Annotated in this window: 57 protein-coding genes (2 of these 57 running past the window's edge); 35 read left to right on the top strand and 22 right to left on the bottom strand. The window is 69.1% G+C overall.

The window, feature by feature from the left end; genetic code table 11:
• From allB to ACWDUD_RS07805, 5 genes are all read left to right on the top strand, one after another.
• On the top strand, positions 1-532 hold the final stretch of the coding sequence (gene allB, locus ACWDUD_RS07825; RefSeq protein ID WP_450108945.1) for an allantoinase AllB. 845 nt of this gene lie to the left of the window's left edge; only the last 532 of its 1377 coding nucleotides appear in the window; its start codon lies off the left edge, out of view; it ends in the stop codon at positions 530-532.
• Entirely contained in the window at positions 519-1487 is a 969-nt protein-coding gene (alc, locus tag ACWDUD_RS07820) for an allantoicase (RefSeq protein ID WP_450108944.1), read from the top strand. The genes allB and alc overlap by 14 nt, the downstream gene beginning before the upstream one ends.
• Positions 1488-1598: 111 nt before the next feature.
• Entirely contained in the window at positions 1599-3008 is a 1410-nt protein-coding gene (locus tag ACWDUD_RS07815; protein ID WP_450108943.1) for a uracil-xanthine permease family protein, read from the top strand.
• Positions 2995-4053, top strand: coding sequence for an isopenicillin N synthase family dioxygenase (locus ACWDUD_RS07810; protein WP_450108942.1), 1059 nt, complete (start codon positions 2995-2997; stop codon positions 4051-4053). The genes ACWDUD_RS07815 and ACWDUD_RS07810 overlap by 14 nt, the downstream gene beginning before the upstream one ends.
• Positions 4050-4802, top strand: coding sequence for an alpha/beta fold hydrolase (locus ACWDUD_RS07805; protein WP_248674722.1), 753 nt, complete (start codon positions 4050-4052; stop codon positions 4800-4802). The genes ACWDUD_RS07810 and ACWDUD_RS07805 overlap by 4 nt, the downstream gene beginning before the upstream one ends.
• Positions 4803-4879: 77 nt before the next feature.
• On the opposite strand, the gene ahpF is transcribed toward ACWDUD_RS07805, so the two are convergent.
• The gene (gene ahpF, locus ACWDUD_RS07800; RefSeq protein ID WP_248674721.1) at positions 4880-6475 is read right to left on the bottom strand and encodes an alkyl hydroperoxide reductase subunit F; all 1596 of its coding nucleotides are present in this window, start codon (positions 6473-6475) and stop codon (positions 4880-4882) included.
• 144 nt (positions 6476-6619) lie between these two features.
• On the bottom strand, positions 6620-7183 hold the full coding sequence (ahpC, locus tag ACWDUD_RS07795; RefSeq protein WP_197252747.1) for an alkyl hydroperoxide reductase subunit C: 564 nt from the start codon (positions 7181-7183) through the stop codon (positions 6620-6622).
• Between the two features lie 256 nt (positions 7184-7439).
• Here ahpC and ACWDUD_RS07790 point away from each other — a divergent pair, with 256 nt between their 5' ends.
• From ACWDUD_RS07790 to ACWDUD_RS07760, 7 genes are all read left to right on the top strand, one after another.
• Positions 7440-8333 carry an AAA family ATPase gene (locus tag ACWDUD_RS07790; RefSeq protein WP_197252729.1) on the top strand — a complete coding sequence of 298 codons (894 nt, stop codon included), beginning with the start codon at positions 7440-7442 and terminating at the stop codon, positions 8331-8333.
• Positions 8334-8340: 7 nt separating this feature from the next.
• Entirely contained in the window at positions 8341-9459 is a 1119-nt protein-coding gene (locus ACWDUD_RS07785; protein ID WP_248674720.1) for a vWA domain-containing protein, read from the top strand.
• Entirely contained in the window at positions 9452-10594 is a 1143-nt protein-coding gene (locus tag ACWDUD_RS07780) for an XdhC family protein (RefSeq protein ID WP_450108941.1), read from the top strand. The genes ACWDUD_RS07785 and ACWDUD_RS07780 overlap by 8 nt, the downstream gene beginning before the upstream one ends.
• A gap of 154 nt (positions 10595-10748) precedes the next feature.
• On the top strand, positions 10749-11240 hold the full coding sequence (locus ACWDUD_RS07775; RefSeq protein WP_197252726.1) for a (2Fe-2S)-binding protein: 492 nt from the start codon (positions 10749-10751) through the stop codon (positions 11238-11240).
• Positions 11237-13633, top strand: a complete 2397-nt coding sequence (locus tag ACWDUD_RS07770) for a xanthine dehydrogenase family protein molybdopterin-binding subunit (RefSeq protein ID WP_450108940.1) — start codon at positions 11237-11239, stop codon at positions 13631-13633. Before ACWDUD_RS07775 ends, ACWDUD_RS07770 begins: the two co-directional genes overlap by 4 nt.
• Positions 13630-14484 carry an FAD binding domain-containing protein gene (locus ACWDUD_RS07765; RefSeq protein WP_450108939.1) on the top strand — a complete coding sequence of 285 codons (855 nt, stop codon included), beginning with the start codon at positions 13630-13632 and terminating at the stop codon, positions 14482-14484. The genes ACWDUD_RS07770 and ACWDUD_RS07765 overlap by 4 nt, the downstream gene beginning before the upstream one ends.
• An 18-nt stretch (positions 14485-14502) precedes the next feature.
• Entirely contained in the window at positions 14503-15261 is a 759-nt protein-coding gene (locus tag ACWDUD_RS07760) for an SRPBCC family protein (protein ID WP_450108938.1), read from the top strand.
• 72 nt (positions 15262-15333) lie between these two features.
• Here ACWDUD_RS07760 and ACWDUD_RS07755 read toward each other — a convergent pair whose 3' ends face one another.
• Genes ACWDUD_RS07755 through ACWDUD_RS07740 form a run of 4 tightly spaced genes read right to left on the bottom strand, consistent with a single transcriptional unit; the run spans position 15334 to position 20020 of the window.
• Entirely contained in the window at positions 15334-16356 is a 1023-nt protein-coding gene (locus ACWDUD_RS07755; RefSeq protein ID WP_450108937.1) for a BMP family protein, read from the bottom strand.
• 57 nt (positions 16357-16413) lie between these two features.
• Positions 16414-17376 (bottom strand): ABC transporter permease, encoded by a 963-nt coding sequence (locus ACWDUD_RS07750; RefSeq protein WP_197252722.1) that lies wholly within the window; start codon positions 17374-17376, stop codon positions 16414-16416.
• Positions 17373-18455, bottom strand: coding sequence for an ABC transporter permease (locus ACWDUD_RS07745; RefSeq protein WP_450108936.1), 1083 nt, complete (start codon positions 18453-18455; stop codon positions 17373-17375). Before ACWDUD_RS07745 ends, ACWDUD_RS07750 begins: the two co-directional genes overlap by 4 nt.
• Entirely contained in the window at positions 18452-20020 is a 1569-nt protein-coding gene (locus ACWDUD_RS07740) for an ABC transporter ATP-binding protein (RefSeq protein ID WP_450108935.1), read from the bottom strand. The genes ACWDUD_RS07745 and ACWDUD_RS07740 overlap by 4 nt, the downstream gene beginning before the upstream one ends.
• 262 nt (positions 20021-20282) lie before the next feature.
• Here ACWDUD_RS07740 and ACWDUD_RS07735 point away from each other — a divergent pair, with 262 nt between their 5' ends.
• Together ACWDUD_RS07735 and ACWDUD_RS07730 are read left to right on the top strand one after the other, a co-directional pair.
• A complete protein-coding gene (locus tag ACWDUD_RS07735) occupies positions 20283-21242 on the top strand; it encodes an isopenicillin N synthase family dioxygenase (RefSeq protein ID WP_248674715.1) in 960 nt (319 codons plus the stop codon).
• 221 nt (positions 21243-21463) lie between these two features.
• Positions 21464-22276 (top strand): ABC transporter ATP-binding protein, encoded by an 813-nt coding sequence (locus ACWDUD_RS07730; protein WP_248674714.1) that lies wholly within the window; start codon positions 21464-21466, stop codon positions 22274-22276.
• Positions 22277-22329: 53 nt separating this feature from the next.
• On the opposite strand, the gene ACWDUD_RS07725 is transcribed toward ACWDUD_RS07730, so the two are convergent.
• The 3 genes from ACWDUD_RS07725 to ACWDUD_RS07715 are packed head-to-tail and all read right to left on the bottom strand — an operon-like array spanning position 22330 to position 27217.
• A complete protein-coding gene (locus ACWDUD_RS07725) occupies positions 22330-25032 on the bottom strand; it encodes a molybdopterin-dependent oxidoreductase (protein ID WP_450108934.1) in 2703 nt (900 codons plus the stop codon).
• Positions 25029-25838: an FAD binding domain-containing protein gene (locus ACWDUD_RS07720; RefSeq protein WP_450108954.1), complete on the bottom strand. Its 810-nt coding sequence runs from the start codon at positions 25836-25838 to the stop codon at positions 25029-25031. Before ACWDUD_RS07720 ends, ACWDUD_RS07725 begins: the two co-directional genes overlap by 4 nt.
• A gap of 5 nt (positions 25839-25843) precedes the next feature.
• On the bottom strand, positions 25844-27217 hold the full coding sequence (locus tag ACWDUD_RS07715) for an 8-oxoguanine deaminase (protein WP_450108933.1): 1374 nt from the start codon (positions 27215-27217) through the stop codon (positions 25844-25846).
• A gap of 164 nt (positions 27218-27381) precedes the next feature.
• Here ACWDUD_RS07715 and ACWDUD_RS07710 point away from each other — a divergent pair, with 164 nt between their 5' ends.
• Positions 27382-28875, top strand: a complete 1494-nt coding sequence (locus ACWDUD_RS07710; RefSeq protein ID WP_450108932.1) for a PucR family transcriptional regulator — start codon at positions 27382-27384, stop codon at positions 28873-28875.
• Between the two features lie 20 nt (positions 28876-28895).
• On the opposite strand, the gene pucL is transcribed toward ACWDUD_RS07710, so the two are convergent.
• From pucL to ACWDUD_RS07690, 4 genes are all read right to left on the bottom strand, one after another.
• Positions 28896-29804 (bottom strand): factor-independent urate hydroxylase, encoded by a 909-nt coding sequence (pucL, locus tag ACWDUD_RS07705; protein WP_450108931.1) that lies wholly within the window; start codon positions 29802-29804, stop codon positions 28896-28898.
• 3 nt (positions 29805-29807) lie between these two features.
• Positions 29808-30131, bottom strand: coding sequence for a hydroxyisourate hydrolase (gene uraH, locus ACWDUD_RS07700; protein WP_450108930.1), 324 nt, complete (start codon positions 30129-30131; stop codon positions 29808-29810).
• Positions 30128-30670, bottom strand: a complete 543-nt coding sequence (gene uraD / locus ACWDUD_RS07695) for a 2-oxo-4-hydroxy-4-carboxy-5-ureidoimidazoline decarboxylase (RefSeq protein WP_450108929.1) — start codon at positions 30668-30670, stop codon at positions 30128-30130. Before uraD ends, uraH begins: the two co-directional genes overlap by 4 nt.
• A 140-nt stretch (positions 30671-30810) precedes the next feature.
• Positions 30811-31737 (bottom strand): LysR family transcriptional regulator, encoded by a 927-nt coding sequence (locus ACWDUD_RS07690; RefSeq protein ID WP_450108928.1) that lies wholly within the window; start codon positions 31735-31737, stop codon positions 30811-30813.
• A gap of 251 nt (positions 31738-31988) precedes the next feature.
• Between ACWDUD_RS07690 and ACWDUD_RS07685 the strand changes: the two genes are divergently transcribed.
• From ACWDUD_RS07685 to ACWDUD_RS07645, 9 genes are all read left to right on the top strand, one after another.
• Entirely contained in the window at positions 31989-34094 is a 2106-nt protein-coding gene (locus tag ACWDUD_RS07685; protein ID WP_450108927.1) for an ATP-binding protein, read from the top strand.
• Positions 34095-34166: 72 nt separating this feature from the next.
• On the top strand, positions 34167-35063 hold the full coding sequence (locus tag ACWDUD_RS07680; protein WP_450108926.1) for an amidohydrolase family protein: 897 nt from the start codon (positions 34167-34169) through the stop codon (positions 35061-35063).
• Positions 35064-35257: 194 nt separating this feature from the next.
• The gene (locus tag ACWDUD_RS07675) at positions 35258-35755 is read left to right on the top strand and encodes a cysteine dioxygenase (RefSeq protein ID WP_197252711.1); all 498 of its coding nucleotides are present in this window, start codon (positions 35258-35260) and stop codon (positions 35753-35755) included.
• 68 nt (positions 35756-35823) lie between these two features.
• Complete coding sequence (locus tag ACWDUD_RS07670; protein WP_248674705.1) at positions 35824-36732, top strand: ABC transporter substrate-binding protein; 909 nt, start codon at positions 35824-35826, stop codon at positions 36730-36732.
• A 9-nt stretch (positions 36733-36741) separates the two neighbouring features.
• The gene (locus tag ACWDUD_RS07665) at positions 36742-37833 is read left to right on the top strand and encodes an ABC transporter ATP-binding protein (RefSeq protein ID WP_450108925.1); all 1092 of its coding nucleotides are present in this window, start codon (positions 36742-36744) and stop codon (positions 37831-37833) included.
• On the top strand, positions 37830-38510 hold the full coding sequence (locus ACWDUD_RS07660; protein ID WP_248674703.1) for an ABC transporter permease: 681 nt from the start codon (positions 37830-37832) through the stop codon (positions 38508-38510). The genes ACWDUD_RS07665 and ACWDUD_RS07660 overlap by 4 nt, the downstream gene beginning before the upstream one ends.
• A 19-nt stretch (positions 38511-38529) precedes the next feature.
• A complete protein-coding gene (locus ACWDUD_RS07655) occupies positions 38530-39192 on the top strand; it encodes an ABC transporter permease (RefSeq protein WP_248674702.1) in 663 nt (220 codons plus the stop codon).
• 159 nt (positions 39193-39351) lie between these two features.
• Positions 39352-39723, top strand: a complete 372-nt coding sequence (locus ACWDUD_RS07650; RefSeq protein WP_248674701.1) for a hypothetical protein — start codon at positions 39352-39354, stop codon at positions 39721-39723.
• Positions 39724-39985: 262 nt separating this feature from the next.
• A complete protein-coding gene (locus ACWDUD_RS07645) occupies positions 39986-41143 on the top strand; it encodes an FAD-binding oxidoreductase (protein ID WP_450108953.1) in 1158 nt (385 codons plus the stop codon).
• 7 nt (positions 41144-41150) lie between these two features.
• On the opposite strand, the gene ACWDUD_RS07640 is transcribed toward ACWDUD_RS07645, so the two are convergent.
• Together ACWDUD_RS07640 and ACWDUD_RS07635 are read right to left on the bottom strand one after the other, a co-directional pair.
• Positions 41151-41561 (bottom strand): hypothetical protein, encoded by a 411-nt coding sequence (locus ACWDUD_RS07640; protein ID WP_450108924.1) that lies wholly within the window; start codon positions 41559-41561, stop codon positions 41151-41153.
• Between the two features lie 79 nt (positions 41562-41640).
• The gene (locus tag ACWDUD_RS07635) at positions 41641-42090 is read right to left on the bottom strand and encodes a DoxX family protein (RefSeq protein ID WP_450108923.1); all 450 of its coding nucleotides are present in this window, start codon (positions 42088-42090) and stop codon (positions 41641-41643) included.
• 175 nt (positions 42091-42265) lie between these two features.
• Here ACWDUD_RS07635 and ACWDUD_RS07630 point away from each other — a divergent pair, with 175 nt between their 5' ends.
• From ACWDUD_RS07630 to dmpG, 3 genes are read left to right on the top strand one after another with little or no spacing between them, the layout of a single operon-like run.
• Entirely contained in the window at positions 42266-43078 is an 813-nt protein-coding gene (locus ACWDUD_RS07630; RefSeq protein WP_197252704.1) for a 2-keto-4-pentenoate hydratase, read from the top strand.
• Positions 43075-44049 carry an acetaldehyde dehydrogenase (acetylating) gene (locus ACWDUD_RS07625; protein WP_197252703.1) on the top strand — a complete coding sequence of 325 codons (975 nt, stop codon included), beginning with the start codon at positions 43075-43077 and terminating at the stop codon, positions 44047-44049. The genes ACWDUD_RS07630 and ACWDUD_RS07625 overlap by 4 nt, the downstream gene beginning before the upstream one ends.
• Positions 44046-45080 (top strand): 4-hydroxy-2-oxovalerate aldolase, encoded by a 1035-nt coding sequence (gene dmpG / locus ACWDUD_RS07620; RefSeq protein WP_197252702.1) that lies wholly within the window; start codon positions 44046-44048, stop codon positions 45078-45080. Before ACWDUD_RS07625 ends, dmpG begins: the two co-directional genes overlap by 4 nt.
• A gap of 78 nt (positions 45081-45158) precedes the next feature.
• Here the strand turns inward: dmpG and ACWDUD_RS07615 are convergent, their stop codons facing one another.
• A complete protein-coding gene (locus ACWDUD_RS07615; RefSeq protein ID WP_450108922.1) occupies positions 45159-46217 on the bottom strand; it encodes an alpha/beta hydrolase in 1059 nt (352 codons plus the stop codon).
• Between the two features lie 65 nt (positions 46218-46282).
• Positions 46283-46636 (bottom strand): hypothetical protein, encoded by a 354-nt coding sequence (locus ACWDUD_RS07610; RefSeq protein WP_197252701.1) that lies wholly within the window; start codon positions 46634-46636, stop codon positions 46283-46285.
• A gap of 66 nt (positions 46637-46702) precedes the next feature.
• On the opposite strand from ACWDUD_RS07610, the gene ACWDUD_RS07605 reads away from it, so the two are divergent.
• Entirely contained in the window at positions 46703-47278 is a 576-nt protein-coding gene (locus ACWDUD_RS07605) for a helix-turn-helix domain-containing protein (protein WP_450108921.1), read from the top strand.
• Here the strand turns inward: ACWDUD_RS07605 and ACWDUD_RS07600 are convergent.
• Genes ACWDUD_RS07600 through ACWDUD_RS07580 form a run of 5 tightly spaced genes read right to left on the bottom strand, consistent with a single transcriptional unit; the run spans position 47275 to position 50891 of the window.
• Positions 47275-47670, bottom strand: coding sequence for a hypothetical protein (locus tag ACWDUD_RS07600; RefSeq protein WP_450108920.1), 396 nt, complete (start codon positions 47668-47670; stop codon positions 47275-47277). The two genes, ACWDUD_RS07605 and ACWDUD_RS07600, sit on opposite strands and share 4 nt — an antisense overlap.
• 34 nt (positions 47671-47704) lie before the next feature.
• Positions 47705-48418, bottom strand: a complete 714-nt coding sequence (locus tag ACWDUD_RS07595; RefSeq protein ID WP_450108919.1) for a hypothetical protein — start codon at positions 48416-48418, stop codon at positions 47705-47707.
• A complete protein-coding gene (locus ACWDUD_RS07590) occupies positions 48415-48546 on the bottom strand; it encodes a hypothetical protein (RefSeq protein ID WP_420749674.1) in 132 nt (43 codons plus the stop codon). Before ACWDUD_RS07590 ends, ACWDUD_RS07595 begins: the two co-directional genes overlap by 4 nt.
• A 9-nt stretch (positions 48547-48555) precedes the next feature.
• A complete protein-coding gene (locus tag ACWDUD_RS07585; RefSeq protein ID WP_450108918.1) occupies positions 48556-49365 on the bottom strand; it encodes an AAA family ATPase in 810 nt (269 codons plus the stop codon).
• Positions 49362-50891: a VWA domain-containing protein gene (locus tag ACWDUD_RS07580; RefSeq protein WP_450108917.1), complete on the bottom strand. Its 1530-nt coding sequence runs from the start codon at positions 50889-50891 to the stop codon at positions 49362-49364. The genes ACWDUD_RS07585 and ACWDUD_RS07580 overlap by 4 nt, the downstream gene beginning before the upstream one ends.
• A 409-nt stretch (positions 50892-51300) precedes the next feature.
• On the opposite strand from ACWDUD_RS07580, the gene ACWDUD_RS07575 reads away from it, so the two are divergent.
• The 7 genes from ACWDUD_RS07575 to kdpB form a co-directional block, all read left to right on the top strand.
• The gene (locus ACWDUD_RS07575; RefSeq protein WP_450108916.1) at positions 51301-52380 is read left to right on the top strand and encodes an NAD-dependent epimerase/dehydratase family protein; all 1080 of its coding nucleotides are present in this window, start codon (positions 51301-51303) and stop codon (positions 52378-52380) included.
• A 34-nt stretch (positions 52381-52414) separates the two neighbouring features.
• On the top strand, positions 52415-52882 hold the full coding sequence (locus ACWDUD_RS07570; RefSeq protein WP_248674693.1) for an SRPBCC family protein: 468 nt from the start codon (positions 52415-52417) through the stop codon (positions 52880-52882).
• Positions 52879-54474: a phytoene desaturase family protein gene (locus tag ACWDUD_RS07565; RefSeq protein WP_450108915.1), complete on the top strand. Its 1596-nt coding sequence runs from the start codon at positions 52879-52881 to the stop codon at positions 54472-54474. The genes ACWDUD_RS07570 and ACWDUD_RS07565 overlap by 4 nt, the downstream gene beginning before the upstream one ends.
• Before the next feature lie 79 nt (positions 54475-54553).
• Complete coding sequence (locus ACWDUD_RS07560) at positions 54554-54841, top strand: hypothetical protein (RefSeq protein WP_450108914.1); 288 nt, start codon at positions 54554-54556, stop codon at positions 54839-54841.
• Between the two features lie 244 nt (positions 54842-55085).
• Complete coding sequence (gene kdpF / locus ACWDUD_RS07555; protein ID WP_450108913.1) at positions 55086-55184, top strand: K(+)-transporting ATPase subunit F; 99 nt, start codon at positions 55086-55088, stop codon at positions 55182-55184.
• A gap of 7 nt (positions 55185-55191) precedes the next feature.
• Positions 55192-56892: a potassium-transporting ATPase subunit KdpA gene (gene kdpA, locus ACWDUD_RS07550; protein ID WP_450108912.1), complete on the top strand. Its 1701-nt coding sequence runs from the start codon at positions 55192-55194 to the stop codon at positions 56890-56892.
• Positions 56893-56942: 50 nt separating this feature from the next.
• A protein-coding gene (gene kdpB / locus ACWDUD_RS07545; RefSeq protein WP_450108952.1) for a potassium-transporting ATPase subunit KdpB crosses the window boundary here: on the top strand, positions 56943-57671 show its 5' portion. It continues 1317 nt past the right edge of the window; the window shows 729 of its 2046 coding nt (coding positions 1-729); it begins with the start codon at positions 56943-56945; the stop codon falls past the right edge of the window.

Below are 57671 nucleotides of genomic sequence, written 5' to 3'. Positions count from 1 at the left end.
CCCGCCGATCCGTGAGGCAGGGAACCGGGAAGCGCTGTGGCGCGGGCTGGCGGACGGCACGATCGACTGCGTCGTGTCCGACCATTCGCCGTGCACACCGGAACTGAAGAAGTTCACCAGCGGTGATTTCGGGGAGGCGTGGGGAGGCATCTCCTCGCTGCAACTGGGATTGCCGATCGTATGGTCGGAGGCACGGCGGCGCGGGCACACCCTCGTCGACGTGGTCCGCTGGATGGGTCGCAACACACGGGATCTGGTGGGATTCGCCGATCGCGGCGAGATCGCCGTCGGCAATTCCGCCGACCTGTGCGTGTTCGCCCCCGACGATGCGTTCGTGGTGTTCCCTGAGCGTCTGCACCACCGCAATGCCGTTACACCGTACGCTGAGCGCGCGCTGGCCGGGGTGGTCCGGCAGACGTGGCTGTCCGGCGCCCCGCTCACCGTCACCCTCGACGCGGCTCAGGATCCCGCCCCGCGCGGACGCCTGCTCACCCGTGCCCCCGCCCCGGAAGGAACCCATGAGCTCGCCTGATTTCCTGCAACTGCCCGATCTCGCGTCACGCGCCTTGGCCGGATCGGTGATGTACGCGAACGACGAATTGTTCGCGGAGCGTGAGAATCTCGTCGATCCCGAACCCGCGGCGCACGACACGAGCGACTTCGGGCACAAGGGCAAGGTGTACGACGGGTGGGAGACGCGACGCCGGCGCGAACCCGGGCACGACTTCGCGATCGTGCGACTCGGGGTGCCCGGCGTGGTGCGCGGCGTCGTGATCGACACCGCGTGGTTCACCGGCAACTATCCGCCGTTCGCCTCGATCGACGGAATCTGCGTCGAGGGATATCCGAACGCGGCGCAGTTGCAGGAAGCCGAGTGGGAACCGATCCTCGACAAGGTCGAGTTGCAGGGTGATACCGCGAACAGTTTCCCGGTGCAGAGCGAGAAGCGGTGGACCCATGTGCGGCTCAACATCTTTCCCGACGGTGGGGTGGCTCGGCTGCGGATCCACGGGGAACCGCGACCGGATCCGGCGTTCCTGCGCGGCACCATCGATCTCGCCGCGCTCGAGAACGGCGGGGATGTCGTGGACTGCTCGAACCGCTTCTACTCGTCGCCGCGCAACATCCTCGGTCTCGGCCGCGCCCGGCACATGGGTGAGGGCTGGGAGAACGCCCGCCGCCGCGACGACGGGAACGACCACGTCGTCGTGCGACTGGCCGGTGAAGGGCTGGTCGAACACGTCGAGATCGACACGTCGTACTTCGTCGGCAACGCGCCCGGTTGGGCACGGTTGAGCGGAACAGCCGACGAGGCATCGCTTTCCGACGAGTCCGCGTGGGTGACGCTGGTTCCGCGCGTCGAGTTGCTGCCGGACTGCCGGCACCGGTTCCGGGTCGACGCGGACCGTCCGTTGCGGTACGTCCGGCTGGACGTCTACCCGGACGGTGGCATCGCGCGGCTGCGGGTGCACGGCACGCTCGTCTGAATTTTCGCAATCGGGACATCGATTACCCGGACGAAACATTCGGTCGCGCGGCGGTAACCGGGTGGGGATAGAACTGCAGAGACATGGATTCCCACCCGGTTGGAGTTGCGCATGGCCACTGCACATCCGGTCGACACCCGGTTGCCGTTCGTCCGGCAGCTCGCGTTCGGCATCCAGCACGTCCTGATCATGTACACCGGGTGCATCACCGTGCCCCTGGTGTTCGGCGCCGCAGTCGGTCTCGACCGTGACACCATCGCCATGCTCATCAGCGCGGACCTGCTGATCGCCGGCGTGATCACGATCATCCAGAGCCTCGGTGTCGGCAAGCTCGCCGGTGTGCGGCTTCCGATCGTGTGCGGTGCGACCTTCGCCGGCCTGACGCCGATGATCCTCATCGCCAACGAATACGGACTGCAGGCCGTGTACGGCTCGATGCTCGTCGGCGGCATCGTCGGCCTGGCCCTGGCCTATCCCTTCGCCAAGGTCATCCGGTTCTTCCCGCCGCTCGTCACCGGCGCAGTCCTCACCGTCGTCGGCATCTCGCTGATCGGCGTCGCAGGTGGCCTGATCATCGGCAACGACCCCACCTCCCCCAGCTACGCGTCGCCGTCGCACATCGCGCTCGCCGTCGCCGTCATGGCCGTCGCGATCGGCTTCATCTGCCTCGGCCGCGGAATCTGGTCGCAGCTCGGTGTGCTCATCGCGCTGGTCGTCGGCACGATCATCGCGCTGCCCATGGGCCTGATCGATCTCGGCGGCGTCGCCGGAAGCGCCTGGGTGGGAATCCCCACCCCGTTCCACTTCGGCGCCCCCGAGTTCCCGATCACCGCGGTGGTGGCCATGAGCATCGTCATCGCGGTCGTGTTCGCCGAATCCACCGCGAGCATGCTGGCGGTCAGCGAGATCACCGGCAAGCCGGTCGGCAAGGGCGACATCGCGCGTGGTCTCGCCGGCGACGGCCTGTCCGCCGTCCTCGGTGGCATCTTCAACGCGTTCGTCGACACCGTCTTCACCCAGAACGTCGGCGCGGTCGCGACCACCCGCGTGTACAGCCGCTACGTCACCGCGACCAGCGGCGTGATCCTGGTGCTGCTCGGCGCTCTCCCCAAGGTCGGGGCGGTCGTGGCGGGCCTGCCGAAACCGGTGGTCGGCGGTGTCGGCCTGATCCTGTTCGCCACCGTCGCGGTCGTCGGGATCAACACCCTGCGCCGGGTGGACCTGTCCGACCGCATCAACACCACGATCGCCGCGGTCGCCGTCGGGGTGGGCCTCGTGCCGGAACTCGCCGAGGGGATGTTCGAGAAGTTCCCGTCCTCCGCGCAGATCCTGCTCGGCAGCGGCATCACCCTCGCCGCCCTCACCGCGTTCGGACTCAACCTGCTGTTCAACCACACTCGGCTCGGGAGCATGGCCCGCGCGGCCGTCGCCGGTCCCGACGCTCCCGAGCCCGGCACGCCGGCCCCCGTCACCTCGGCCGGTACCCCTTCCACCCCAGGAGCCGTGCATGCAACCGTCTGACCCGTTCGAGGTCCCGACCATCGACATCTCCCCCTACGTGACCGCGGGCCCGGACAGCGAACGCGTCCGCGTAGCCAGCCAGATCGACGAAGCCTGCAGCAGTGTGGGTTTCATCCAGATCGTGGGGCACGGGATTCCCGATGACGTCGTCGACGGACTCACCGGCGCCATGGACGAGTTCTTCGGGCTTCCGCTCGACGACAAGAAGGCCTACCGGGTGGAGGGAGCGAACCGCGGATACAGCCCGCCGAAGAGCGAATCGCTGTCGCTGAGCCTCGGTGTCGAATCCGCCGGCCGCATGAACGACTTCTTCGAGGCCTACAACATCGGTGTCGAAGCCCGTTCGTTCCCCGGACTGGGGTTGTCCGAATCCGACTACGGCATCAATCTCTGGCCCGACGTCGACGGTTTCGAGCCTAGCGTGCAGCGGTACTTCGCGGAGGCGTCCCGCGTCGCGCGCACGCTCACCCGCATCTTCGCCGACGCCCTCGGCCAGGCCCCGGACTTCTTCGACGCCCTCACCGACCACTCCATCGACGTGCTGCGCCTGAACAACTACGCGCTGCCGGAAGGCACCGTCACCCTCGACGGCGACCTCACCGGCATGGGCGAGCACACCGACTTCGGCATCGTCACGGTGCTGTGGGCCGACAACGTCGCCGGGCTGCAGGTACTCGGCAGCGACGGGGTGTGGCACGACGTGGCACCGCGCGACGGTGCGCTCCTGATCAACCTCGGCGACCTCACCGCCCGTCTCACCAACGACCGGTGGCGCTCGACCCTGCACCGCGTCAAGCCGCCGATCGTCGACGGCACCATCACGCGCCGCCGCTCGGCCGCGTTCTTCCACGACGGCAACGTCGACGCGGTGATCGCGACCCTCCCCGGCTTCGTGGACGAGGGCGAGGAACCCTACGAGCCCATCGTCGTCCGCGACCACATCAAGGCGAAGCTGGCAGGCTCCCGGCACGGCAAGCCGAACACCGCCGCGGTCCGCGAGGCCGCGCGCGTGCTGGCCGCCGCGGGAAACACGGCGACGCCGTGAGCCATGTCGTCCTGGTGCACGGCGCCTGGGCCGGGCCGTGGGTGTGGGACACGATGCTCGGGCCGCTGCGGGCAGCCGGGCACACTCCGCACCCGCTCGCGCTGCCCGGCGTCGGCACCTGGGGCGACGACGACGTCACGCTCGACGACGTCGCGGCCCACATCGCCGACCGGGTTCGTGGAATCGACGAGCCGGTCGTGCTCGTCGGGCATTCCGGTGGCGGCATCGTCGTCACCCAGGTCGCCGAGATGCTGCCCGAAAGGGTCGCGGGCGTCGCCTACGTCGCGGGCATGATGCTGCCCTCCGGCATGGACTTCGGGATGCTGTGCGACAGTCTCGATCTCGTACCACCGGTCGGGATCTCGGCATGGCTGCAGCCGACCGCGGACGGTCGCGGCACGGTGGTGCCGCCGGAAGCGGGCGCGGCGGTGTTCTTTCACGAGGCCGCGGTCGCCGATGCGATCGGCGCCGCGCGCCGCCTCGTGCCGCAACTCGAGACGGCGCGGCTCATGGCCCCGACGTGGACCCCCGAGCGCTTCGGGTCCGTTCCACGCCTGTATGTCGAAGCGACACTGGACCGTTCGGTGCCGATCGTGACGCAACGCGAGATGCAGCGGCTGGTGCCGGGCGCGCGGGTCGTCACGCTGGACAGCGATCATGCGCCGCAGTTGTCGGCGCGCGACGAGCTCGCGTCGGTGCTCGCCGAGTTCGCCACCCGGGTGGCCGCCGAGACCGGGGCGGCTCTGTAGCGAGATCGCTTGCCGGACAGCACAGTGGCCGCCACCCCGTGAGGGCAACGGCCACTGTGGGTCTGTGCTGGTTACCGTCAGACGGTCGCCGCGACGGTCTCTTCGGCCTCGGCCGGGGAGCTCGTGCGGATCAGGTGGTCGAACGCGCTGAGCGCGGCGGTCGCACCCGCCCCGGCGGCGACGATGATCTGCTTGAACGGGACGGTCGTGCAGTCACCGGCGGCGAACACGCCCGGCACCGAGGTGCGGCCGTGGGCGTCGACGACGATCTCGCCGCGCGGGCTGAGATCGACGGTGCCGGAGAGCCAGTCGGTGTTGGGCAGCAGGCCGATCTGCACGAACACGCCGTCCAGGTCGACGGTCTTCGACTCGTCGGTGGTGCGGTCGGTGTAGACCAGGCCGGTGACCTTGGAACCGTCGCCGAGAACCTCGGTGGTCAGCGCGCTGGTGACGATATCGACGTTGGGCAGGCTGCGGAGCTTGCGCTGCAGCACCTCGTCGGCGCGCAGCACCGAGTCGAACTCGATGAGCGTCACGTGGGCGACGACGCCGGCGAGGTCGATGGCCGCTTCGACGCCGGAGTTGCCGCCGCCGATCACCGCGACGCGCTTGCCCTTGAACAGCGGGCCGTCGCAGTGCGGGCAGTAGGTGACGCCCTTGTTGCGGTACTCCTGCTCGCCGGGCACGTTCATCGCGCGCCAGCGGGCGCCGGTCGCGAGAACGACGCTGCGCGAGAGCAACCGGGCGCCGTTCTCGAGTTCGACCTCGACCAGACCGCCCTCGGTGGCGGCGGGCGTCAGCTTCGCGGCCTTCTGCACGTTCATGATGTCGACGTCGTACTGGCGCACGTGGTTCTCGAGCTCGGCGGCGAACTTCGGGCCCTCGGTGTAGGGGACCGACGAGAAGTTCTCGATGGCCATGGTGTCGAGCACCTGGCCGCCGAACCGCTCGGCAAGAACGCCGGTGCGGATTCCCTTGCGGGAGGCGTAGATCGCGGCGGTCGCACCGGCCGGGCCACCACCGACGACGAGGACGTCGAAGGGGTCCTTCTCGCTGATCGCGGCGGCGGTGCGCTCGGCGGATCCGCTGTCGAGCTTGCCGACGATCTGCTCGAGGTTCATGCGTCCGGAGCCGAACAGTTCACCGTTGAGGAAGACGGTGGGAACGGCCATGACCTGACGGGCGTCGACCTCGTCCTGGAAGAGGGAGCCTTCGATCGCGGTGTGCTTGATGCGCGGGTTGATCACGCACATGGTGTTGAGTGCCTGCACCACGTCGGGGCAGTTCTGGCACGACAGCGAGAAGTAGGTCTCGAAGTGGTAGTCGCCGTCGAGATCGCGAACCTGCTCGAGCAGTTCCGCGGCTTCCTTCGAGGGGTGGCCGCCGACCTGCAGCAGGGCGAGCACGAGGGAGGTGAACTCGTGGCCGAGCGGGATACCGGCGAACTCGACCTCGATGTCGGTGCCGACCCGGCGGATCAGGAATGAGGGGCGACGGGTGGCTTCACCGTCGCGCACGTGGGTGACCAGGTCGGACATGCCGGCGATCTGGTCGAGGAGGTCGGCGAGTTCCTTCGACTTCGGCCGGTCGTCGAGGGACGACACGAGCTCGATCGGCTGGGTGACCTTTTCGAGGAGCGACTTGAGCTGGGCGGCGAGGGAGGCATCGAGCATGAGGATCAACTCCAGAAGTGGAAGAACTGTGACCGGTAGGGAATGGGGAGTCGGCGAACTTCTCAGCTCGAGCCGAGGAGATCCGGACGGCGCCCGGTGGCGCGGGACGAGGCCCGCGCCACCGGAACGGATTCCGTCGGGAAATCAGATCTTGCCGACGAGCTCCAGCGACGGGGCGAGGGTGGCGTCGCCCTCTTCCCACTTGGCCGGGCAGACCTCGCCCGGGTGGTTGCGGACGTACTGCGCAGCCTTGACCTTGCGGACGAGCTCGGCAGCGTTGCGGCCGATGCCCTCGGCGGTGACCTCGGTGAACTGGACGACGCCGTCCGGGTCGACCAGGAAGGTGCCGCGGTCGGCCAGGCCCTGGTTCTCGCGGAGGACCTCGAAGTCGGTGCTGATCTGCAGGGTCGGGTCGCCGATCATCGCGTACTTGATCTTGCCGATGGTCTCGGACGAGCTGTGCCACGCCTTGTGCGTGAAGTGCGTGTCGGTGGAAACGGAGAAGACCTCGACGCCGAGACCCTGCAGCTCCTCGTAGTGATCCGCCAGGTCACCGAGCTCGGTCGGGCAGACGAACGTGAAGTCGGCGGGGTAGAAGAAGAAGATCGCCCACTTGCCCTTGATGTCCTCGTCGGACACGGTCACGAAGGCACCGTCCTTGAAGGCCTCCGCCTTGAAGGGCTTGATCTGCTTGTTGATCAGCGACATGTAGAGCCTCACTCGGTCTCGATGGGGTTGACGGTTATCGACGTTAACGTCCACCTATTGATTGTGCCAATCGATTGTTCTTAGAAGTTCGATAAAGAATGGCTATCAACAAGGCATCACCGCAGGTAGGAGCATTGTCCGATTTATCCGATGTGACAGAACACACAAAGTGCGGCTGCGCCGCTCGTGTGCCTTTCTGGCGGCTGGGGACGCCAGAAAGGCACACCGGCGGCGGAGCCGCACCTAGGCTCGCGACATGCGCGCACCGGCAGAGAAAGTCGCCTCCCCCGAGGACCTCGCACGGCAGCTGGACAGCACCGGCTACCTCGCCGACGAGGGGCTCGCCGTCTCGGCGTACCTCGCGCTGCGGATGGGTCGGCCGCTGTTCTGCGAGGGTGAACCCGGCACCGGCAAGACGTCCCTCGCCGTCGCGCTCGCCGAAGCGCTCGACCTGCCCCTGGTCCGGCTGCAGTGCCACGAAGGCATCGACGCCGCGCAGGCCCTCTACGACTGGGACTTCCCGCGCCAGCTCCTGCACCTGCGCACCCTCGAGGCGGCGTCGGCCGGCACCCTCGACCCGGACGCCGCGGAACGCTCGCTCTACACCGAACGGTTCCTGCTCACCCGACCGCTGCTGCGGGCCCTCACCGAATCCCCGTGCGTGCTCCTCGTCGACGAGATCGACCGCGCCGACGACGAGTTCGAGGCGTTCCTGCTGCAGCTGCTCGACGAGAACGCCGTCACGATCCCCGAACTCGGCGAGATCCGCGCGGCCGTGCCCCCTCTCGTGGTGCTCACGTCCAACCGGACCCGCGAGGTCCACGACGCCCTGAAACGACGCTGCCTGTACCTGTGGGTCGACCACCCGGACCTGGAACGCGAGGTCGCGATCCTGCGCCGGCGCCTCCCGGGCATCGACGAGACCCTCGCCCGGCAGGTCACCCGCGCTGTGCACGTCCTGCGCGAGATGGAACTGCTCAAACCGCCGGGCGTCGCCGAAACCCTCGACTGGGCGCGGGCCCTGCTCGAACTCGACCGCACCGTGCTGGACGCGGCGACCGCGTCGGCGACGCTCGGCGCCGTGCTCAAGTACCGGGAGGACCTCGCGCGCGTCGCCCGCGCCGGTCTGGACCGGCTGGTAGCGGGGTGACCGGGCCGTGCACACCGCATCACCCTCCGGCGGTGCTCTCGTCGGGCTCATCGGATTCACCCGCGCGCTCGCCGCGGCGGGCCTGCCCGTCGCACCGGACGCCACCGCCGCGTTCGTCACAGCCGTGACCGAACTCGATCTCGCCGACCCCGGCCACCTGTACTGGGCGGGCCGCGCGACCCTGTGCCACAACCCCGACGACCTCGCCCGCTACGACCTGGCCTTCGAAAGCTGGTTCGGTGGAACGGTTCCCACCCATCCCGCAGTGACGGCGGAACCGCAACCGAAGCTCTCGCACATCGCCGCCCTCGCCGAAGCCGCGACCGCGGGCTCGGACGAAGCCGCACCCGACCTGCAGGTCGCCGCCGACGAGACCGAGGTGCTGCGGCACCGCGACATCGCCGAACTCACCCCCGCCGAACGGGCTCACCTCGACGAGCTCATCGCCACGCTGCGTCCGCGGCCGCCGATGCGCGCGGCACTGCGGGTACGCCCGTCGCGGCGCGGACCCGTCGATCCGCGCCGCACCCTCCGGGCGATGCTCTCCGCCGGCGGGGAACCGGTGCGGCCGAGCCACCACCGCAAGGCCACCCGCCCGCGCCGCGTCGTCCTGCTCGTCGACGTGTCCGGATCGATGAGCCCGTACGCCGATGCGCTGCTGCGGTTCGCGCACGTCGTCACCCGCGCGAACCCGTCCGGCACCGAGGTGTTCTCCCTCGGCACCCGGCTCACGCGACTCTCGCGCGCGCTGCGGGCACGCGACCCCGAGATCGCCCTCGCCGGGGCCGGTCGCGCCGTCCCCGACTGGGCCGGCGGCACCCGGCTCGGCGAAACGCTGCGCGCATTCCTGGACCGGTGGGGCCGGCGCGGTCTGGCGCGCGGCGCCGTCGTCGTGGTGTTCTCGGACGGCTGGGAGCGCGGCGACCCGTCGCTGCTGGCCGAACAGATGGCGCAGCTGCGGCGCCTCGCCCACGCCGTACTGTGGGTTAATCCGCATGCAGGCGTCGACGGCTATCAGCCCGTGCAGTCGGGCATCTCGGCGGCGCTGCCCCACATCGACCGTCTGCTCGCGGGCCACAGCCTGGCCACGCTGCAGGCACTGCTGGAGGAGGTTCACCGTGCGTGAGGTTCTCGACGAGCTCGACCGCCGCTACCGGGACGGGGAGCCGGTGGCGCTCGGCACCGTGGTGTCGACGTTCCGGTCGGCGCCGCGCGGGCCGGGAGCGTCGATGCTGGTGGCCGCGGACGGCACCGTCACCGGCAGCGTGTCCGGCGGGTGCGTCGAGGGAGCCGTGTACGAACTGGCACAGGACGTCATCGGCGACGGTGTCCCGGTGCTGCAGCGGTACGGGGTGTCCGACGACGACGCGTTCTCCGTCGGGCTGACCTGCGGCGGCATCATCGACGTGTTCGTCGAACGCATCGACGAACCGAGCTTCCCCGCGTTCCCCGCGCTCGTGGACTCGGTGCGTGCGGGGGAACCGGTCGCCGTCGCAACCGTCACCGAGCATCCCGACGCCGCGACCGTCGGCCGCCGCCTGGTCGTGTGGCCGGACCGCGCGGACGGAGAGCTCGGATCCGACCGCATGAACGAGGCCGTCACCGACGACGCCCGCGGCCTGCTCGACGTCGGCCGCTCCGGCACGCTGCACTACGGACCGGACGGGCAACGTCGCGGTGAGGGAATGTCGGTGTTCGTCAACGTCTTCCAGCCGCCCCCGCGGATGCTGGTGTTCGGCGCGATCGACTTCGCCGCGGCGATGGCGAAGCTCGGGTCGTTCCTCGGATACCGGGTGACGGTGTGCGACGCCCGCGGCGTGTTCGCGACCACCGCCCGCTTCCCCGCCGCCGACGAGGTGGTCGTGGACTGGCCGCACCGCTATCTCGCCGCCGAAGCCGAGGCCGGACGGGTCGACAGCCGCACGGTCGTCGCGGTGCTCACCCACGATCCGAAGTTCGACGTGCCGCTGCTCGAGGTCGCGTTGCGCATGGACCTGGCGTACGTCGGGGCGATGGGGTCGCGGCGCACCCACGACGACCGGCTCGCCCGGCTGCGGGAGGCGGGGGTCGGCGACGACGAAATCGCTCGTCTCTCGTCGCCGATCGGCCTCGATCTGGGGGCCCGCACCCCCGAAGAGACGGCGGTGTCCATCGCCGCGGAGATCATCGCGTTGCGGTGGGGAGGCCGCGGAGAACGCCTCACCCGGACCGAAGGCCCGATCCACGGTCACGAGGGCGCGCCGGTCGGCCACCACGACTGAGGATCCGCCGCGCGGAGGAACCGTCGGAAACGGGCAGAACCGTCGGAAAGACAACTGCCGTTTCTGCGATTCCGGCCGTTCGGACAGCCCTCGGAGGGCACAGTGTCAGTCATCTGAAGTCATCCGGATTCGGATGCACGGCACGGGAGGCTCGATGCGCATAACTGTCACCGTCGACGGCACCAGCTACACGGACGATGTCGAACCGCGTCTGTTGCTCGTCCACTATCTCCGCGACCGCCTCGGCAAGGTCGGCACGGTCGTCGGTTGCGACACCAGCAACTGCGGCGCGTGCACCGTTCACCTGAACGGCCGCAGCGTCAAATCCTGCTCGGTGCTGGCGGTGCAGGCCGACGGCGCCGAGGTCACCACCGTCGAAGGTCTCGCGACCGACGGCGCGCTGCACCCCGTGCAGCAGGCGTTCCACGACAACCACGCCCTGCAGTGCGGCTACTGCACGCCCGGCATGATCATGTCGACACTCGACCTGCTCAGCGAGAACCCGGACCCCGACGACCGGCAGGTCCGGCTCGGGCTCGAGGGAAACCTGTGCCGCTGCACGGGATATCAGAACATCGTCGCCGCCGCGCAGGACGCCGCGCGGCGCCTGCGTGAGGCCGACGCGACCACGGGAGGCGCCCGATGACCAGCACCGTCGACGCCGGCACCACCACTCCGGAACCGGAGATCGGCAAGGCCCGGGTCCGCAAGGAGGACGAGCACCTGCTCACCGGCCGCACCAAGTGGACCGACAACCTGGTGCTGCCCGGCATGGTGCACCTGGCGATTCTGCGCAGCCCGCTCGCACACGCCCGCATCACCAACATCGACGTCACCGAGGCCCGGAAGATGCCCGGCGTGATCGCCGTCTACACCGGCGCCGACCTGGCCGAGGAACAGGGCAGCCTGCCGTGCGCCTGGCAGATCACCCCGGACATGAAGGCGCCCCCCGCACCGGCACTGGCGGTGGACACGGTGAACTTCGCGGGTGAAGCGGTCGCGGTGGTCGCCGCGCGCAGCGCGTACGAGGCGCACGACGCGCTCGAGGGCATCGACGTCGACTACGACGAACTGCCCGTGGTGCTCGATCTGGCTGCGGCCGCGCGCGAGGGCAGCGACCTCGTGCATCCGGATCTGGGCACGAACGTCAGTGCCACGTGGATCTTCGATTCGGCCGAGGCCGGCACCGGCGGCAACGTGGAGGACGCGATCCGCGACGCCGAGGTCGTCGTCGAGCGCACCTTCCGGCAGCAACGGCTCATCCCCGCGTTCATGGAACCGCGCTCGACGGTGGTGGATCCGACGGGCCCGCAGATCACCATGTGGTCGGCGACCCAGGTGCCGCACGTGCTCAAGCTGATGCTCGCGATGAGTCTGGGCATCCCCGAACACAAGCTGCGGGTGATCGCACCGGACGTCGGCGGCGGGTTCGGCGGCAAGCTGCAGGTCACCCCGGAGGAGGTCGTGACCCTGCTGGTGGCGCGACGGCTCGGCAAGCCCGCCAAGTACACCGAGACGCGCAGCGAGTCGATGGCGGCCGCGCATCACGGTCGCGACCAGATCCAGAAGCTCACCCTCGCCGCGCGCCGCGACGGCACCGTCACCGGGCTGAAGGTGGAACTGCTCGCCGACATGGGCGCCTACCTGCGCCTGGTGACCTCGGGTGTGCCGATCCTGGGCGCGTTCATGTTCAACGGAATCTACAAGTTCGGCGCGTACCACTTCTCGTGCACCAACGTGTTCACCAACAAGGTGCCGACCGACGCCTATCGCGGTGCGGGCCGGCCGGAGGCGACCTTCGCGATCGAACGGATGATGGACGAGCTGGCCGCCGAACTGTCCATGGATCCGCTCGAGCTGCGCGAGAAGAACTGGATCCGCCACGAGGAGTTCCCGTTCGCGACGATCGCCGGTTTGACGTACGACTCGGGGAACTACGAGGCCGCGACCGCCCGGGCGAAGGAGTTGTTCGACTACGACGGGTTGCGGCGCGAACAGGCGGAGCGGCGCGAACGCAACGATCCGGTGCAGCTCGGGATCGGGGTGTCGACGTTCACCGAGATGTGCGGGCTCGCACCGTCGCGGGTGCTCGGGTCCCTCGCCTACGGTGCGGGCGGCTGGGAGCACGCGTCGATCCGGATGCTGCCGACCGGCAAGGTCGAGGTGGTCACCGGGGCGTCCGCGCACGGTCAGGGCCACGAGACGGCGTTCTCTCAGATCGTCGCGGACCGGCTCGGCATCCCGTTCGAGGACATCGAGGTGCTGCACGGCGACACCCAGACGTCGCCGCGCGGCCTGGACACCTACGGGTCGCGGTCGCTGGCGGTGGGCGGTATCGCGATCGTCGCGGCCGCCGAGAAGGTCGTCGCCAAGGCCCGGCCCATCGCCGCGCACCTGCTCGAATGTGCCGAGGAGGACCTCGAATTCACCGCCGGCCGGTTCCTGGTGGCGGGCACGCAGAAGGCGGTCGCGTTGACCGACGTGGCGCTGGCGGTGTTCGCCGCGCACAACCTGCCCGACGGGATCGAACCGAACCTGGATTCGGAGGCCACCTACGACCCGGACAACTTCTCGTATCCCCACGGCACGCATCTGTGCGCGGTCGAGGTCGACACCGAGACCGGCTGGGTGAATATCCGGAAGTACGTGTGCGTCGACGACATCGGGCACGTGGTGAATCCGCTGATCGTCGACGGTCAGGTGCACGGCGGGCTCGCGCAGGGCATCGCGCAGGCACTGTACGAGGAGGCGGTGCACGACGAGTCGGGCACGCTGTTGAGCGGATCGTTCGCCGAGTACCTGCTGCCGTCGTCGGCGGATCTGCCGGAGTTCACCACCGACCGCACCGAAACCCCCGCGACGGGGAACCCGCTGGGCGTCAAGGGCGTCGGCGAGGCCGGCACGATCGCCTCGACGCCGGCGGTGGTCAACTCGGTGCTCGACGCGGTGCGCCACTTCGGTGTCCGCGACATCGAAATGCCGTGCACGCCGATGCGGGTGTGGCACGCGATCGAATCCGCTCAGGGAGGGGCCCGATGATTCCGTCCGCGTTCGACTACGTCGCCCCGACGAGTCTCGACGAGGCCGTCGACGCGCTGGTCTCCGCCGGTGAGGATGCGAAGGTCATCGCCGGTGGCCAGAGCCTGATGCCGGTGCTGCGGCTGCGGATGGCCGCGCCGACGGTGCTCGTCGACATCGGTCGTGTCCCCGAGTTGAGCGGGGTGCGCGAGGACGGCGACGAACTGGTGATCGGTGCGATGACCACCCATCACGACGTGACGCACGACCCGTTGGTCCGTGAGCACGCCCGCCTGCTCGCCGAAGCCGCGAGCACGGTCGCCGATCCGCAGATCCGGCATCGCGGCACGCTGGGTGGCGCTCTCGCGCATGCCGATCCGGCCGGGGACATGGGCGCGCCGGTACTGGCACTGGACGGCACGTTCGTCGCCGTCGGACCGTCCGGGCGGCGCAGCATCCCGGCCGCCGACTTCTTCGAGGACTACTTCACCACCGCGCTCGGCGCCGACGAGATCCTCGCCGAGATCCGGATCCCGAAGCACACGGGATGGGCCGCGCACTACGAGAAGTTCAACCGGGTCGCGCACGCGTGGTCGATCGTCGGTGTCGCGGCGACCGTCGCCGTCGAGAACGGCACGATCGCGCAGGCGCGGGTCGCGTTGACGAACATGGCGTCGGTACCGGTCCGGGCGCGCGGAGTCGAAGAGCTACTCACCGGTCGGCCGGCGAACGCGGATACGATCCGGGAGGCCGCCGAGCGCGCCGCCGAGGGCACCAGTCCCATCGGTGACGGCAACGCGGACGTCGAGTACCGCACGCATCTCGCCCGGGTCCTCACGCGCCGAGCCGTGACGACGGCAGCCGGGCTCTGACATCTGAGGGGATCGACCATGCAACTGGAACATCAACTATCCGTGCCCGCCCCGATCGACGAGGTGTGGTCGGCGGTGCTCGATCCGGAGAAGGTCGCGCCGTGCATGCCGGGCGCGACCCTCACCGGCGTCGACGGTGACACCTTCACCGGCACCGTGAAGGTGAAGATCGGGCCCGTCGCCCTGACCTACAAGGGCACCGGCGAGTTCGTGGAGAAGGACGAGGCCGCGCGGAAGGTCGTTCTGCTGGCCAAGGCCAAGGACTCCCGCGGAAACGGCACGGTGGACGCGACCATCACCATCACCCTCACCGAGAACGGCGAGAACACCGACGGCACCGTGAACACGGATCTGTCCATCACCGGCAAGCCGGCCCAGTTCGGGCGCGGCATGATCTCCGACGTCGGCGGCAAGATCATCGAGCAGTTCGCAGAGTGCCTGTCGAAGAAGCTCGGCCCGGCCGCCGAGGAGCCGGCTCCTGCAACCGAGGCCGCCGCACCCGAGGCAGCTGTGCCGGGGAGCACCGCCGCCGCGGCCGCTACCGCCGAGGCCGCCGCTTCCGAGGCCGCGGCACCGGTGGCGACGCCCGAGGCCGCCGCACCCGCACCCGCGGCCACCCAGGCCCCGGTGGCGCCGGTTGCCGAGGCCGAACCGCTCGACCTCATGCAGTACGCGCGGGGCTCGGCGATCAAACGCATCGGACCCGCCGTGGGCGCGGCCGCGCTGCTGGTGATCGTCCTCCTGGTGCTGCGGCGCCTGCTCGGCTCCCGCGACTGACGCGTCCGGCCGCCACCTGCCCGGTGGCGGCCGGACCGCCGGTTCGTTCATACCTCGACGATCACCGTCGGGTCAGTCCCCGCCCTTGTATTCGACGACGTACTCACCGGACATGATCTTCTCCCGGTACTCCTCGAACAGCGCCATCGCCTCGGGCGAGATCTTGTCGGCGAACGCCGGGTTGATCACGACGTCGATACCACCCTCCGCGAAGCTCACGTCGTAGTACCTGGCCGGATTCACGTTGCCGGCCTCGACGTCGGCGACCATGGTGCGCAGCACCTCGTCGAGGTTCCACACGATCGACGAGACGACGTTGTCGGGCGCGAGGGGCGTCTGGTCCATGGCGTATCCGACGACCTGGACGCCGCGCTGCTCGGCGCCCTCGACGGTCGCGGCGTCGACACCGCAGCTGGTGAACTGGTCGGCACCCTGGTCGACGAGGGCGTTGACGGCCTCGAGCGTCTGCGCGGCCGCGTCGGACCACCCGCCGATGTAGGCCGGCTTCAGGGTGATCTCACCCGGACCCTTGTAGGTGAGCTTCGCGCCGTCCGCGAACGACTCGATCTGCGCCTTGCACACGGGAATCTCGAATCCCGCTGTACCGGCGAGGATTCCGGTCTCGGTCAGCGATCCGGCGAGGATGCCGGTCAGGAACGAGGCCTCGTAGAACGGCTGGCTGTAGTCGGCCATGTTCTCGGTGATGTCACCGAACCCACCGGCGTAGGCGAACAGCACATCGGGGTAGTCGGCGAGGATGTTCTTGATCGGTTCGCCGTAGTTGAAGGAGTGGCCGACGATGAGCTGGTTGCCGTCCTCGGCGAGATCGGTCGCGATCTGGGCGATCTGATCGGAAGTCGCACCCGAATCCTGCTGTACCACAGTCAGATCGATGAGCCCTTCGTCGTCGAGTTTCTGTGCGCCTTCCACCATGCCCTGGTTCCAGCCCAGGTCGTTGACCGGGCCGGAGGTGATGACGGCAACCTTGATCGCGCCGTCGCCGGAGGCGTCGCCGCCCGAATCCGAACTCGAACATCCGGCGACGGTGACGACCACGGCGGCCGCGGCCGCGACGGCGGTACCCAACTTCTTCACAGAACTCTCCTAACCACGGGGAAACCCGTTACGTGTACTGCCATTTCGCGGGGGCTGTCATTTCGCGGGAACGAAGGGGCTTCCCAGCGCAGAGGGGGCATTGGTTCGGCGGAACCACACGGTGGTGACGACGACCGCGATCAGGGTGACCGCGTACGGTAAGGCCTGAAACAGCTCGTAGGGCACGACCGTGGCCTGCCCGCCCGACGCGGACTGGACGCGGAGCTGGAACGCGTCGACGAGACCGAACATGAAACCGCCGGCCATGGCGCCCAGCGGGTTCCATCGGGCCAGGATCACCACCCCGAGCGCGACCCAGCCTCGACCACCGGTGATGCCGTCCTGGAAGAAGCCGAGGCCGTCGACGACCAGCGCACCGGCCAGACCGGCGGTGGCTCCGGACACGAGCAGTGCGGCCCATCGTGTGCCAGGCACGGAGACCCCGACCGAGTCCGCGGCGTTCGGATTCTCCCCGGATGCGCGCACCGACAGGCCGAATGCGGTGCGCCCCAGCACCCACCAGAGGGCGACGACGATCGCGATCGACAGGTAGACGAGGGGGGACTGCGAGAACAGCACCGGCCCGAGCAGCGGGATGTCCGACAGGACGGGGATCTCGACCGGCGCGGTGCCCTGCGTACGCGGCGGCGTGCCGCTGATCCCGAATGTCTGCAGGTACAGGAACGATGCGAGACCGGTCCCGAGAATCACCACCGAGATGCCGGTGATGATCTGGTCGATGCCCAGCGTGATGGTGGCGGCGCCCACGACCGCGGCGACGGCCAGGCCGGCGGTCGCCCCGACCGCGGCACCGAGCAGCGGGCTGCCGCTGTAGTAGGTCGTGATGAACGCGGCGACCGCGCCCATCATCATCTGCCCCTCGATGCCCAGGTTCAGCACCCCGGAGCGTTCGGCGAGGCACGCGCCGGCCGCCGCGACAATGATCGGCATCGCCAGGCGCAGCGCCGCGGTGAGCAACGGCACGATGGCACCGGCGCCCAGGACATCGGACCAGTTCATCGGGCACGCTCCACAATTCGATTCGCCACCAGCACGGTCAGGATCATCACCGCCTGTACCACCGTCCCGATGGACGCCGGGATCTCCTGCGTCCGCTGCACCGCCTGTCCGCCGAGTGTCAGCCCGGACACCAGCGCCGCAGCGAGGACGATCCCGAAGGGGTTGCGCCGGCCGAGCAGCGCGACGACGATCGCGGTGAAGCCGATTCCCGACGAGATCGCCAGGGAGAGACGGAACTCGCTGCCGAGCAACATGATTGCGCCCGCAATTCCGCCGAGGGCGCCGCTGATCAACGATGCGGTGATCACCGTGCGGGCCACATCGATACCGTTGGCGGCGGCCACGGTCGGGCTCTCCCCCACCACCTGCGACGCGAAACCGAAACGGGTGGAACGCATCAGCCACCACACCGCGGGGACGGCGAGCACGGCGACGAGCACACCGAGGTGAATCTTGGTCCCGGGGAAGGTCGCCAGCTGCGCCCACTCCGGGATCCGTTCCGACTCGGGGGTGAAACCGTTGGGGTTCGCCAGCGGTTTGCGCACCGCCCACGCCAGGCCGTAGAAGACCAGGTAGTTGAGCATGAGCGAGGAGATGATCTCGTTGACGCCGAGCCGGGCCTTCAGCACCCCCGCGACCGCGCCGACGAGCGCACCTGCCGCCGCGGCCGTGACCGCGACGACCGGGATCGCCACCCAGCTGCTCCCGAGCGGCAGGCCGAGCACCACCGCGGTGGCGGTGATCGCACCGACGTCGTAGTGGCCCTGCGCCCCGATGGTGACGAAACCGGTGCGGTAGGCGACGGCATAACCGAGTCCCATGAGCACGAGCGGGGTCATGCCGGTCAGCAGCCGCCCGAGCTGGGTGTCCCCGCCGAGCGCGGCGTCGAGCATGGTGCCATAGGCCTCGAGGGGTGAACCGCCGGCCAGGACGATCAGCACCGCGCCGACCGCCAGGCCGACCATCACGGCGAGCAGCGGCACCGCGGCTGCGGTCGCGGCGGCTCGCACCCGGGACGTGCCGGAGCCGTCCGACGGTGCCGGTGGGGCGGGCGGGGCAGTGAGCGTGCCCGCGCTCACGCGGCGTTCTCCTGGATCTGCCGACCGCCCATCGCGGAGCCGATCGCCTCGCGGTCGAACGGGCCGTCGGCGAACTCGGCGACGATCCGGCCGCGGTAGAGAACGACGACCCGGTCGGCGAAGCTGCAGATCTCGTCGAGGTCCGAGGAGATCAGCATGATCGCCGCTCCCCGAGCACGGTGTTGTTCCAGTGTGGCCCAGACGAATTCGGTTGCCCCGACGTCGAGGCCACGGGTGGGCTGAGCGACGAGCAGGACGTCGGGCTCACCGTCGAGCACGCGGCCCAGCACCACGCGCTGCGCGTGTCCGCCGGAGAGGGTTCCCACCGGGACGGACGGGCTCGCGGCCTTGACGGACAGCGCCTCGATGATCCGGACGGCGCGGTCGCGGATCGCTTTGCGCGACAGCGCCCCCCAGCGCCGAGCGACCGGCGGCCGCGCGGACGAGTCGACGGACAGGTTCACATCGATCCCGAGGGCCTTGGCGAGACCGCGGGTGTAGCGGTCGGACGGGACGATCCCGACCCCTGCGGCGCGGACCGTACCGGGGGTGAGCCGCTCGACGACCTCACCTCCGATCCGGACGACCCCGGCGGTGGCCGGGGCGAGCCCGGACACGACGTCCTCGAGCGTCGCTTGGCCGTTGCCCTCCACACCGGCGACCGCGACGAGTTCCCCTGCCTTCACGGCGAGATCCACGTCGTGCAGCTGCCCCGGCACGGACACGCCGGCGAGTTCGAGTGCCGTGGCGCCGGGCGGCGAGGTGGCCGCCCGTCGCACGCCCAGCCCGACCTCACGGCCCACCATGTGGCGGGCCAGTTCGGCGGTGGTGACGTCGGCGACCGCCTTCTCGGCGACCAGACGGCCGCCCCGCAGGACGCTGACCCTGTCGCAGGCCTCGAGCACTTCCTCGAGGTGGTGGGTGATCAGCACGATGCCGACGTTCAGATCGGCTGCGAGGTCGCGGATCCGGGACAGAAGGGCGTCAACTTCGGGGGGAGCGAGGTTCGCGGTGGGTTCGTCGAGAAGCAGATAGTGCGCGCCCTGGTGCAGGGCCCGCAGGATCTCGACGCGTTGCTGCTCGCCGACCGAGAGCGAGTCGATGCGCGCCCGGGGATCGCACTGCAGGCCGGTTTCCTCTGCGAGCGATTCGATTTCGCGTGACATCGCGCGGAGACGGTTGCGTCCGACGATGCCGCGGGACCGGCCGAGCAGGAAGTTCTCCGCGACGGTCATGTTGGGCACGAGCATGAAATGCTGGTGCACCATCGCGATCCGATTCCGGTTCCCCGCGGTGAGTTCCACACCGTCGAGCGTGACGGTGCCCTCGTCGGCAGGCAGCAGTCCGGTGAGAATCCGCATAAGAGTGGATTTGCCGGCGCCGTTCTCGCCGAGCAACGCGTGGACCTCGCCCGGGCGCACGTGCAACGAGACGTCGCGCAGGACCACGTTGTCGTCGAACGCGCGCCGGATGTTGCGCATCACGACGCCCGGTGCAGCGGGGTCCGCGTCGGACACGGCCTCTGCCTTCGATGCCGTGCGGCGCAGAGCTTGGGCAGTCATCATGCGGTGTACGACCTTCCGCGCAGTCGTTGTTCGTTGTCGGCAGACGATGCCGGTGGTTGATTGATCGGGAATGTCCGATCCGTGACGTTTGTGTTTCAGGGTGGGGCTGCGCCCCCGGTGTGCCGTTGTGGCGGCCCTGACCGCCACAACGGCACACGGGCGCGAAGCGCACGTAACGCCGATCTCACGGCTCCGAGACGGGACGGCATCATCACCGGAATTAACTGGGAACGACCACCATCCGTCCATCTGCGGAGGCCCCATGGAGACACTCCCCGTCATCGACCTACGACCGCTGCGCGACGGCACCGATCCTGGAGCGGTCGCCGCCGCGCTCGACGCCGCATGCACCGATCTCGGCTTCTTCACCATCACCGGGCACGGTCTGGATCCCGCGCTGCGGGCCGCGACCATGGACCAGGCGAAGCGATTCTTCTCCCTTCCCACGGAGACGAAGATGGAGATCGCCATCGCGAAGTCCGACTGCCACAGCGGATATGTGCCCGCGAGAGCCGAAACTCTCGACGACGCCGTCGGTGCCGACACCAAGGAGGCGCTCGACATCCCCACCGACCGCGGCCCGGACCACCCCGACGTGATCGCCGGGACCCCACTGCACGGCGCGACCCAGTGGCCGGCGGCACTGATGCCCGGGTTCCGGGAGGTGGCCGACGCCTACGCGGCGGCGTGTTTGGACATCAATGCACACCTGATGCGAGGCCTCGCGCTCGCGCTCGGACTCGACGCGGATTGGTTCGCACCGATGTTCCGGGATCCCCTTGTGACCCTGCGGATGCTGCACTACCCACCGGTCCCCGCGAACGAGACAGCCCCGGGCGCGGGCGCCCACACCGACTACGGCTCGCTGACGCTGCTGGCGCAGGACGACGTCGGTGGACTTCAGGTCGCGGCGCGCGGCGGCTGGATCGACGTGACGACTCCGCCGGACGCTCTCGTCGTCAATCTGGGCGACATGATCGCGCGGTGGACGAACCACCGCTATGTTTCCACCCGCCACCGTGTCCTGGCTCCGGTCGGACGCGACCGGTACTCGCTGCCGTTCTTCGTGGCACCCGATTTCCACGCGCTCGTCGAGGCGATACCGACGTGTGTGGAGCCGGGAGCCGAGCCGCTGTACCCATCGATCACCGCCGGTGAGTACATGCTGTCCCGCTTCGACGCGACGCACGCCTACCTGAAGGCGCGGTCCGGCGCGGCGTGATCCGTCGTCTTGGATAGCATTACGACGCAACATGTTACGGATATCTTCGAACAATCTGTTTGCCGGTCGGTTAAGGATGCGTAACGCGGACCACCGGCTTGACAGGGCCCGGCGCGAGCGGCACGGTGAGAATTCGCACCGGTCCCGGACCCGCGCCGTCGTCCCGGCCGTGTCCGCTTCCGGTCGTCCCGGAATCGCCCACGGATCGGAGTTGCGCCATCGTGACTGCTACCTCTTCACCCGCTGCCGACGGTCTGCGGCCCCTCGGCACCGGCCTCGACATCACCGGCCTGTCGCGCCGGTTCAAGTCCGGCCGCGCCACGGTCACGGCGCTCGACAACGTGGATCTGCGCACCTCCGAGGGACAGTTCCTCTCCCTCCTGGGGCCGTCCGGTTGCGGTAAGTCGACGGTGCTGCGGATCCTCGCGGGCCTCGACCACCCGGACGCCGGCACGGTGCTCGTCAACGGCATGAGCCCCGAGGAACTCCGCAACGCCCACCAACTCGGTGTGGCCTTCCAGGATTCGGCACTGCTGCCCTGGCGGACCGTCGAGGCGAACATCGCCCTGCCCCGGCAGGTAGCCGGACTTCCCGCCGAACCCGAGTTGGTGCGCGAACTCATCGAACTCGTGGGACTGCGCGGCTTCGAGAAATCGAAACCCGCGCAACTGTCGGGCGGTATGCGGCAGCGTGTTTCGATTGCGCGAGCGCTGGTGCTACGCCCGTCGGTGCTGCTGCTCGACGAACCCTTCGGTGCGCTCGACGACATGACGCGCCAGCGCCTCAACCTCGAGCTGCAGCGGATCTGGACCGAGAAGCCCGCGACCACCCTGATGGTCACGCACGGTATCGCCGAGGCCGTGCTGCTGTCGGACGCGGTCGCGGTGATGAGCGCACGGCCGGGCCGGGTGCTCGATGTCGTCCCGATCGACCTGCCGCGTCCCCGCGCCGCAGAGACGATGCGCAGCCCGGAATTCCACGCCTACGTCGACATGCTGTCCGCGCTGCTGTTCCAGGGGGCAGAGGCGGCCTAGCGGCCGGTGTGCCTTTGTGGCGGTCCCAGCCGCCACAAAGGCACACGGGCGCGTCAGCGCCCGAGCGCCCTCCAGACCCGGTCGCGGGAGATCGGCAGTTCGTACGGCCGCACCCCGATCGCGCGACGCACCGCGTTCGCCAGTGCGGGCGCGACGGGGTTGTACGGTGCCTCGCTCATCGACTTCGCGCCCATCGGGCCGATGGTGTCGAACGTGTCGACGAAGTGCACCTCCGTGCGCGGCACGTCCGCATACTGCGGAATGTGGTAGTTGCGCAGCACATTCGTCGTCACCCGGCCGAGGTTGTCGGTGATCAGTTCCTCGTAGAGGGCCGTGCCGATGGCCTGTGCGACGCCGCCTTCCACCTGGCCGCGGCACTGTTCGGGGTTGACGACCGTGCCGGCGTCGGCGGCCTGCACCGACTGCAGAATCCGGACCTCACCGGTCCGCACGTCCACCGCGACCCGGAAGCCGTGCACGTTGAACGACAGCGACCGTGGCAGACCGCCGTGGTTGCCCTCGGCGCGCAGCGGCTCACCGGCCGCCTCGAGCAGTTCCGCGGGGGTGACCAGCACATCCCCGGCCCGGGCACCGTCCGGTTCGAGGACGACCGCGTCGGCGTCGGTGCCGGTCAGTTCGGCGGCGAGTTTGCGGATGCGGCCGTGCAGTTCCCGCGCCGCCGCCAGCAGGGCCTTGGCCGCGACCACCGTGCCGGAGGATCCGTAGGCACCGGTGTCGTGGGTGGTGACGTCGGTGTCGGATTGCCGGACCTGGATCCGGTCGGGGCTGGTGCCCAGTTCGGTCGCGGCGATCTGGGTGTGCACCGTGGTGGTGCCGTTCCCGAACTCGGCGGTGCCGACCCGGGCGAGATACGTTCCGTCGGGCTGCAATTCGATCGACGTGTCTGCGTAGTGGCCGCCGGGCGGGTTGGACGCGATCATCGACAGCGCCATGCCCTCGCCGATCTTCCATTGCTCCCCCACCGGCGCCACCACGTCGTTGCCCCGCGACAGCGCTTCCTGCACGACGTCGAGGCACTGATCCAGGCCGTAACTGCCGAACACGAGGTCGGCGCCCTCCGGGTGTGCTCCGATCAGATCGTCGCCCGGCACCACGACGTTGCGCCGACGCAACTCGAAGGGATCCATGCCGAGTTCCAAAGCCAGCTCGTCCATCGCGGATTCGACGGCGAAGATCACCTGTCCCAGGCCGTAGCCGCGGAACGCCCCGGACGGCCGGTTGTTCGTGTACACCGACTGGGCGTCCACGCGCTTGTTCGGGCAGCGGTACACCTCGATCGATTCGCCGCATCCGTGGAACATGACGCTCGCCGAATGGTTTCCGTACGCGCCACCGTCGTTGAGCACGTCGATCGCCAGCGCGGTGAGGATCCCGTCGGCGTCCGCGGCAACGGTGACGTCGACCCGCATCGGATGCCGGCACGGTGCGACCGTCAACTGGTCGCTGCGGGTGAACTCCCACTGCACCGGACGTCCGGTCCGCAGCACCGCCGCGGCGACGACGTCCTCGACCAGCATCTCCTGCTTCCCGCCGAAGCCGCCGCCGAGCCGCGCTGTGAAGACCCGCACCCGGTCGCGCTCGAGCCCGAACACGTGGCACAGTTCGTCGCGGACGAGGAACGGCACCTGCGTGGAACTGCGGATCACCAGGCGTCCGTCGTCATCGATCCAGCCGATGGCCCCGTGGGTTTCGAGGTGCGTGTGCTGCACGCGTTGGGTCTGCCACCGGCCACGCACGAGGGCGGTAGCCGCGGCGATTCCGGCGTCGATGTCGCCGACCCCGCCGTGCACCTCGCCGATGATGTTGCGGGACGGATCGCCGATGCGCGACTCGGATCCCTTGCAGGCGTGCAACAGCGGCGCCCCGGGTGACCGTGCCTCGTCCGGGTCGAGGACGAACCGCAGCACCTCGTACTCGACCTGGATCAGGCGGCACCCCTCCTGCGCGATCGCCGGGGACTCGGCGACGACCGCGGCGACGCGCTGCCCGTGGAAGCGCAGCACCCGGTCGAACAGAAGGGTGTCGTCGGGATCTTCCTCCCGGTTCTCGTGGCGGGCAGTAGAATACGCGACGTCCGGGGCGTCCCGGTAGCACAGCACCGCGTGCACTCCCGGCAGCGCTTCGGCCGCCGAGGTGTCGATCGCCGTGATGCGGGCGTGCGCGTGCGGGCTGCCGAGCACCGCGATGTGCAGGGCCCCTTCCACGACGGTGTCGAACGTGTACGGCTCGGTTCCGGTGACCACGCGCGGACCGGCCGGTGCGGCCTGCGACCGCCCCAACGACGGCTCGGCCCCGGCACATTCGACGTTGGTGACGCCACGCAGGGAATCGTCGATGGACCGGTACCCGGTGCACCGGCACAGGTTGCCCTTGAGCCGGTTCGGCAGGTCGTCGAGGTCGTCGTCGGTGAATGTCGAAGCGGTGACGATCATTCCGGCGGTGCAGAACCCGCACTGGAATCCCGCGGCGTTCACGAACCGACGCTGCAGCGGGTGCAGGTTCTCGGGGGTGCCGAGGCCGGAGACGGTGGTGACCTCGTGGCCTTCGATTCGCTGCGCGGGGTAGATGCACGAGTGCACCGCTTCCCCGTCGACGAGGACCGAACAGGCGCCGCAGTCGCCGGCGTCGCATCCCTTCTTCACCTCGAAGTGAGTGTTCTCGCGCAGCAGGGTGCGCAGGCACTGCCCGGGCCGTGCCGGGGTGTCGATCTCGCGGCCGTTCACGGTGAACTTCACGACAGCTCCTCACAGATCTCCCCGGCGAGCACGGCGGTGACCGCGCGCCGCCAGTCCGCGGCCCCGTGGGCATCGGTGTAGTAGGCGGAATCGGGAATACGCTCTGCCAGAGCTTCTTCCAGCTCGCCCGCATCCGGGGCCCGGTCGAAGGTCAGCACGTACGGCCGGTCGGTGGCTGCGGTCACGGACAGCGCGACCGCCCCGTCCGGGTCCCGCCGTCCGATCACGACCGCACCCGAGCGACCGAGCGGGGACAATGCGATCTTCCGGAACGCGGTGCGCGCCTGCAAGATCGGTGCAGGGATGTGGATACTTCGCACCACGTCTCCGGCGCCGAGGACATTGGTGGCGATTCCGGTCACGAAGTCCACCACCGGGATCCGTCGATCGGAGCCGTCCGCCGACCAGATCAGCACCGTCCCGTCCAGGGCGGAGACGAGGGAGATCATCGCGCCCGCGGGGAACGACAGGCACAGGTTGCCGCCGACGGTCGCGCGTTTCCAGATCTTCCACGACGCCAGCAGCGCGGAGGCGCACTGCCGGAACAGTGCTGCGGCAGGCCATGTTTCGGATCCGGACAGGTTCGCGATCCGTTCCACCGTGCAGGTCGCGGCGATCTCGAGGCCGTCCTCGGTGGCGGTGAGCGCCGGCCATTCCAGTCCGGTGAGGTCCACCAGCCGGTTCAGGTGCGGCTGGGGCTCGGAGAACAACCACGTGCCGCCGCCGACGTAGGCGGTGCCCGGCCCGGCCGCGAGATCGTGGCGATCGCGGGCTACCCGGTAGTCGGTGACGGTGTGCAGATCCACGGTACTCACCCCGCCTTCGCGACGAGCGCCCGGTGGGCGGCGGCGACCTCACGCGCGACGGTGTCCTCGTCCACGGTGAGGACCTCGTCGCGGCGCACCACCTCACGGCCGTTGACGAGCAACAGTTCGAGAGGCGGCTGCGAACCCAGCACGATCGCGGCGACCGGATCGGTGATCCCGGAATGGGCGAGGGTGTCGATCCGCCACAGCGCGAGATCGGCGAGCTTGCCGACCTCGACGGACCCGATCTCGTCCTCGCGACCCAGCACCCGGGCACCGCCGATCGTGGCGAGTTCGAGGCTCTGGCGCACCGTCATCGCGCGGGGACCGCTGCGGGCCCGCGCGAACAGGGCCGCGTGGTGGGCTTCCTCGAGCATGCAGCACGATTCGTTGCTCGCGGCCCCGTCGACCCCGAGGCCGAGCGGAACCCCGGCGGCGTACAGATCGGCGGCGCGTGCGATGCCCGCGCCGAGCCGGCCGTTCGACGTCGGACAGTGCGCGGCGCCGGTGCCGGACGCGGCGAGCACCCCGATGTCGCGGTCGTCGAGGTGCACCGCGTGCGCGTACCAGACGTCCGGGCCGGTCCAGCCGAGCGACTCCATGTACTGCACGGGATTGCATCCGAATCGCTCGAGGCAGAAGTCCTGCTCGTCGAGGGTCTCGGCGAGGTGCGTGTGCAGCCGCACCCCGAGGTCGCGGGCGAGCACCGCGGACTGCCGCAGCAGCTCGGTGGTGACGGAGAACGGTGAGCACGGCGCCAGCGCGATCCTCAGCATCGAATCGAACGACGGATCGTGCCACTGCTCGACCGCGCGCCGGCTGCCCTCGAGGATCGCATCGAGATCCTCGACGATGTGATCCGGCGGCAGCCCACCGGCGCTGGTGCCCAGGTCCATCGAGCCGCGACACGGATGGAACCGGATGCCCACCTCGGCGGCCGCGGCGATCTCCGCCCCGAACACGTCACCGCCGTCGCGCGGCACGACGTAGTGGTGGTCGGTGCTGGTGGTGCACCCGGTCTTCGCCAGATGTGCGAGCGCGCCCTTCGCGGCGACGTGCACGGCGTCGGCGTCGATCCCGGCCCACACGGGATAGAGCGTGGTGAGCCATTCGAACAGGGTGTGGTCCACGGCGAGCCCGCGGGTGATCCACTGGTACAGGTGGTGGTGGGTGTTGATCAGCCCCGGCGTCAGCACGCATCCGCTGCCGTCGACGATCGTGGCGCGGTCGTATCCGGCCGGTTCACCCGCACCGATCCGGGTGATGCGGTTGCCTTCCACGACGACATATCCGCGCGGGTGCTCGGTGCGGGCGGAATCCATCGTGACCAGGTAGGCATCGCGGATCACGATCGGTGCCGTCGGCTGTTGCGGATCCATGGGCGCTGCTCCTCACCTCGTGAACAGTTCCAGTGAACTCCCGATTCGTCGCAATATCCCGGGCACCATCGACGAAACCGAATCGAAACGGCGGTTTCCTATTGTGCGATCGTCCAAACCCGTGGATCCGGCGGCGGTGACCCGCCGGACCTCGCCCGGAAGGGGTGACGATCGTGCTGCTGCAGGACGTCCTCGACACACCCGGACTCGGCATCCGGCTGCTGCACGGCGACGCGGCCGCGCTCGCCCGCCCGGTGCACCGCGCGTGCACCACCGACATGCCCGACCCGACCCGCTACGTCAGCGCCGGATCGCTGGTGTTCACGGGCCTGGTGTGGCGCCGCGCGCCGGAGGACTCGGAGGTGTTCGTCGCGCACCTCGCGCGCGCCGGGGTCGCGGCCGTCGCCGCCGGCGAGGCCCTGCTCGGCGAGGTGCCCGCGGATGTCGTCGACGCCTGCGCCCGGCACGGGCTGCCGCTGCTCGCGGTGCCCGACGACGTGCCGTTCAGCACCGTCCTCGAGCACCTCACCCGGCAGTGGTCCAGCGCCCGCATGGACCGGCTGCAGACCGGCCTGGCCCGCCAGCGTCGGTTGCTCGCCGCGTTCGCCGACGGTCACGCGCTCGGCGAGCTGCTCGCCCGGGTGTGCCGCGAATTCGACGTTCCGGCATGGGTGTTCAGTGCTACCGGCACGCTCGTCGCCGGCAACGACGAGCTCGGGGAATCGGTGATCGACGCGTGCTGCGACGTCGCGCTGTCGGCGCCGCGTTTCCCCGCCGAGACCCCGGACGGATACACGGTGCTGCCGGTCGGCTCGGCGTTGCGCGACCGCACGACCGCCTGGTTCCTCGTGCTCGGATCGGCCGCCGCCCGCAGCGAGGACTGTGTCGACGCGTTCACCGAACTCGCCACGGTCGCCGCGCTCGAGCGGGTGCGGCGCGAGGACCGGCTGCGCGCGGCGTGGGACACGGCCGACGCGCGCGGCGTCGCGGACGCCGCGGGTGCGGCCCACCCGGCCGGCACACCGCTCGTCGCGGTCGTCGTCGAGCGGACACCTGCCGCGACGCCCGAGCAGCACGTTGCCCTGCGCGCTGTGGTGAGCGACGCGCTGCCGTCGTGCGTGACCGGTATCGACGCGGCCGGGCGCACGGTCGCGGTGGTGGCGGGCACCGAATCCGACGTCGTCGCCGTGCTGCAGCGCCGGCTCGGGCGTCTCGCACCGGTACTGGCCGGTGCCCGGATCGCGGTGGGGGTCTCCGGCACGTGTGCCGGAGAGTCGATCGACGGCGGCATCCGCTCGGCCGAGTCGGCGGCGGCCATCGCCCGTGGGGACACGGGTCCGGTGTCGGTGCGCGCCGCGGACCTGGATTCGGCGGTGGGCCTGCTGTCCGCGGTGCCGGACCGGGTGCGCCGCGCCTTCGCCGACCGCACCCTGGGGCAGGTTCTCGACTACGACCGGCGGACCCGGGCGGGCCTGATGACGACGCTGGAGGCGTTCCTGGACTGCGACGGCTCCTGGCGGCGCACCGCCGATCGGTTGCACCTGCATCCCAACACCGTGCGCTACCGGATCGGGCGGGTCGAGGCACTCACCGGACGCAACCTCGCGCACATCGGCGACCGTCTCGACGTGTTCCTGGCGGTGCGCGCTCTGGCCTGACCGACCGCCCCGCCGAGGATTCACGCACGTCCGGTGTACTCGTCCCAGGCGCTGCCGGCGTCGGGGGCGTCCTCGCGCTGCACGGTCACGTGCATGAGTCCGTAGGGGCGGTCGTCGGCGTGGAACACCTCGCCGCGGTTCGCGATGCCGAAGCGGTCGAGGTCGTACAGGAAGTGGTGCTTGTTCGGTGCCTGCAGGCGGATCTCCGCGAGATAGGGAAACGCCTCGAGCACCGCGCGGCCCATCTCGAACAGCGTCTGCTGCAGGGCTTTCGACTGCAGGTTCGCGAACCGGTCGAGCATCACCGCGCGCACTCCCGCGTAGGTCCGGTCCCAGTCGACGTCGAGGTCCGCGTATCGCCACCGCGCGACGAGGCTGGTCGCGAGAACCCGGTCGTCGGTGGGTTCGAGCACCGTGAACGAATCTTCGAGGAAACCGGCGAACTCGGAACCGGTGGATTTCAGGACCACCAGATCCTTCAGCCCCGCGACGACCCATTCCCGGCGGGTGTCGCCGGAACCGCTGACGGTGATCGCGGCGGTGCGCACCTCCGAACCATTCCGGATCCACGTGTGCGGATGATCGCCCACCCGCTCCCACGGGAAGTCCTCGATCTCGATGCGCGCGGAGGACACCGGGCCGATGTCGTCGACGAAGTGCCGGGCCAGCGCCAGCCCGTAGTCCTCCACCGACCCGTTCGAGTGCGTGGCGGCGTAGGCGAAGATCGTCTGCTTCTGACTGTCGGTGGGCAGGACGTTGTGCTGGTCGCCCGTCACGTGAGCCGCATCGAAGTCGCCGCGCAGACTCGACGTGACGTTCAGGTCGCGGATCTCGTGCCGCACGGTGTCGCGAAAGATGCGCACGACCCGGTTCTCGGCCTTGCCGTAGCGATTGGAACCGAGGACGATCCGGCCGGTGAGCGGGTCCATGGGTCAGCTCCCTCGGTAGGTGGAGTACGCGTACGGCGACAGCAGCAGCGGCACGTGGAAGTGCCTGTCGCCGTCCGGAATGCGGAAGGTCACGACGACCTCCGGATAGAACGACTCGACACCGCGCGCGTCGAAGTACTCGCCGGTGGCGAACGTCAGCGTGTAGGTGCCGGGCTCGAGCGGTCCGTCGCCGAGCGATCCGATGCGGCCGTCGGCGTCGGTGATCCCGGACGCGAGCGGGGTGCCGTCGGCCGAAAGAGTCACCGCCACTCCGGTTGCGGGGGCGCCGGAGGTGGCGTCGAGGATGTGCGTGCTCACAGTGTTCACTCGGTATCTCCTGTGCCCTGAGTGACGACTCCGCCGTCGGTGCCAGGGACGGCGACTGCATCGTCGATCAGCAGTTCCAGCCGGAGGCGGTTGATGTCGGCGAGCGCGGCTCGAACTTCGCCGCGTTCGGTCGCCGCGTCGTTGCCGAGCCGCCGGTTCAGGATCTCGAGCAGCTCATCGGCCGAACGGCCGGCTGCCCGCACGAGATATACGTGCCCGAACTTCTCCTCGTAGGCCCGGTTTCCGGCGGCGAGCGCCGCGCGCACCCCGTCGGCCGCGGTCGCCACCGACGACTGCTCCCGCTGCGACGCCGCGCTTTCGCTGCGCTCCCCGATCCGCGGATGCCCGGCGAGGGCATCGTCGAGTTCGTCGTCGCTCAGCGCCAGCGCCTGTTCAGTTGCATTCCGCAACAGAGCGTCTCGATTGCCGTACGGACGGGCGGCGGCCACCCGGCGTGCCCACGCCGGACTGCTGCAGCAGGTCAGCAGCAGCGCGACGGCGTCGGCCTCGGGCAGCGCATCGAATGTCGCACAGTCCACGATTCCTCCGATCTGTTCCGTCTCCACCTTGACGGATCGGCGCCCGCGGCGCCGGGAACATCGCGACAACGTTCACCGGCTGCGCGCGGCAGGCTTTGGAGGATCGACCAACACCGCGAGGATCGATCGAGCTCGGGAGATCAGCCGACGCGGGCCACGCGAGCGGACATCTCCATGATCTGCCCGCGCAGCCAGGTGTGTGCGGGGTCGGACTCGTGCACCTCATGCCACACCGCGTACTGCCGCACCGGGGCCAGCGGAAACGTCGGTTCGAGGATCCGGATGTCCGCACTGCCGACGAGGCGGGACGCCAACCGCTCCGGGATCAGGGTGACCAGGTGGGTTTCCTCCAGGGCGTACGGCATCACCGCGACGTTCGCGGTGGTCGCGCCGACCCGGGCGTACACACCGACGCGCGCGAGCGACCGGTCGATCTGGCTGCTGCCGTCGTGGGCGGCATACGACAACAGCGGGTACCGGGCCAGCACCTCCGGGGTGAGCTCGGTTCCCCGGTGCGGATGCCCGGTCCACACCGCACCGACGAACCGGTCGGTGAGCACGAGCGCGCGGCCGCAACGGTCGAACTGCGGTTGTTCGAGCAGATGGTCGGGCAGGATGGCCAGATCCACGTCGTGCCGGTGGAACGCGGCGAGGCTCCGCCCGGTGACCGGCCGCAGATCGAACTGCACCGCGGTCGTGCGGTACCGGTCCGACTTCATCAGGACGCGGAGCAACGCGACTTCGGCGTAATCCCCTGCCAGCACGGTGAACACCCGCGAGTCCCGGGCCGGGTCGAAGTCCGGGGGGCTGAGAATCGAGCGTTCGACGGTGGCCAGCACGCTGCGCAGCGGCTCGACCAACGCCAGCGCGCGCGGCGTCGGGCGCAGGGAGCGACCGTCCTTCACGAGGATCGGGTCTTCGAGTTGCTTGCGCAGCCGCGCCAAGGCGGTGCTCGTGGCCGGTTGGGACATGTGCAGTCGCTGCGCGGCCCGGGTCACGTTGCACTCGGCGAGCAACGCGTCGAGTACAACGAGCAAATTGAGATCGACCCGCCGCAGATCCACCATGCCTCCCCCGCACGCCCCACTGTGAAATTCCACCGGATCCTAACCCGCGCTCGGTCCGATCCCACTCGTACTCATACGCCCAGCGATATAGGTGCTATTCGAATGTGCCCGCGACCTTGTGCACGGCCTGCACCGTTCCTACTCTGACAGCCTGAATCCCCCCGAAAACTGTTTCGACATCGCCATTTTCGTGTATACCGCCGATTCGGCCGGCTCGGCGGTGCCAGAAGCTCGAAAGGAACGGTCCTTCCATGAGCCGCGCATCGCGACCGTTCCCGTCCTATTCACCGCAGAACTGGCGCCTGTGGCGCAAAGTCACGGTGGTGCTGTGCCTGCCGGTGATCGCGGCAAGCCTGTTCGGCGCGTCCCGCGTCAACCGGCTGGTGGAGGAGTCCTCGCACTACTCGACGCAGTCCGAGCAGGTGGCCGTCCTCCCCGCCCTGACCGAGTACGGCACCGCCATCGCGGGTGCCGGGGCCGCGACGATCCTGGGCCTGCCACCGGAGAACGGCGCACAGATCGCCGACGAGGCCGACGACGCGATCATCGAGTTGCTGCGCAGCGGCGACCTCGATCCCGCGATCGCGGCACCGCTGGCGCGGGTCCTCGAAGACGGTAAACAGCTGCTGGGCAGCGCAATGTCGCGGCAGATGGCTCCGCTCGAGGCGAGTGAACGCGTCCGTGAATTCGTCTCCCGAATGACCCACGCGTACCGCACGATCATCAACTCGTCGGCGAACCCCACGGTGCTGACCGAAGGCGACATCCTCCTCGACAGCTGGACGATCCAGTGGGTGCTGCTCGATCAGGTCGTGGCGTTCTCGTCGATGCGCGACGAACCCGGCTCGGCGCTGCTCATGTGGAACAACGCGATGGGCACGGAGCTCGCCCAGCTGCGGGTGCTCGCCGACACGGTTCCCGACCGCGCACCCGTCGACGCGCTGATCGCCGAGGTCGAGAACCGGCGTGCACTCACCGCGAACCTCGACGACGAGACCGCCGATGTCGGCGCGCTGCGCAACTCCCTGTTCGGTGCACTGATGTCGTACAACGAGTTCGTCGACTCCTCCGCCCAGAAGATCGTCACCACGCTCGACGAGCTCGCGTCGAGCACCCGCACCGAATCGTGGCGTGACGGCATCGCCGTCGGGACGGTGCTCGTCCTCGCTGTCGTCCTCGCCATCGCCATGTCGATCTCACTGGTCCGGCCGCTGCGGCGTCTGCGCGACGACACGCTCCGCGCTGCCGAACACGATCTCCCCGAAGCGATCGCCGGCATCCGCGACGGAGCCGACATCGAGACCGTCGAACTGCCGCCCGTCGGGGTGCACACCCGCGAAGAGGTCGGTCAGGTGGCCCGCGCCGTCGACTCCATGAAGTCCGAGGCCCTGCGCCTCGCCGGCGAGCAGGCGCAGCTGCGGCGGCAGGTCAACGAGATGCTCGAAACTCTCGCTCGCCGCAACAAGACGCTCGTCGAACAACAGCTTTCGCTGATCGAGTCTCTCGAGTTCGAGGAGAAGGACCCGAATCGGTTGCACAGCCTGTTCACCCTGGACCACCTCGCCGCACGCATGCGGCGCACGGGTGATTCCCTGCTCGTGCTCGCCGGAACCCGGCAGCGTCTCGGGCGCATGCCCGACACCCCGCTCGGCGATGTGCTGCGCGGCGCCGCCTCCCAGGTCGAGAACTACGAGCGCGTGCACATCGGGTCGGTGCCGGCCGGGAACCTGGTCGGCAGCGCCGTCGCCGACGTCGTCCATCTCGTCGCCGAGCTGCTCGACAACGCGCTGCGCGCCTCCCCGCCCAACAGCACGGTCAGGTTCGCGTTCTCCGGCGCCGTCGACGGCGGGATGCTGCTCGAGATCGCCGACCAGGGCATCGGGATTCCGCCGGACGACCTCGCGGAGATCAACGCACGACTCGCCTCCAGCAGTGAGCACGCCACCGGCGCGACCCGGCGCATGGGTCTGTTCGTGGTGGGCCGGCTCGCCGAGCGCCACGGCATCACCGTCCGGCTGCGCCCGACCTTCGATTCGGCAACGAACGGTGGCATCACGGCCAGCGTGTACCTGCCGACGAAGATCCTCAGCGGCACAAGCCATTTCGTCGACCCCTATCACGTCGAGCCGCGGAGGCTGCCGGGCGAGGGCTACGACCCCGAGTCCTACGCCGGTGCTGTCGAGCCTTACCAGGGGGTGATGCAGGAGCCGGACGTGGATTCGTCGGCGACCACGCAGCAGTGGCAGACCGTCGGTGCGGCAACCGGTGCGCAGTACCGCGCTCCGTCCGACCAGTGGCCGGCGGAGCCGTGGCAGGCGCAAGGTCCCGACACCCAGCCGTGGACACCGCCGCGGTGACACTGCCTCGGTGACACTGCCTCGCAGGCCTCGGTGACACCGTCTCGTTGACACGTCTGCGACCGTGGAGCCATGAGCGCCCCGCGGATCGATGTCCACCAGCACGTGTGGCCGGAACCGTTCCTGGCCGCCCTGCGGGCCCGTGAGGCCGCGCCGCGGCTCGACGGCTGGACCCTGCACACCGTCGGGGAGCCGCCCTACCGGGTGCAGCCCGGCGACCATTCCGTCTCGGCGCGTGCCGAACTCGCCGCAGCCGACGGAATCGATCTTGCGCTCGTGTCGTTGTCGAGTCCGCTCGGTATCGAGTCGCTGCGCGCGGATCAGGCCCGCCCGCTGCTCGACGCCTATCACGAAGGGGTGCTGGCGCTGCCCCGCCCGTTCGGGGCGTGGGCGGCAGCCGGACTCGACGACCCCGACCCGACGACGCTGCGTGACGTCCTCGGCGCCGGGTGTGTGGGTCTGCAACTTCCCGCGAATGCGATCGCCGACGAGGCCGGGTACGACCGGTGCGGCCCGCTGCTGGCCGAACTCGAACGGCAGGACAAGCCGCTGTTCGTGCACCCGGGTCCGGTGGCCCCGGGCGGGCCTGCGTGGTGGGCTGCGATCGTCGGGTACGTCGGGCAGATGCACGCGGCCTGGTTCGCGTGGCACGAGTACGGCGCGCCCCGGTACCCGCGGCTGCGGGTGGTATTCGCGATGCTCGCCGGGCTCGCGCCGTTGCACACCGACCGGATCGCCGCACGTGGCGGGCCGGACGGACACCCCGGGACCGGCGTGTTCGTGGAGACGTCGTCGTACGGGTCCGGGACCGTCGACGCGGTGGCCGCGCAGCTCGGTGCCGACCGGATCGTGCTCGGCTCGGACCGCCCCTACGCGCCGCCGCTGAGCGTCGGCGCCGGGGACCGGCGGCTGCGGATCGACAATCCTGCGAGGCTGCTGTGGCCGAGATCCCTCACACAAAACCCTTGACAAAGCGAACGATCACAGATGACATGGTCGGCATGCATCCTTCGGCGACCCCGCGACTCCGCGGGCATCATGTGGACCTCGTCCACGTCGCCGGTAGTTCCTGTGGCTGTTGTTGCTGTTGTTGTCACGACTGACCCAGCAACCCTGCCTGTCTTTCGGGTGCGAACGCGCCCGCAGTTCTTCGAGGAACCACGATGCCCGCCTCCGTTCTCTCCCGTACGTCCGTCGAGCTCGCCGCCGTCGCCCGCTCCATCGCCGACGACCCGGACCGGTGGCTGCCGATCGTCCGGTACGACGCGCAGGAACGCTGGTACACGCGGCTCACGTTCACCGACGAGTACGAGGTGTGGTTGCTCAGCTGGCTGCCCGGGCAACGAACCGGCGTCCACGACCACGGCGGTAGCGCCGGGGTGTTCGCGGTCGCGGACGGCTCGCTGCGCGAGATCGTCGTCGAAAATCCACGCGACGGCCTGCTCGAAGGGTTGGAGCCGACCCTGTCCACCGCGGAGTACGACGCGGGACAGGCCCGCGAGTTCGACAGTCATCACGTCCACGAGATCGTCAACGCCGGCGACCGTCCAGCCGTGTCCGTGCACGTCTATGCCCCGGCCCTGAGCAGCATGCACCGCTACCGGATCGAGGACGGGATCCTGCGTCTGACGAGTTCCGAACGCGCCGGCGCCGATTGGTGACAAATCCGGCACGAGTCGGGGTGTCGGGTTAGAGTCGGTCGGTCGCCGACTGCATTGGAGATCCCTCGATGAAGAGTCTCGTGCGTACGTTCGCCGCCGTGGCCGCCGCAGCCGTGGTCCTCACCGCGTGTTCCGGCGGGGACACCGACGATCCGCTGGCATCCGGAGACGGGAACGGCAGCGTCGTCGTCGGATCCGCCAACTTCCCCGAGAACGTCCTGCTCGCCGAGATCTACGCGCAGGCCCTCGAGAGCACCGGCGCCGACGTCACACGCCGGTTCAACATCGGAAGCCGCGAGATCTACTACGACCAGGTCGTTTCCGGCGGCATCACCGTGCTGCCCGAGTACAACGGTGCGCTGCTCGCCCGCGTGAACCCGGACAGCACCGCGACCACCACCGACGACGTGAATGCCGCACTGCGCGAGTCCCTTCCGGACGGCGTGGAGATCCTGGACTCGGCGAGCGCCGAAAACAAGGACGCGGTGGTCGTCACGCGGGAGACGGCGGACCGCTACAACCTGGAGAGCATCGCCGATCTGGCGCCGGTCGCCGGCGAACTCGCGATCGGCGCGGCCCCGGAATTCGAGACGCGGCAGCAGGGTCTGGTAGGGCTGAAGGACGTGTACGGCGTCGAGTTCCGGCAGTTCGTCCCCACCGACACCGGCGGGCCGATCACGATCGCCGCGCTCGAGGACGGCACCGTCCAGGCCGCGAACATCTACACCACGGATCCGTCGCTGTCGACGAAACCGTTTGTCGCGCTCGATGATCCGCAGACCCTCTTCGGAGCGCAGAACGTCACTCCGCTCGTGCACCGCGCCGACCTGTCCGACGAGGCCGTCGAGACCCTGAACAAGGTGTCCGCGCAGTTGAGCACCGAGGATCTGATCGTCCTGGTCGGGCAGGTCGTGACCGAGGGCGGCGACATCGACGTGGTCGCCGCGGAATGGTTGCAGTCCGCCGGCATCGGGTAGGACACGACGGTGATCACGTTCGACAACGTCGAGAAGCGCTATCCGGACGGCACGGTCGCGGTCGACGGACTGAGCCTGGAGGTGCCGACCGGCACCCTCACGGTCCTCGTCGGACCGTCCGGCTGCGGGAAGACGACGTCGCTGCGCATGATCAACCGGATGGTCGATCCGACCGCCGGGCGGGTGCTGCTCGACGGCAAGGACGTTCGCGAACAGGACCCGCAGACGCTGCGGCGCGGCATCGGATACGTCATCCAGCACGCCGGCCTGTTCCCGCACCGCACCGTCGTCGACAACGTGGCGACGGTGCCGCGGCTGCTCGGGGCGACCCGCAGGCAGGCCCGGGCGACCGCCCTCGAGGTGCTCGAACGGGTCGGGCTCGGAGCCGAGTTCGCGCGGCGCTATCCGGCCCAGCTGTCCGGCGGCCAGCAGCAGCGCGTCGGCGTGGCCCGTGCGCTCGCCGCCGATCCCCCGGTGCTGCTGATGGACGAGCCGTTCTCGGCCGTCGACCCGGTGGTGCGCAAGGAACTTCAGCAGGAACTGTTGCGCCTGCAGTCGGTACTCGCCAAGACGATCGTGCTCGTAACCCACGACATCGACGAGGCGATCACCCTCGGCGACCGGGTCGCGGTGATGCGGCCGGGCGGGACCCTCGCGCACTACGGACCGCCGGAGGATCTGCTGACCGCACCGGCCGACGACTTCGTCGCCGACTTCCTCGGCACGGACCGCGGCGTCCGGCTGCTGTCGTTCTTCCCGTCCGACGACCTGCCGCTGCGCACCGACCCGGTCGTCGCCGCCGGAGACGACCGCATCCCCGGCGGCGAACAGTGGCTGCTGGTCGTCGACGACGACCGGCGTCCGGTCGGCTGGCGCGACGCCACCGGTGGACCGGTCCCCGCGGGCCGCGGATTCGTCCCCGGCCGGGATTCGGTGCGGGTCGCGCTGGACGCGGCGGTGCTGTCGCCCTCCGGGCACGCCGTGGCCGTCGATTCGGACGGCCGAGTGCTCGGGGTGATCAGCCAGGAGGAACTGGCCGCGACGATCCGCGCGCACCATGCCGCCCGCTCCGTCGACGTCACCGAACGGACCGACGCGTGAACCTCGGAATACCGTCGTATCTGGGCAGTTTCACGGAACTGCTCGTCGACCACCTGGCGATGGCGCTGGGGGCGTCGCTGCTGGGGCTGGTCGTCGCGCTGCCGCTGGGGTTGCTGTGTGTGCGCCGTCCGCGGTGGTATCCCCCAGTGCTGGCGGGCGCGAGCGTGCTGTATTCGATTCCGTCCCTTGCGTTCTTCGTGCTGCTCATCGCGTTCACCGGGATCAGCCGCACGACCGTGGTGATCCCCCTCGCCGTCTACACGCTCGCCGTGCTGATCCCCAACGTGGTCGACGGTCTGCGGGCGGTGCCCGAGAGCGTGCGCCAGTCGGCCACCGCGATGGGCTACTCGGAGACCCGCCGGCTGCTGACGGTGGATCTGCCGATCGCGTTGCCCACGGTGCTGGCGGGCCTGCGGGTCGCGACGGTCGCGAACATCAGCATGGTCAGCGTCGGCGCGCTCATCGGGATGGGGGCGTTCGGGTCGCTGTTCACGGCCGCGGTCCAGCTCGACCGGCTGGGTCTGGCGATCACCGGCATCGTGGTCACCGTGGTCATGGCGCTCGTCGTGGACGCCGCGCTGCTGGGGGTGCAGTGGCTCGCGACGCCGTGGTTGCGGCGAACACGGACGCAGGGGCGAACACGGACACGGGGGCGGACGCGCAGGAGTGCCCGATGAACACACGGAGCGGTGCGACATGAACACACTGCTGCACTACCTGGGCGAGTACTTCGGCACGTCCGCGAACTGGACCGGACCGGGCGGCATCCCGACCCGGCTGCGCGAGCACTTCGGGTACACGCTGCTCGCGCTGGGTCTCGCGTTCGGGATCGCGTTCCCCCTCGGCCTGTGGACGGGACACACCGGCCGGGGCGGTGCCGTGGTCACGCTGATCGCGAACTCGGCGCGCGCCCTGCCCACCTACGGTCTGCTCGTGCTGCTCGTCGTGCTGTCCGGGATCGGTCTGGTGCCGGTGCTGATCCCGCTGCTCGCGCTCGCGATCCCGCCGATCCTGCTCAACACGTACGAGGGGATCCGCGGTGTCGATCCCGCCCTCACCGACGCCGCGCGCGGGATGGGGATGACGCGACGGCAGGTGCTGTTCGGGGCGCAGCTGCCCGTCGCACTGCCGCTGATCCTGGTGGGAACGCGGACCGCGGCGGTGCAGATCGTCGCGACCGCGACCATCGCCGCGGCCGTCAGCTTCGGCGGGGTGGGCCGCCCGATCGTCGACGGGCTCGCCCGCAACGACTACACGCTCGTCGTGGGTGGGGCGGCGCTGGCCGCAGTGTGCTCGCTCGTGGTACTTGCGATCTTCGCGGGGCTGCGGCGGCTGCTGGTGTCCCCGGGCCTGCGCTGAGCCGGCAAACGTGTCGTACCCCCGGTTCACACTGGTGTTCGAAGAGATGGTTCGACACCTGATGGTTCGACACGGGAGGCGAGCGCCATGAACACCGGGCGCGGGACGTACTTCAGTTGGACATCGCGACGGGTGATGCTTCCGCGGACACTGACGGCGGTGGTCACGGACCCCGCGTCGCAGTCGGGGCTGACGATGGACCGGCGGGTGGTCACGGAGACGGTGCGGGGACGTCTGGTCGCGTACCACGACGCCGAAGAGGATCACGACTACGTGGCCCTGATGGTCGGGGACGTGGAGGGCGGCGAGGACGTGCCGGTCCGCGCGGTCGGCGAGGAACGCCTGCTGCTGGAAGGTGGGCGCAGCGGACTGCCCGCGGAGATCCTCGTCGGCACCGGCGACCTCGACGAGGCCGCCGAGCAGCGCGAACTGGACCGGCAGCTGTGCTGCGACGGGCCGTTGCGGTGCCTGCTGTGTTTTTCCGGCGCGCGGTCGGTCACCGTCGACTGGTGTTCGGTGGCCGCCGCGTGACCCGCCGCGGCGCGGACCACGCGCGAGACGTTCGTCACGATCGGGAGGCGTCGACGTCGGTGGTGCCTACGTCGAACGATGGCCGGGAGGCCCCAACGGCCCGGGACCTCGGACCTGTATCCATGGTCCTGGAACAGGTTGCAGCCGAGCCGTTTCCGAAAGCCGGAGGCCGTCGCCGCATCACGCGTGACGCCTAGAGTCGAATCCCGGTCGTCCCCCCGTACCGATCGGGAGAGGACACGCGACGGAGGTGACGAACGCAGTGGATTCGAGGCAGTGCTCGCTGATCCGGACCAACTTCGAGTCGCTGACCGACAGCCCCGACCGAACACACGCCCTGTCCAACTCGTTCTACTCGATCCTCTTCGCGCGCCATCCCGAGACACGCGAGTTCTTTCCCGCGACGATGGCCGGTCAGCGTGATCGGATCGTGCGCGGCCTGGCACACATCGTCGACGGGCTGGACCGGCCGGAATCGGTCCTGCCGCTCGTCCGGCAGCTCGGGCGCGAGCACCGCAAGCACGGTCTCGACCCCTCCCGATTCGCCTGTCTCACCGAGGCACTCGCACTCGCGGTCGAACAGGCGAACGGCGAGAACTGGACGCGCGATCTCGCCGAATCATGGTGTACTGCGCTCGATCTCATCACCACCGCGATGGCGGAGGCGGCCGAGGCCGACGAGGGGCCGGCCGCGTGGGTCGGCACCGTCATCGAGCATCGCCTGGTCACCGACGACATCGCCGTGATCCGATTGCAGCTCGACAAGCCCATGGATTACGCCGCCGGGCAGTACGTCAGTGTCCAGGTGCCGGGGCGGCTGCGTATGTGGCGGTACCTGTCCCCGGCGATACCGGCCGACCGTACGGGGCTGATCGAGTTCCACGTCCGGCGCGTGTCCGGCGGCTGGGTCAGCCCGTCCATCGTCCGGCACACCCAGGTCGGGGAAACGTGGGTGCTCGGTTCACCCCTGGGCTCCCTCGGCGCTCGCGACGACGGCGACCGCGCGGGCCGCCCCCGCCTGATGATCGCGTCCGGCACCGGTATCGCACCGATCCGCGCGCAACTCATGGCGATGGCGCAACGGACCGACAACCTGCCCACGCACGTTTTCTACTCCGGGCGTTTCCCCTACGACCTCTACGACCTGCCGACGCTCGAGTCCCTGGCCCGGATCTCCCCGTGGCTCACGGTGGTCCCGGTCGTCGAGAACACGGAGACCCCGCTCTGGCACACCGGTTCGTCCGGCCCCGGCGCTGCTGTGCGCGAGGGCGTCGTGGGACAGGTCGTCGCGGAGCACGCCACGTGGACCGACCACGACGTGCAGATCTGCGGATCACCGTCGATGGTGCGGGCCACCACGTTCCGCCTGCGCGCCGCGGGCGTGCCGGTCGCGCGCATCCACCACGACCCGCAGCCCTGACGCCCGCTCAGATGCCGGGGATGAATCCCGGGTAGACGTAGTGTCCGGGACCGCCACCCGGCAGCGTCGACCCGGTGACGGCCGGGAAGTTGAACGGCAACCTCACGAGCTTGTGCGGGTTGCCGTCCCGATCGGCCTGCCAGCAGTCCATCAGCACGCCGTGGAAGGCGGTGCACACGATGCGGGTGCTGGTGCCGAACGGGGAGGTCAGCCGATCCCGGGCGACGAGCGGGTTCCAGAAGTCGGGGTTGTCCGGGGTGAGGAATCCGCTCGTCTCGTACGGACCGATGGCGCTGGGTTCGTCGGGCACCGGCGGCCATTCGTCGGCGGCAGCGATGCCCGCACCACCGACGCCGACGAGGCCGGCGCCCACCACGATCGCGACGAGACGGGCAGCACGTCGAGCAACTCTGCGCATGTTCGTGCCCACTTTTCTCCCCGACCTCGGATTGCGAACTGTCGCATCACCTTAACGGTGACGAGCGAACTCGTGCGATCTATCGGGTGAGTGCGGGCTCCGATTCGGTGGCGAGCCAGGGCAGCTTGCCGGCGAGCAGTGCGTCGACGCTGAACTTGCCGGCACCGACGACCGCGAGCAGCAGCGCACCCGCGCCGAGCGCGAGGACCAGTTCGTATCCGCCGTCGGACACCCACAGGCCGTTGCCGATGTGGGTGATGAACAGCGCGCCGATCATGTTGAGGAACAGGAGGCCGCCGACGATCGGGGTGAGCACGCCGACGATCAGCGCGAGGCCGCCGAGGACCTCGATCCAGGTCGCGAGGAAGGCGGACACCGCGGGCACCGGGGCGCCCATGGCTTCGAATCCGGCCTTGGTGCCTTCGAAGCCCCAGGAGTTGACCTTCTGCAGGCCGTGCGCGAGGAAGATGACGCCCAGCGCGATGCGGGCGAGGAGGATTCCGGTGTTGCGGACAGCGGGATTGTTCATTGCGAACCCTTCGAGACGGACGGACGCCGGCGCTCGCGCAGACACCCTTGATGGTTGATGCTTCAACTAGAAGGTACGGAGCTGAAGTTGACGTGTCAACCAAGTTCACCGGACCGTTCCACTCAGCGGTACGCCGCGCTGTTCCCCAGCCCGTACACCCCTCAGGCTGAGAGACATGTCGCAGAAAATCGATACCGACACCGCCGCGATCGGCGAGGCCGCGGAGCGCCTGCTCACCGCCGCGGCCAGCGGAGTGCCGTGCGCACCCATCCGTGACCTCATCGGAGCGACCGACATCGCGGTCGCCTACGAAGTGCAGAAACACCTCACCGAGGCGAAGCTCGCCGCGGGCGCGACGATCGTCGGCCGCAAGATCGGCCTGACGTCGCCCGCAGTACAGGCACAGCTGGGTGTCGACCGCCCCGACTTCGGTGTGCTGTTCGACGACATGGTCTACGACGAGGACACCGTCATTCCGATCTCGCGGCTGCTGCAGCCGAAGGCCGAGGCCGAGGTCGCGTTCGTGCTCGCCGAGGATCTGGCCGACGGTCCCCTCGACGTCGAGCAGGTCCGCGGCGCGGTCGCCTACGCGGTCGCCGCCCTCGAGATCGTCGACAGCCGCGTCGCCGACTGGGACATCAAGTTCGCCGACACCGTCGCCGACAACGCGTCGAGCGGCGTGTACGTTCTCGGCGGCCGGCAGGTCACGCTCGACGAGTTCGAACCCATCGCCGCCGAGATGACCATGTCGATCAACGGCGAGACCGTGTCCACCGGCAACGGCGCGGCATGCCTCGGCGACCCCCTCAACGCCCTGTCCTGGCTCGCGCGCACCGCACGCGAGTTCGGCGAACCCCTGCGCGCCGGACAGGTCGTCCTCTCCGGTGCTCTCGGCCCGATGGCGCCGCTCACCGGAGGCGACGTCGTCCGCGCCGACATCACCGGCCTCGGCTCGGTGACCGCGACGTTCTCGAAGGAGGAACAGTGACAGACACGACTCCGGCACCCGCCGGCAAGAAGACCAAGGTCGCCATCATCGGCTCGGGCAACATCGGTACCGACCTGATGATCAAGGTGATCCGCCTGAGCAACGTCCTGGAGATGGGCGCGATGGTCGGCATCGACCCCGAATCCGACGGCCTCGCCCGCGCGAAGCGCCTCGGCGTGCCCACCACCCACGAGGGCGTCGACGGCCTCATCGCCATGGACAACTTCGACGAGATCGACATCGTCTTCGACGCCACGAGCGCCAAGGCGCACATCGCGAACGCCGAGAAGCTCGCTCCGCTCGGCAAGCTCCTCGTCGACCTGACCCCCGCCGCCATCGGCCCGTTCGTGGTGCCCGCGGTGAACCTCGACGAGCACCTGTCGGCGCACAACGTCAACATGGTCACGTGCGGCGGCCAGGCCACCATCCCGATCGTCTCCGCGGTTTCGAGTGTCACCCCGGTCCCGTACGCCGAGATCGTCGCGTCGATCTCGTCGAAGTCGGCCGGTCCGGGCACGCGCGCGAACATCGACGAGTTCACCGAGACCACGTCCCACGCGATCGAGAAGGTCGGCGGCGCCGGACGCGGCAAGGCGATCATCATCCTCAACCCGGCCGAGCCGCCGCTGATCATGCGCGACACCGTGTTCTGCCTCATCGGCGATCCGTCCGAGGAGACGCACGAGCGCATCCGCGCCTCCGTGAAGGACATGGTCGCCGAGGTCGCGACCTACGTTCCGGGCTACCGCCTCAAGCAGGAAGTGCAGATCACCCCGGTTCCCGAGGACCGGCCGGTGCACACCCTCGTCGGCGACGCCGCTGTGACGCACCAGGTTTCGGTGTTCCTGGAGGTCGAGGGCGCGGCCCACTACCTGCCCGCGTACGCAGGCAATCTCGACATCATGACGTCGGCGGCACTGCGCGCCGCCGAGCGCATGGCAATCCGTACCACCTCGGAGGTGTCCGCATGACCAAGATCTTCGTCCAGGACGTCACCCTCCGTGACGGTATGCACGCCATCCGTCACCGCATCTCCCCCGAGGATGTCGGACGGATCGTCGCCGCCCTCGATGCGGCCGGGGTCGACGCCATCGAGGTCGCCCACGGCGACGGTCTCGCCGGCGGTTCGGTGAACTACGGCCCGGGCAGCAACACCGACTGGGAGTGGATCGAGGCCGCGGCAGCGCACATCGAGAACGCGCGCCTGACGACCCTGCTGCTGCCGGGCGTCGGCACGATCGCCGAACTGCGGAAGGCCTACGACCTGGGTGTCCGGTCCGTCCGTATCGCGACGCACTGCACCGAGGCCGACGTCTCCGCCCAGCACATCGCGACCGCGCGTGAACTGGGCATGGACGTCTCCGGCTTCCTCATGATGAGCCACCTCGCCGAGCCGGCGAAGCTCGCGGAGCAGGCCAAGCTCATGGAATCCTATGGCGCACACTGCGTCTACGTCACCGACTCGGGCGGCCGGCTCACCATGAACGGTGTCCGCGACCGCATCCGCGCCTACAAGGACGTTCTCGACGAGGGCACCGAGATCGGCATCCACGCCCACGAGAACCTGTCGCTGTCGGTGGCCAACTCGGTCGTCGCCGTCGAGGAGGGTGTCTACCGCGTGGACGCGTCCCTCGCGGGACACGGTGCGGGAGCGGGCAACTGCCCGATCGAACCGTTCATCGCGGTCGCGAACATCAACGGCTGGGAGCACGGCGCCGACCTGTTCGCGCTGCAGGACGCCGCCGACGACATCGTCCGTCCGCTGCAGGACCGCCCGGTCCGCGTGGACCGCGAGACGCTCACGCTCGGCTACGCCGGTGTGTACTCGAGCTTCCTGCGTCACGCCGAGGCCGCGTCCAAGCAGTACGGCGTGGACGTCCGCACGATTCTGCTCGAGGTCGGCCGCCGCCAGCTCGTCGGCGGTCAGGAGGACATGATCGTCGACATCGCGCTCGACATCGTCGCCGCCGGCAAGGCAGAGACGGTCGGCGCCGCGAGCTGAGCGCTCGATCGCGTCGAAACACGGGTGATCCCCGGTCGGATGTCCGGCCGGGGATCACCCGTTTCTGTCGGGGGTCGGTCAGCGACCGCGCGCGGCGGCCCATCCGTCCATCGCGGCGACGAACTCTCCGGAGACGGGCAGGAGGGCTACCAGATCCGCCGGACCGGGCGGCAGCGGGCCGAGTTCCTCGAGACCGTGGTTCGCGGTGGCGAAGTGCTCGAACTGCAGGTCGGTGTGCGCGAGAGCCGACCGGAGCGGCTCGACCTGCGCGCAGCTGACGTTCGTGTCCTTGTCCGAGCAGGTGAGCAGCACCGGGGTGCCGGTGGCGAGTTGCGCTGCGAGTACGGGCGGATCGAATGCGTCCGCCTCGGCGAGGAACTTGGCGTTGGCCGGGTTGAGGCCGAGCTGAGCCAGGAGCGGGTGCTGGTCGGCGGGGACGGTCCCTGTGGTCCGCAGCGATTCGACGGTGCGGGGGAGGTCGGCGCGGACCGCGTCACCGTCGGCACCGAGCTGTCCGGAATCGGCGACGGCGGTGATCTGCGCGGTCAGCAGGTCCAGGTAGCGCATCGGCAGGGGCTGCAGCAGAGCGAAACCGTTGCCGATGCCGCGGTCGGCGAGGGCGAGGGCCGTCAGCGCACCTTCGCTGTGCCCGACCACGAGGATCTCGTCGGTGGGGATCCCGGTGCGATCCGCGAGCGCGCGGGCCGCCGCCTCGGCGTGATCGACCTGTTCGGTGAAGCCGTACTCGCCGACGGTTTCGAGAGTGTAGGCCCCGAGACCTGTCTCCCCACTACCGATCTTGTCGAATCGGTAGCTGGTGATGCCATGGGCGGCAAGGACATCCGCGGTGCGGGTCAGCGTGCCGGACGCGGCGCCGGGCTGGTTGCCGTTGCGATCGGTGGGGCCGCTTCCGGGCAGTAGCAGCGCGGCCCCGGCGGTCGCGCCGTCGGGAGTGCGGAGACTGCCGTGGAAGACGGTCCCGTCGGCCTCGAAGGTCAGCGGGCTGTCGATGCCGGCAGCTTCGACAACCGACCCTGTGACCGGCAGTGCCGTCGCCGTTCCGGCGAGGAATACTCCTCCGCCGAGCACCATCAGGGGCACAGCTGCGGCGCCGATCCACCGTCGCGCGTTTCTCATGAGCCGAGCCAAGGGAAGACTCCGTTCGTGTCACTCGTGTCCGGACAGAAACAGTGCCCGGTCGGTCAGGAACGCTCCACGGTACCCAGTCGCTGCGCCCATTGCTCGGCGTCGTCCACGCCGAGGACGAGGGCATCGCGCTTGTGACCTGCGAGTTCGATGCGCACGGCGGGCTGATCCCGCCGGACGGAGACGAGCGTGTTGCGCCCGGGGGCCCGCCAGGTACCGATCTTGCGCATTCCCGGCAGTCCGAGTCCGGGGGCGCGAACTCCTCGGGCCGCGGCGAGACCGTCGGCGTGGACCTCGACGTTGCGGATCGCGCTCAGCGGCACGTCGACGTCGCCGATGAGACCGGCGATCTTCTCGAGGGTCGTGAAGCGCACCTGCAGGGTTCCGTTTGCGATCGTCATTGTTGTCATGCCCGGTATTATTCTCATTGTTGAGAACAATGTCAACCGTGAGACGATCGTCGCCGGAGGGAACACATGAGCACCGCAGAACTGCTGCTGCATCCGATACGGCTGCGGATCGTCCAGGCGCTGCTCGACGGCCGCACCGCGACCACCGCCCAGCTGCGCACCCTTCTCGACGACGTCTCCCCCGCAACCCTGTACCGGCAGATCTCGACACTCGCCGACGCGGGAGTGCTCGAGGTCGTGTCCGAGCGTCGCGTCCGGGGAACGGTCGAACGCACCTTCCGTCTCGTCGTCGAACGCGCGCAGGTGACCCGGGACGAAGCCGAGGCGATGAGCAGCGACGACCACCGGCGCGCATTCCTCGTCTTCGTCGCGCAACTGCTCGCGGACTTCGATGCCTACCTCGACGACCCTCACCGCCGAGGACTGGCCGAGGACGTCGTCGGCTACCGGCAGGTGGCTCTCGACCTGACCGACGACGAGGCGTTGTCCCTCGTCACGGAGATGGCGCAACTGCTGACGCGCTATCAGGAACTCGGTCCCGGGGAAGGGCGTCGCCGTCGACTGTTCAGCCGGATCATCATGCCGGTCGGTGGAGTCGAAGGCCGAGACGCCGATTCGGCAGCGGGAGAAGAGATTTCCTAACGGCCTTCCCGCTCTTGGTGATTGCGGACGAGTTCGCGGAAACCGATGCGTTCCCAGCCGGGGGTGGGCTGGATCCCCCACTCGTCCCGGGCGGTGTCCTTGCCCGCCGCGCCCTCCGGTGGACCGAACAGCGGATACGGGTATTCGCACTCCAGGGTGTCGTCCGAGTACCGGACCTTCATCAGTTCACTGCAGATCTCCTGGAACGACAGCTGCGGCCAGCCGTACCAGATCGCCAGCGCGGGCACCGTGAACGCGCCTTCGACGACGAGGGCGAACAGGCACACGAACACGCCGCGCTTGATCCACTTGTGCATCCGCGCGTAGGTCGGCGTGGTCCCGAGCGGCAGCTCGTCCTCGGCCGGCCTGTCCTCCGGTGATGCCTTCGTCATGCGGCTCTCCCTTCGGCATCGATCACGGGTCGTCTCAATCCGAGAAGATCTCGCGATTGACGGTGTGCAGGTATGGAATTGCGAGGAACGGGGTGATGTAGAAGATGTCGTACAGCCACCAGCCGATCACGGGCAGCACCACCCCGTCGTACCGGACGTCGGCGTACATGGTCATGTTGAACGTGTAGCCGATCCAGATGACCAGCCCCATCCAGCAGGTGACGATCATCCATTGGTGTCCCCAGCGCTTCATCTGAAGGAACGCGATCGCCGCGGCGATCCGCATCGGGAACACCGTGAGCATCAGGGCGATTTCCCAGCCCTTCTCCCCCGGACCGGCCGCACCACCGATCCACAGTTCGTTGTAGTGCCAGAAATAGCCGGCGTCGAACATGTTGCCCCACGCGGTGAGCACCACGCGGTTGATCAGGGTGTGGTTGGCGACCAGGTCGAGCGCCCACCCGATGCTGTTGAGGGCGGCGTCGAGAATGACGAGATAGCCGATGAGCGTGACGATCACGGGCCGCACCGACAATCCGGACTGCTGGGCGCGGCGTTGCAGCCACACGCCGCGCAGGAAGATCGGCAGGCCGACGATACCGAGCACGAGGGTGCCCATGAGCAGGGTGCCGGCGGTCAGCCAGTAGTCGGCGGTGCGTTGCGCGCGGCGGGACTCTTCCTGGTGTTCGTCGTATCCGACGCCGGTCGGCTCGGCTGTCCGCCGGCGGGTGAAGGTCGGAAGATTCACGGTGTCCCCCACCAGCCGCGGTCCACCGACATGTACAGCTGGATCAGGAACTGCGACAGCAGGAATCCGTACGCGAAGATCTGGAAGGCGATGAGCCCACGTTTACGACGCCGGTCCTGCTCGTTCATCGGCTCTCCTTACTCGGTCCGGATCTTCGGTTCGTGTGCGGGAAGCAGGGTCGCGGCCGCGACCTCTCGCAGTCCGCCGGTGATCGCTCCGTCGGTGCTCAGCGGCGCGAGGATCGACGCTTCGGCGGCTTCGATCTCGTTCGCACCGGCGACGACGAGCAGTGCCGCGGTGACCAGTACCCGGGTCGACGGCGGTTCGAAGTGGAAGATTTCGTCGGCGGTGCGGATGCTCGTCGCGCATGCGACGAGCCGTTCGGCGACGACACGGTCGACACCGGTTTCGGCGACGAGCAGATCGATCTCCCGTTCGGGTGTCAGGTAGTCGAGCGGCAGCGTCACGAAGCGTTGGCGGAACGACGGTTTCAGGTCCTTGAGGGAACTCCGATAGGCCGGGTTGTAGGAGCACACCAGCATGAAGGAATCGGGTGCGGGTACCACCTCACCGGCCCGGTCGAGGTAGAGGGTGCGGCGATGGTCGGTCAGCGAGTGCAGGATCGCCAGCGAGTCGTGGCGGGCCTCGACGACTTCGTCGAGGTAGCAGATCGCGCCGTCCTTGACCGCCTTCGTCAACGGCCCGTCGCGCCACACGACGTCGCCGCCGGCCACCGTGAATCTGCCCACCAGGTCGGAACTGGTGAGGTCGTCGTGGCAGCTGACGGTGACGACGGGGCGGCCGAGAAGCCCACCCATGTGCTCGACGAAGCGCGTCTTACCGCAGCCGGTCGGACCGGTCAGCATCACCGGAAGTCGCTGCCGGAAAGCGTGTTCGAACAGTTCGACTTCGTTGTCGGACGCGTAGTACACAGCGTTGTCGCTCATGCCGTCACCAGTTCCCGATGCACGTGGGCGAGCACCCGTGGGAGATGCTCGACCCGGTGGATGCGCTGGGATCGACCGGGCCCGAACACCTCCGGCAACGGATCGACCCGGGCCGGGCCGACTCCGATGTAGTACACACAGACCCCCGAGTCCTCCGCTTCCTCCACCGCGTGGGCGACGTCGGCCCAGGCGTACCGGCCCTCGTATCCCTCGTCGGACATCAGTCCGTCCCCGATCACGAGGAGCAGGCGCCGTTCCGACGGCTGGTCGAGCAACCGACGGGTCAGGTGCCGTAGCGGCGCGCCGAGCCGGGTGTAGCCGCCGGTCGTCAGACCCGACGCACTCGGCGCGACGAACCGCCGGTCGCCGAAGTCCTTCAGACAGCGCACTTCCACCCGGTGCCGCGTGTTACCGCTGAACACGAAGATTCCGTGGCGTTCACGGGTGAGCGTCATCGCGCGCGAGAGCGCGTCGGCGCACGCCAGTTCCAGCGCGAACACCTTGCCGCGGTGAACGCCGAGGGACGAGCTCCCGTCGAGCAGCAGTGCGGTGGTCACGTCGCGGGAACTCGGGAGCAGGTCCCGGAAGATCCGGGCCTCGGACGTGTGTCCGGTGATCGTGTCGACATGATGTTCGAGGTACGCGTCGACGTCCAGGTCGGCGCCGTCCTCGAGACGACTCGTCATGGCACGGTGGGTGTTCCGTTCGAACCAGCGGCGCACGTCGGCGGAGACCGGAATCGGCGCGGCGGATCGGGCGGGTGCCCGGGTCTCCAGCACCGCGACGTGGTCCGGCAGGAACGACTCACGCCACGCGTTCCACTCCGGATAGGGAATGCCGATCCTTTCGTCGGGGCGGATCTCGACGTCCTCGTCCTCGGGTCTGCTCGGCGGCGGCAGATTCGGGTTGCGGACGCCGCCGTCACCGCCGACCGGGATGGACATCAGGCGTACCGAGTCGGATCGAGGGGACGTCCACGGCATCCGTCCGTACATGCGTCCGACGGCGGCCGCCAGGGCGGTGCGGGGGCGCTCCGCCAGCGGCAGGCGACCGAGCACCGGATGCGGCGTGAGCGGTTCCCGTGACCGTGCCAGCGTGTCGGTCATCCGCAGCATGGCGACACTATCGGTGTCCCCGTCGATCGGTTCGTGTCCCGGAAGCAGCCGGATCAGATCCGGCAGCAGACCCGGCCATCGGATACCGACCCATCCCAGCGCGACGTTGCCTTCCACGACGGTGAGCGCGGTGCGTTCCCGAGCGGACAACTCGTGCAACGGATACCGGGCGATACGGTCCTTCGACGGTGAACATTGCAGTGCCACACCGCACGTCAGCGTCCTGACGGTCCAGTCTGCCACCGGAGGCGGGTACGGAACATGGACCACCCGCCGCGTGCCGCCCAGGCCGAAACTGCGCCGCTCACCGGACACGAGACGCGCATCCTGCCTCCGCCCTTCGGAGAGCGCCACCGCGGTGACGGCACAGGTCCGCTCGATCGTCAGCGGTGAGACACCCGCCGCGGTCACGTGCCGGCTCCTCCACCGGATTCGCGGTTCATGCGGGACGCGCCTAGAAGGTTCCGATATTGGAGAACACCCAGTACCAGAACGCGATGACCAGGCCCATCGCGCCCCACGCCACGATCAGTCGCAGAATGTCGAGCCACATCGTCCCACCTCCGGTCGAGCGCCCGACTCCTGCGGCTGCTCGATGCTCTCAGGACTGACTTCAGTCAGTTTATTGATCGACAGCACGCTAGGTGAGACCCGATCGGTCCTCTGTCGGAATCGGGAATTGTCTGTGATTTTTCCCAGGAACGAACTCGGTTCATCTGTGACAGGGATGCAGATTCTTTATTGACTTCGGTCAATAAGCTGAGAGGCGGGAACCACGAAGTCGAGTGTGGACCGAGGCCACGACGGGTACCTCCGTGCAATGGCACCCCTCCGTATCGTCGTCACCGGCGCCAGCGGCAGCGTCGGAACCGCCCTCCTCGCACGACTGTCGGCGCAGTCGGACGCGTACGAGGTCGTCGCCGTTGCGCGTCGGGTCCCGCCCGCGATCGGGCCGTATCGACACGCGTGCTGGCACGCGATCGACGTCGGCGACCCGGACGCGGAGGAAATGTTGTGCCGAGCCTTCGACGGTGCCGACGCCGTCGTCCACCTCGCGTGGTCATTCCAGCCCTCGCATCGTCCGGACCTCTTGCGGCGCACTGCGGTCGACGGCACCCGCGCGGTCATGGCAGCCGCGGCCAGGGCAAGTGTCGCCCAGGTGGTGCACATGTCGTCCGCTGCCGCCTATGCCCCCGGCGCATACGGCCGGACGGTCGACGAAACATGGCCGGCGACAGGCATTCCCACATCGCAGTACAGCACCGACAAGGTCGAAGCGGAAAAGATCGTCGCCGAAGCCGCACGAAAGACGGGGGCACCCGAGGTCACGGTGCTGAGGCCGGGGCTGATCGGTCAGGCCGCTGCCGGAGCGGCGCTGCGCCGGTACGCGATGCCCGCTTGGATGCCGGCAGTGGCCATGCGCGTACTCCCGGTCCTGCCGCTCGACCCGTCCGTCGCACTCCCCGCCGTGCACGCGGCGGACGTGGCCGCGGCCGTCGAACTCGCCCTCGCCGCGCCCGGCGCCGGAGTGGTGAACCTGTCCGCCGCCGACCCGGTCCGCACGGAGGTCGTCGTCGAATCTCTCGGGGTCCGGCCGTGGAGAGTCTCGCGTCGGACCCTGCGCACCCTCGCACAGGTCACCTGGCGGGCACATCTGCAACCGGTGCACGGCGGCTGGATCGATCTCGCATACGACACTCCCCTGCTCGACTGCAGCCGCGCGCAACGCGTGCTCGGCTGGTCCCCGGCCGTTTCCGGCCGGGAGGTGTGGCGGGAGACGATCGCGGGTATGCGCTCGGGTGCGAGCGGAACGGGACCGGTCCTCGGGGCCCGAAGCCCACGAGAGATGGTCGCCGACCTGGTCGCCGGCGGTACGGTCGGCATACGACGGGTGCCGTGACCAGGGCAGAGCAATCGTCGGAAGAGGTGGGACGGTGGCACGAGCAGCGGTGTGGAAGACCCGGGCGGACTGTGACCGGGTGTGGGAGGTGCTCTCCGACGGGTGGACCTTCCCCGGTTGGGTGGTGGGCGCCGCGCGGGTGCGGGCGGTCGACGCCGACTGGCCGGACCCGGGTACACGCATCCATCATTCGGTGGGGTTGTGGCCGGGGCTCCTGCACGACTCGACCGAAGTCGTCCGATCCGTCCCGCGGTCCGAACTGGTCCTGCACGCGCGTGCCTGGCCGTTCGGTGTCGCCGAGATCCTGCTGCGCCTCACCGAACGCGACGGTGGATGCGAGATCGAGATGCGCGAGCACGCGATCACCCCGCCGTGGAAGTGGCTTCCCGACCTGGTCCAGGATTGGTCGGTGTACCCGCGTAACCGGGAATGCCTGCGCCGACTGTCGTTGATCGCCGAGCACGCGACCGATCCGACGGCGGGTACGGCAGGTGAGGTGTGAGTGCGATCGCCGAACAGGTCGACGCGGTCGTCGTCGGAGCAGGCCCGAACGGACTGACCGCGGCCGCGCTGCTCGCCGACGCGGGATGGGACGTGCTGATCCTCGAAGCCCAGCCCGAGCCCGGCGGCGCGGTCCGTACCGCCGAACTGCACCCGGGTTACCGCGCCGACCTCTTCAGCGCGTTCTACCCGCTGGCTGCCGTCTCCCCCGTCTTCACCGAGCTCGACCTGCCCGCCCACGGACTGGCATGGTCCAGGGCGCCCGCGGCGTTCGGACATCCGCGTGCGCCGGAAGACGAGGACGCGGTGACGCTGCGGCCCACGGCGCAGGAAACGGCGGAGGACCTCGAGCGGCGGTGCGCCGGTGACGGGGACGCGTGGATGCGCCTGTACGAGCAGTGGACGATGGTCCGAGAGCCCTTCCTGCGCACCCTGCTCGGTCCGTTCCCGCCGATCCGGAGCCCACTCACGGCCTTGCGCCGCCTCGGCGCCGGCGAGACGCTCCGCTTCGCCCGAATGCTGGCGCTGCCGGTGCGCCGGATGGCACAGGAGCTGTTCGAGGGCGAGAGTGCGGGGCTGCTCTTCCACGGCAATGCCGCGCACGCGGACATTCCCGTCGACGCCGCCGGCAGCGGCCTGATGGGCTATCTGCTCACCATGATCGGCCAGGACGTCGGGTATCCCGTTCCGCGAGGCGGCGCGGGCGAACTGACAACCGCACTCGTACGACGCGCGACGAGCGCTGGAGCCGAATTACGTTGCGCCCGTGAGGTGGAGCGTATCGAACCGACGGGCGATGCGACGATCGTGCACACCACCGGCGGCGAGCGCATCACCGCGCGGCGGGCCGTGCTGGCCGACGTCTCGGCGACCTCGCTGTACGGGAAGCTGCTGCCGCAGGAATCCCTTCCGGACCGCGTACGGCACGACGTGCTGCGATTCGAATGGGACACCCCCGTGGTGAAGGTGAACTACGCGATGTCCCAACCCATTCCGTGGCGGTCACCGAGTCTGCGCAGCGCCGGCACCGTGCACATCGGCGCCGACAGCAACGGGCTGGTCCGCTGGGGTGCGGATCTCAGCACGGGCACGGTGCCGCGCTCACCGTTCGTGATCATCGGTCAGATGACCACCGCAGATCCCACCAGATCACCCGCGGGCACCGAAAGCGCTTGGGCGTACAGTCATCTCCCGCGTGGAATGTCGGACGACGAGGCCGGCACCCTACTCGCGCAGCGCATGGACGAGACACTCGAGGAGTACGCCCCCGGCGCGCTCGCCAACGTCGTCCATCGCAGTGTGCAGCTACCCTGCGACCTCGAGCTCGCCGACGCCAATCTCGTCGGTGGTGCGGTCAACGGGGGCACGGCGCAGCTGCACCAGCAGCTGGTGTTCCGGCCGATCCCCGGTCTCGCAGGGCCCCGCACCACGGTCGACCGGGTCTATCTCGCCGGCGCGGCGGCGCACCCCGGTGGCGGTGTGCACGGCATGTGCGGCGCGCATGCCGCCGCGGCAGCGCTGGCCGACCACGGCATCACGGGACGCCTACGCGGACGGGTTCGGGGCATGATCGCGCACGCGCTCGCCGATTAGCCTGTTCGGACGGGCAGCATCATCGGTCGCGGCAGGGCACCATGGACGGATACGCGTAACCATCAACCCGGGAGCCCCGATGCCGCCGAAGCATCCCCCGCAGTCGTCGTACCGCAACGGCATCGGCAGCGTCGCCCTGGTCACGGGCATCGTCGCGCTCGTGTTCGCGTTCGTACCGATCATCGGGGATCTCGTGACGATTCCCACGGGGATCGTGGCTGTGATATTCGGCTGGGTCGGGTTCGGCCGCGTCGAGAAGGGAATTGCGTCGAACCACCGCGAGGCGCTGACCGGTATCGCCCTGGGCACCGCGGCGCTGTTCGTCGTCTTCCTCGTCTTCGTCGCGACGCACAGTCCCGGCGGGTGACCGGCGGATCCGCACGCGCAAGGAATCCGTAAAGACCTCGGTCCCGAGCGTCAAGATTTCGCATGGATCGAGGGTCCGTGCCCTGAACGGTGCCACCGTGTGGTGACGGTGTCGACCGGCGCCGTTTCGTTTCTACGGCAAGGGAATACGAGATGGCGGACACCGCATTCGTGTTGCTGATCCTCGCGGGGTTTGGACTGTGCATGCTGACCTTGCGCGCGCTGCACTCCGGAGGTGAACAGCGATGACGTGGGCCGGGGGTACGAGCGTCGCGCTCGTGGTGATCGCAGTCGGGCTGGTGGTGTACCTGCTGGTCGCCCTGCTCGATCCGGAGAGGTTCTGAGGGTCGAATGAATCCTGCTGTTGCCGCAGGTCTGCAGATCGTTCTGGTCGTTGCGGTCCTCGCGTTGGCATACGTACCACTCGGCGACTACATGGCGCGGGTGTACACCAACGACTCGGACCCGCGGTGGAAGGATCTGCGGCTCGAGTCGCTGATCTACCGGGTGTGCCGGATCGATCCCCTGGCCGAGCAGACCTGGTTCGGGTACGCCGCGAGTGTGCTCGGCTTCTCGCTGGCCGGCGCGCTGTTCCTGTACGGGCTGCAACGCATCCAGGGTGTGCTCCCCCTCGGCAACGGCCTCGGAGCGGTCAGCCCGGCGGTCGCGTTCAACACCGCGATCTCGTTCGTCTCCAACACCGACTGGCAGTCCTACATCCCGGAGACGACGATGGGCCACCTCACCCAGTCGGCGGGGCTTGCGGTGCAGAACTTCGCGTCCGCCGCGGTCGGCATGGCGGTGGCGGTGGCCCTGATCCGCGGCCTGGTGCGGATCGGCCGGGGTGGAGAACTCGGCAACTTCTGGGTCGATCTCATCCGCGGCACACTGCGCATCCTGCTTCCCTTGGCCTTCCTCATCGCGCTGATCCTGCTCAGCCAGGGCGTGATCCAGTCGTACCGCAGCGGCTTCACCGCCACCGGGCTCGACGGGCACGTCTTCACGACGGCGCTGGCTCCGGTCGCGTCGCAGGAGGCGATCAAGGAACTCGGTACCAACGGTGGCGGCATCCTCGCCGCGAACTCCGCGCACCCGTTCGAGAACCCCACCCCGATCAGCAACATCGTCGAGGTCATCGCGATCCTGCTCATCCCGGTCGCGCTCACCCGCACGTTCGGCACCATGATCGGGAACCGCAGGCAGGGCCTGACTGTTCTTGCCGTGATGACCTTCCTCTTCGGCACCGTGCTGGCGGTGACGCTGGCCGCCGAGTCGGGAACCCGGGGCGTCGCGGCGACCGCCGCCGGCGCGATGATGGAAGGCAAGGAGGTCCGGTTCGGGATCCCGGGTTCGGCCCTGTTCGCCGTCGCGACCACGGGCACGAGCACCGGCGCTGTGAACGCCGCACACGACAGCATGTCCCCGCTGGGCGGCGGCGCCGTCCTGCTGAACATGCTGCTCGGCGAGATCGCGCCGGGCGGGGTGGGTACCGGCCTGTACGGGATGCTCGTGCTCGCGATGATCGCGGTGTTCGTCGGCGGTCTCCTCGTCGGACGTACCCCCGAGTTCCTGGGCAAGAAGCTCCGCAGACGGGAGATCACCCTCGCGGCCCTCACCGTGTTGGTGATGCCTGCGCTCGTGTTGATCGGTACCGCGATCACGGTGATCCTGCCGTCGATCACCACATATCTGGGTAGTTCCGGCGATCCGGGAACGCCGGAAGCGATCCACGGCTTCACCGAGATGCTGTATGCGTTCGCGTCGGCATCCAACAACAACGGCAGCGCATTCGGCGGGCTGACCGCCACCGGCAACTGGTTCCAGGCGTCGCTCGGCATCTGCATGCTCCTGGGCCGCTTCCTGCCCATCGTGTTCGTCCTGGCGCTCGCCGGGTCGCTCGCCACCCAACGCCGCACCCCGGCCGGTGCGGGAACACTGCCCACCACGGGATTCGCGTTCGCCGGTCTGCTGATCGGCACCACCGTTCTCGTGGCGGCACTGACCTTCTTCCCGGCACTGGCGCTGGGACCGATCGCGGAGGCACTGCAGTGACCCTCGAACTTCGACGCGACCGCGAGGTCACGCCCACCCGTCTCCAGCGGATCCAGGGAGGAGCGTTCGGCACTCGCCAGCTCGTGGGCGCGCTGCCCGACGCGCTCCGCAAACTCGACCTGCGGCACGTGGCGCGGAACCCGGTGATGTTCGTCGTGCTCGTCGGGTCGGTGATCGCCACCGTCGCGGCGATCGTCGAACCCACCCTCTTCGCCTGGTCGATCGCGGTGTGGCTGTGGTTCACGGTGTTGTTCGCCAATCTCGCCGAATCCGTCGCCGAAGGTCGAGGCAAGGCGCAGGCGGCGAGCCTGCGGCAGGCCAAGCAAGACGCTGTCGCCCGCCGAACGACCGAGTCCGGGTTCGAAAATCTGGTTCCGGCAACGGAACTGCGGGTCGGTGATCTCGTGGTCGTCGAGGCCGGGCAGATCGTTCCCGGCGACGGCGACGTGGTCGACGGAGTCGCGACGATCGACGAATCCGCCATCACCGGCGAATCCGCGCCCGTGATCCGCGAATCGGGCGGCGATCGTTGCGCGGTGACCGGCGGCACCACAGTGCTCTCCGACCGGATCATCGTGCGCATCACCGCGCCACCCGGAAAGACGTTCGTGGACAGGATGATCGCACTCGTCGAAGGCGCGGCCCGCCGCAAGACCCCCAACGAGATAGCCTTGAACATCCTGCTCGCCGCGCTCACGATCGTCTTCGTGCTCGCGGTGGTCGCGATCGCGCCCATGAGGGCGTACGCCGGTGCCGAACAGCGTCCGGTGGAACTGATC

Source organism: Rhodococcus sp. NPDC003382 (assembly GCF_053589135.1).
This window is presented reverse-complemented; position numbering and strand designations above follow the sequence as displayed.

Coding starts and splice junctions, on each gene's coding strand:
- ACWDUD_RS07735 (WP_248674715.1), top strand. CDS start 20,283: ATGGAGACACTCCCCGTCATCGACCTACGACCGCTGCGCGACGGCACC.
- ACWDUD_RS07605 (WP_450108921.1), top strand. CDS start 46,703: ATGAGCACCGCAGAACTGCTGCTGCATCCGATACGGCTGCGGATCGTC.
- ACWDUD_RS07685 (WP_450108927.1), top strand. CDS start 31,989: ATGAGCCGCGCATCGCGACCGTTCCCGTCCTATTCACCGCAGAACTGG.
- ACWDUD_RS07600 (WP_450108920.1), bottom strand. CDS start 47,670: ATGACGAAGGCATCACCGGAGGACAGGCCGGCCGAGGACGAGCTGCCG.
- pucL (WP_450108931.1), bottom strand. CDS start 29,804: ATGGACCCGCTCACCGGCCGGATCGTCCTCGGTTCCAATCGCTACGGC.
- ACWDUD_RS07615 (WP_450108922.1), bottom strand. CDS start 46,217: ATGAGAAACGCGCGACGGTGGATCGGCGCCGCAGCTGTGCCCCTGATG.
- kdpA (WP_450108912.1), top strand. CDS start 55,192: ATGAATCCTGCTGTTGCCGCAGGTCTGCAGATCGTTCTGGTCGTTGCG.
- ACWDUD_RS07740 (WP_450108935.1), bottom strand. CDS start 20,020: ATGATGACTGCCCAAGCTCTGCGCCGCACGGCATCGAAGGCAGAGGCC.
- ACWDUD_RS07775 (WP_197252726.1), top strand. CDS start 10,749: ATGCGCATAACTGTCACCGTCGACGGCACCAGCTACACGGACGATGTC.
- alc (WP_450108944.1), top strand. CDS start 519: ATGAGCTCGCCTGATTTCCTGCAACTGCCCGATCTCGCGTCACGCGCC.
- ACWDUD_RS07790 (WP_197252729.1), top strand. CDS start 7,440: ATGCGCGCACCGGCAGAGAAAGTCGCCTCCCCCGAGGACCTCGCACGG.
- ACWDUD_RS07585 (WP_450108918.1), bottom strand. CDS start 49,365: ATGAGCGACAACGCTGTGTACTACGCGTCCGACAACGAAGTCGAACTG.
- ACWDUD_RS07765 (WP_450108939.1), top strand. CDS start 13,630: ATGATTCCGTCCGCGTTCGACTACGTCGCCCCGACGAGTCTCGACGAG.
- ACWDUD_RS07715 (WP_450108933.1), bottom strand. CDS start 27,217: ATGGATCCGCAACAGCCGACGGCACCGATCGTGATCCGCGATGCCTAC.
- ACWDUD_RS07675 (WP_197252711.1), top strand. CDS start 35,258: ATGCCCGCCTCCGTTCTCTCCCGTACGTCCGTCGAGCTCGCCGCCGTC.
- ACWDUD_RS07760 (WP_450108938.1), top strand. CDS start 14,503: ATGCAACTGGAACATCAACTATCCGTGCCCGCCCCGATCGACGAGGTG.
- ACWDUD_RS07670 (WP_248674705.1), top strand. CDS start 35,824: ATGAAGAGTCTCGTGCGTACGTTCGCCGCCGTGGCCGCCGCAGCCGTG.
- kdpF (WP_450108913.1), top strand. CDS start 55,086: ATGACGTGGGCCGGGGGTACGAGCGTCGCGCTCGTGGTGATCGCAGTC.
- ACWDUD_RS07630 (WP_197252704.1), top strand. CDS start 42,266: ATGTCGCAGAAAATCGATACCGACACCGCCGCGATCGGCGAGGCCGCG.
- ACWDUD_RS07635 (WP_450108923.1), bottom strand. CDS start 42,090: ATGAACAATCCCGCTGTCCGCAACACCGGAATCCTCCTCGCCCGCATC.
- ACWDUD_RS07770 (WP_450108940.1), top strand. CDS start 11,237: ATGACCAGCACCGTCGACGCCGGCACCACCACTCCGGAACCGGAGATC.
- ACWDUD_RS07655 (WP_248674702.1), top strand. CDS start 38,530: ATGAACACACTGCTGCACTACCTGGGCGAGTACTTCGGCACGTCCGCG.
- ACWDUD_RS07680 (WP_450108926.1), top strand. CDS start 34,167: ATGAGCGCCCCGCGGATCGATGTCCACCAGCACGTGTGGCCGGAACCG.
- ACWDUD_RS07815 (WP_450108943.1), top strand. CDS start 1,599: ATGGCCACTGCACATCCGGTCGACACCCGGTTGCCGTTCGTCCGGCAG.
- ACWDUD_RS07640 (WP_450108924.1), bottom strand. CDS start 41,561: ATGCGCAGAGTTGCTCGACGTGCTGCCCGTCTCGTCGCGATCGTGGTG.
- ACWDUD_RS07750 (WP_197252722.1), bottom strand. CDS start 17,376: ATGAACTGGTCCGATGTCCTGGGCGCCGGTGCCATCGTGCCGTTGCTC.
- ahpF (WP_248674721.1), bottom strand. CDS start 6,475: ATGCTCGATGCCTCCCTCGCCGCCCAGCTCAAGTCGCTCCTCGAAAAG.
- ACWDUD_RS07560 (WP_450108914.1), top strand. CDS start 54,554: ATGCCGCCGAAGCATCCCCCGCAGTCGTCGTACCGCAACGGCATCGGC.
- ACWDUD_RS07575 (WP_450108916.1), top strand. CDS start 51,301: ATGGCACCCCTCCGTATCGTCGTCACCGGCGCCAGCGGCAGCGTCGGA.
- ACWDUD_RS07810 (WP_450108942.1), top strand. CDS start 2,995: ATGCAACCGTCTGACCCGTTCGAGGTCCCGACCATCGACATCTCCCCC.
- ACWDUD_RS07590 (WP_420749674.1), bottom strand. CDS start 48,546: ATGAACGAGCAGGACCGGCGTCGTAAACGTGGGCTCATCGCCTTCCAG.
- dmpG (WP_197252702.1), top strand. CDS start 44,046: ATGACCAAGATCTTCGTCCAGGACGTCACCCTCCGTGACGGTATGCAC.
- ACWDUD_RS07690 (WP_450108928.1), bottom strand. CDS start 31,737: ATGGTGGATCTGCGGCGGGTCGATCTCAATTTGCTCGTTGTACTCGAC.
- ACWDUD_RS07610 (WP_197252701.1), bottom strand. CDS start 46,636: ATGACAACAATGACGATCGCAAACGGAACCCTGCAGGTGCGCTTCACG.
- ahpC (WP_197252747.1), bottom strand. CDS start 7,183: ATGTCGCTGATCAACAAGCAGATCAAGCCCTTCAAGGCGGAGGCCTTC.